General features: G+C 67.5%; 55 protein-coding genes, 1 tRNA gene and 1 pseudogene (2 of these 57 cut by a window edge). 20 read left to right on the forward strand and 37 right to left on the reverse strand.

What is annotated here, in order from left to right; genetic code table 11:
- Positions 1 to 124, forward strand: partial view of a DUF3833 domain-containing protein gene (locus QNJ30_02335; GenBank protein ID MDJ0942270.1) — the 3' end only. It extends 455 nt beyond the left edge of the window; only the last 124 of its 579 coding nucleotides appear in the window; the start codon falls outside the window, past its left edge; the stop codon is at positions 122 to 124.
- 4 nt (positions 125 to 128) lie between these two features.
- On the opposite strand, the gene QNJ30_02340 is transcribed toward QNJ30_02335, so the two are convergent.
- The 4 genes from QNJ30_02340 to QNJ30_02355 all read right to left on the reverse strand — a co-directional run bounded on the left by QNJ30_02340 (position 129) and on the right by QNJ30_02355 (position 3,961).
- Complete coding sequence (locus QNJ30_02340; GenBank protein MDJ0942271.1) at positions 129 to 563, reverse strand: nuclear transport factor 2 family protein; 435 nt, start codon at positions 561 to 563, stop codon at positions 129 to 131.
- On the reverse strand, positions 560 to 1,333 hold the full coding sequence (locus tag QNJ30_02345) for an SDR family NAD(P)-dependent oxidoreductase (GenBank protein ID MDJ0942272.1): 774 nt from the start codon (positions 1,331 to 1,333) through the stop codon (positions 560 to 562). The genes QNJ30_02340 and QNJ30_02345 overlap by 4 nt, the downstream gene beginning before the upstream one ends.
- Positions 1,330 to 2,016, reverse strand: coding sequence for a DUF6134 family protein (locus tag QNJ30_02350; protein MDJ0942273.1), 687 nt, complete (start codon positions 2,014 to 2,016; stop codon positions 1,330 to 1,332). Before QNJ30_02350 ends, QNJ30_02345 begins: the two co-directional genes overlap by 4 nt.
- 145 nt (positions 2,017 to 2,161) lie before the next feature.
- Entirely contained in the window at positions 2,162 to 3,961 is a 1,800-nt protein-coding gene (locus QNJ30_02355) for a gamma-glutamyltransferase family protein (GenBank protein ID MDJ0942274.1), read from the reverse strand.
- A gap of 124 nt (positions 3,962 to 4,085) precedes the next feature.
- On the opposite strand from QNJ30_02355, the gene QNJ30_02360 reads away from it, so the two are divergent.
- From QNJ30_02360 to QNJ30_02370, 3 genes are all read left to right on the forward strand, one after another.
- On the forward strand, positions 4,086 to 5,111 hold the full coding sequence (locus QNJ30_02360; GenBank protein MDJ0942275.1) for a DUF1611 domain-containing protein: 1,026 nt from the start codon (positions 4,086 to 4,088) through the stop codon (positions 5,109 to 5,111).
- Between the two features lie 94 nt (positions 5,112 to 5,205).
- The gene (gene ycjG / locus QNJ30_02365) at positions 5,206 to 6,186 is read left to right on the forward strand and encodes an L-Ala-D/L-Glu epimerase (GenBank protein ID MDJ0942276.1); all 981 of its coding nucleotides are present in this window, start codon (positions 5,206 to 5,208) and stop codon (positions 6,184 to 6,186) included.
- Between the two features lie 129 nt (positions 6,187 to 6,315).
- Complete coding sequence (locus QNJ30_02370) at positions 6,316 to 7,278, forward strand: calcium/sodium antiporter (protein ID MDJ0942277.1); 963 nt, start codon at positions 6,316 to 6,318, stop codon at positions 7,276 to 7,278.
- Here QNJ30_02370 and QNJ30_02375 read toward each other — a convergent pair.
- From QNJ30_02375 to QNJ30_02415, 9 genes are all read right to left on the reverse strand, one after another.
- Positions 7,275 to 7,967 (reverse strand): class I SAM-dependent methyltransferase, encoded by a 693-nt coding sequence (locus QNJ30_02375; GenBank protein ID MDJ0942278.1) that lies wholly within the window; start codon positions 7,965 to 7,967, stop codon positions 7,275 to 7,277. The two genes, QNJ30_02370 and QNJ30_02375, sit on opposite strands and share 4 nt — an antisense overlap.
- Before the next feature lie 176 nt (positions 7,968 to 8,143).
- Positions 8,144 to 9,088 (reverse strand): tetratricopeptide repeat protein, encoded by a 945-nt coding sequence (locus QNJ30_02380; GenBank protein MDJ0942279.1) that lies wholly within the window; start codon positions 9,086 to 9,088, stop codon positions 8,144 to 8,146.
- Positions 9,066 to 9,590 (reverse strand): hypothetical protein, encoded by a 525-nt coding sequence (locus QNJ30_02385; protein MDJ0942280.1) that lies wholly within the window; start codon positions 9,588 to 9,590, stop codon positions 9,066 to 9,068. Before QNJ30_02385 ends, QNJ30_02380 begins: the two co-directional genes overlap by 23 nt.
- Before the next feature lie 68 nt (positions 9,591 to 9,658).
- On the reverse strand, positions 9,659 to 10,591 hold the full coding sequence (locus QNJ30_02390) for a tetratricopeptide repeat protein (protein ID MDJ0942281.1): 933 nt from the start codon (positions 10,589 to 10,591) through the stop codon (positions 9,659 to 9,661).
- Positions 10,592 to 10,631: 40 nt separating this feature from the next.
- On the reverse strand, positions 10,632 to 11,972 hold the full coding sequence (locus QNJ30_02395) for an AAA family ATPase (GenBank protein MDJ0942282.1): 1,341 nt from the start codon (positions 11,970 to 11,972) through the stop codon (positions 10,632 to 10,634).
- Between the two features lie 112 nt (positions 11,973 to 12,084).
- On the reverse strand, positions 12,085 to 12,987 hold the full coding sequence (gene speE / locus QNJ30_02400) for a polyamine aminopropyltransferase (GenBank protein ID MDJ0942283.1): 903 nt from the start codon (positions 12,985 to 12,987) through the stop codon (positions 12,085 to 12,087).
- Complete coding sequence (gene speD, locus QNJ30_02405; GenBank protein ID MDJ0942284.1) at positions 12,984 to 13,472, reverse strand: adenosylmethionine decarboxylase; 489 nt, start codon at positions 13,470 to 13,472, stop codon at positions 12,984 to 12,986. The genes speE (QNJ30_02400) and speD (QNJ30_02405) overlap by 4 nt, the downstream gene beginning before the upstream one ends.
- A 216-nt stretch (positions 13,473 to 13,688) precedes the next feature.
- Positions 13,689 to 14,096 (reverse strand): Rap1a/Tai family immunity protein, encoded by a 408-nt coding sequence (locus QNJ30_02410; GenBank protein ID MDJ0942285.1) that lies wholly within the window; start codon positions 14,094 to 14,096, stop codon positions 13,689 to 13,691.
- Between the two features lie 16 nt (positions 14,097 to 14,112).
- Positions 14,113 to 14,766, reverse strand: a complete 654-nt coding sequence (locus QNJ30_02415) for a hypothetical protein (GenBank protein MDJ0942286.1) — start codon at positions 14,764 to 14,766, stop codon at positions 14,113 to 14,115.
- A 127-nt stretch (positions 14,767 to 14,893) separates the two neighbouring features.
- On the opposite strand from QNJ30_02415, the gene QNJ30_02420 reads away from it, so the two are divergent.
- The gene (locus QNJ30_02420; protein ID MDJ0942287.1) at positions 14,894 to 16,045 is read left to right on the forward strand and encodes an acyl-CoA dehydrogenase family protein; all 1,152 of its coding nucleotides are present in this window, start codon (positions 14,894 to 14,896) and stop codon (positions 16,043 to 16,045) included.
- Positions 16,046 to 16,342: 297 nt separating this feature from the next.
- Positions 16,343 to 18,517, forward strand: coding sequence for a hypothetical protein (locus tag QNJ30_02425; protein ID MDJ0942288.1), 2,175 nt, complete (start codon positions 16,343 to 16,345; stop codon positions 18,515 to 18,517).
- 320 nt (positions 18,518 to 18,837) lie between these two features.
- Here QNJ30_02425 and QNJ30_02430 read toward each other — a convergent pair.
- Positions 18,838 to 19,125, reverse strand: a pseudogene (locus QNJ30_02430) (IS110 family transposase).
- 154 nt (positions 19,126 to 19,279) lie between these two features.
- Between QNJ30_02430 and QNJ30_02435 the strand changes: the two are divergent.
- From QNJ30_02435 to QNJ30_02445, 3 genes are read left to right on the forward strand one after another with little or no spacing between them, the layout of a single operon-like run.
- On the forward strand, positions 19,280 to 19,585 hold the full coding sequence (locus QNJ30_02435; GenBank protein ID MDJ0942289.1) for a VOC family protein: 306 nt from the start codon (positions 19,280 to 19,282) through the stop codon (positions 19,583 to 19,585).
- On the forward strand, positions 19,582 to 20,709 hold the full coding sequence (locus tag QNJ30_02440) for a CaiB/BaiF CoA-transferase family protein (protein ID MDJ0942290.1): 1,128 nt from the start codon (positions 19,582 to 19,584) through the stop codon (positions 20,707 to 20,709). Before QNJ30_02435 ends, QNJ30_02440 begins: the two co-directional genes overlap by 4 nt.
- Positions 20,706 to 21,554: an acyl-CoA dehydrogenase gene (locus QNJ30_02445; protein ID MDJ0942291.1), complete on the forward strand. Its 849-nt coding sequence runs from the start codon at positions 20,706 to 20,708 to the stop codon at positions 21,552 to 21,554. The genes QNJ30_02440 and QNJ30_02445 overlap by 4 nt, the downstream gene beginning before the upstream one ends.
- 13 nt (positions 21,555 to 21,567) lie before the next feature.
- Here QNJ30_02445 and QNJ30_02450 read toward each other — a convergent pair whose 3' ends face one another.
- A complete protein-coding gene (locus QNJ30_02450; GenBank protein ID MDJ0942292.1) occupies positions 21,568 to 22,746 on the reverse strand; it encodes an aminotransferase class V-fold PLP-dependent enzyme in 1,179 nt (392 codons plus the stop codon).
- Positions 22,747 to 22,871: 125 nt separating this feature from the next.
- Here QNJ30_02450 and QNJ30_02455 point away from each other — a divergent pair, with 125 nt between their 5' ends.
- A complete protein-coding gene (locus QNJ30_02455) occupies positions 22,872 to 23,261 on the forward strand; it encodes an ankyrin repeat domain-containing protein (GenBank protein ID MDJ0942293.1) in 390 nt (129 codons plus the stop codon).
- On the opposite strand, the gene QNJ30_02460 is transcribed toward QNJ30_02455, so the two are convergent.
- From QNJ30_02460 to QNJ30_02470, 3 genes are all read right to left on the reverse strand, one after another.
- Positions 23,258 to 23,980, reverse strand: a complete 723-nt coding sequence (locus tag QNJ30_02460; protein MDJ0942294.1) for a lytic transglycosylase domain-containing protein — start codon at positions 23,978 to 23,980, stop codon at positions 23,258 to 23,260. The two genes, QNJ30_02455 and QNJ30_02460, sit on opposite strands and share 4 nt — an antisense overlap.
- A gap of 104 nt (positions 23,981 to 24,084) precedes the next feature.
- On the reverse strand, positions 24,085 to 24,627 hold the full coding sequence (locus QNJ30_02465) for a GNAT family N-acetyltransferase (GenBank protein ID MDJ0942295.1): 543 nt from the start codon (positions 24,625 to 24,627) through the stop codon (positions 24,085 to 24,087).
- 119 nt (positions 24,628 to 24,746) lie between these two features.
- On the reverse strand, positions 24,747 to 25,649 hold the full coding sequence (locus tag QNJ30_02470) for an N-formylglutamate amidohydrolase (protein ID MDJ0942296.1): 903 nt from the start codon (positions 25,647 to 25,649) through the stop codon (positions 24,747 to 24,749).
- 197 nt (positions 25,650 to 25,846) lie between these two features.
- On the opposite strand from QNJ30_02470, the gene QNJ30_02475 reads away from it, so the two are divergent.
- Together QNJ30_02475 and QNJ30_02480 are read left to right on the forward strand one after the other, a co-directional pair.
- Positions 25,847 to 26,206, forward strand: coding sequence for a response regulator (locus QNJ30_02475; GenBank protein MDJ0942297.1), 360 nt, complete (start codon positions 25,847 to 25,849; stop codon positions 26,204 to 26,206).
- Between the two features lie 136 nt (positions 26,207 to 26,342).
- Positions 26,343 to 26,417 (forward strand) — tRNA-Val (locus QNJ30_02480).
- 349 nt (positions 26,418 to 26,766) lie between these two features.
- On the opposite strand, the gene QNJ30_02485 is transcribed toward QNJ30_02480, so the two are convergent.
- The 6 genes from QNJ30_02485 to QNJ30_02510 all read right to left on the reverse strand — a co-directional run bounded on the left by QNJ30_02485 (position 26,767) and on the right by QNJ30_02510 (position 31,873).
- Positions 26,767 to 27,171, reverse strand: a complete 405-nt coding sequence (locus tag QNJ30_02485; protein MDJ0942298.1) for an Hsp20/alpha crystallin family protein — start codon at positions 27,169 to 27,171, stop codon at positions 26,767 to 26,769.
- 40 nt (positions 27,172 to 27,211) lie between these two features.
- A complete protein-coding gene (locus tag QNJ30_02490; protein MDJ0942299.1) occupies positions 27,212 to 27,637 on the reverse strand; it encodes an Hsp20/alpha crystallin family protein in 426 nt (141 codons plus the stop codon).
- 219 nt (positions 27,638 to 27,856) lie between these two features.
- Entirely contained in the window at positions 27,857 to 28,945 is a 1,089-nt protein-coding gene (locus tag QNJ30_02495; protein ID MDJ0942300.1) for a trypsin-like peptidase domain-containing protein, read from the reverse strand.
- Positions 28,946 to 29,060: 115 nt separating this feature from the next.
- Complete coding sequence (locus tag QNJ30_02500) at positions 29,061 to 30,353, reverse strand: TRAP transporter large permease (GenBank protein MDJ0942301.1); 1,293 nt, start codon at positions 30,351 to 30,353, stop codon at positions 29,061 to 29,063.
- A complete protein-coding gene (locus QNJ30_02505) occupies positions 30,350 to 30,871 on the reverse strand; it encodes a TRAP transporter small permease subunit (GenBank protein ID MDJ0942302.1) in 522 nt (173 codons plus the stop codon). Before QNJ30_02505 ends, QNJ30_02500 begins: the two co-directional genes overlap by 4 nt.
- Before the next feature lie 15 nt (positions 30,872 to 30,886).
- On the reverse strand, positions 30,887 to 31,873 hold the full coding sequence (locus QNJ30_02510; protein ID MDJ0942303.1) for a sialic acid TRAP transporter substrate-binding protein SiaP: 987 nt from the start codon (positions 31,871 to 31,873) through the stop codon (positions 30,887 to 30,889).
- A 144-nt stretch (positions 31,874 to 32,017) separates the two neighbouring features.
- On the opposite strand from QNJ30_02510, the gene QNJ30_02515 reads away from it, so the two are divergent.
- Positions 32,018 to 32,905, forward strand: coding sequence for a dihydrodipicolinate synthase family protein (locus QNJ30_02515; protein MDJ0942304.1), 888 nt, complete (start codon positions 32,018 to 32,020; stop codon positions 32,903 to 32,905).
- A gap of 218 nt (positions 32,906 to 33,123) precedes the next feature.
- Entirely contained in the window at positions 33,124 to 34,419 is a 1,296-nt protein-coding gene (locus QNJ30_02520; protein ID MDJ0942305.1) for a hypothetical protein, read from the forward strand.
- Here the strand turns inward: QNJ30_02520 and QNJ30_02525 are convergent.
- From QNJ30_02525 to QNJ30_02550, 6 genes are read right to left on the reverse strand one after another with little or no spacing between them, the layout of a single operon-like run.
- Positions 34,404 to 34,913 carry a hydrogenase maturation protease gene (locus QNJ30_02525; protein ID MDJ0942306.1) on the reverse strand — a complete coding sequence of 170 codons (510 nt, stop codon included), beginning with the start codon at positions 34,911 to 34,913 and terminating at the stop codon, positions 34,404 to 34,406. The genes QNJ30_02520 and QNJ30_02525 overlap by 16 nt on opposite strands.
- Positions 34,897 to 36,192, reverse strand: a complete 1,296-nt coding sequence (locus QNJ30_02530) for a nickel-dependent hydrogenase large subunit (GenBank protein ID MDJ0942307.1) — start codon at positions 36,190 to 36,192, stop codon at positions 34,897 to 34,899. Before QNJ30_02530 ends, QNJ30_02525 begins: the two co-directional genes overlap by 17 nt.
- Positions 36,182 to 36,949: an oxidoreductase gene (locus tag QNJ30_02535; GenBank protein MDJ0942308.1), complete on the reverse strand. Its 768-nt coding sequence runs from the start codon at positions 36,947 to 36,949 to the stop codon at positions 36,182 to 36,184. Before QNJ30_02535 ends, QNJ30_02530 begins: the two co-directional genes overlap by 11 nt.
- Before the next feature lie 2 nt (positions 36,950 to 36,951).
- Positions 36,952 to 37,815, reverse strand: coding sequence for an FAD/NAD(P)-binding protein (locus QNJ30_02540; GenBank protein MDJ0942309.1), 864 nt, complete (start codon positions 37,813 to 37,815; stop codon positions 36,952 to 36,954).
- Positions 37,812 to 38,306, reverse strand: a complete 495-nt coding sequence (locus QNJ30_02545; protein ID MDJ0942310.1) for a cyclic nucleotide-binding domain-containing protein — start codon at positions 38,304 to 38,306, stop codon at positions 37,812 to 37,814. The genes QNJ30_02540 and QNJ30_02545 overlap by 4 nt, the downstream gene beginning before the upstream one ends.
- Positions 38,306 to 39,436: a 4Fe-4S dicluster domain-containing protein gene (locus QNJ30_02550; GenBank protein MDJ0942311.1), complete on the reverse strand. Its 1,131-nt coding sequence runs from the start codon at positions 39,434 to 39,436 to the stop codon at positions 38,306 to 38,308. Before QNJ30_02550 ends, QNJ30_02545 begins: the two co-directional genes overlap by 1 nt.
- Before the next feature lie 279 nt (positions 39,437 to 39,715).
- Between QNJ30_02550 and QNJ30_02555 the strand changes: the two genes are divergently transcribed.
- Complete coding sequence (locus QNJ30_02555; GenBank protein MDJ0942312.1) at positions 39,716 to 40,252, forward strand: rhodanese-like domain-containing protein; 537 nt, start codon at positions 39,716 to 39,718, stop codon at positions 40,250 to 40,252.
- Positions 40,253 to 40,262: 10 nt separating this feature from the next.
- Here QNJ30_02555 and recQ read toward each other — a convergent pair whose 3' ends face one another.
- Positions 40,263 to 42,086: a DNA helicase RecQ gene (gene recQ / locus QNJ30_02560; protein MDJ0942313.1), complete on the reverse strand. Its 1,824-nt coding sequence runs from the start codon at positions 42,084 to 42,086 to the stop codon at positions 40,263 to 40,265.
- 1,388 nt (positions 42,087 to 43,474) lie between these two features.
- Between recQ and QNJ30_02565 the strand changes: the two genes are divergently transcribed.
- A complete protein-coding gene (locus QNJ30_02565) occupies positions 43,475 to 43,924 on the forward strand; it encodes a hypothetical protein (protein ID MDJ0942314.1) in 450 nt (149 codons plus the stop codon).
- A gap of 231 nt (positions 43,925 to 44,155) precedes the next feature.
- Positions 44,156 to 44,338, forward strand: coding sequence for a hypothetical protein (locus QNJ30_02570; protein MDJ0942315.1), 183 nt, complete (start codon positions 44,156 to 44,158; stop codon positions 44,336 to 44,338).
- 13 nt (positions 44,339 to 44,351) lie between these two features.
- On the opposite strand, the gene QNJ30_02575 is transcribed toward QNJ30_02570, so the two are convergent.
- A complete protein-coding gene (locus QNJ30_02575) occupies positions 44,352 to 44,600 on the reverse strand; it encodes a hypothetical protein (protein ID MDJ0942316.1) in 249 nt (82 codons plus the stop codon).
- Positions 44,601 to 45,065: 465 nt separating this feature from the next.
- On the opposite strand from QNJ30_02575, the gene speD (QNJ30_02580) reads away from it, so the two are divergent.
- Positions 45,066 to 45,533, forward strand: coding sequence for an adenosylmethionine decarboxylase (gene speD, locus QNJ30_02580; protein MDJ0942317.1), 468 nt, complete (start codon positions 45,066 to 45,068; stop codon positions 45,531 to 45,533).
- Positions 45,530 to 46,384, forward strand: coding sequence for a polyamine aminopropyltransferase (speE, locus tag QNJ30_02585; GenBank protein ID MDJ0942318.1), 855 nt, complete (start codon positions 45,530 to 45,532; stop codon positions 46,382 to 46,384). Before speD (QNJ30_02580) ends, speE (QNJ30_02585) begins: the two co-directional genes overlap by 4 nt.
- Before the next feature lie 1,354 nt (positions 46,385 to 47,738).
- Here speE (QNJ30_02585) and QNJ30_02590 read toward each other — a convergent pair.
- From QNJ30_02590 to QNJ30_02610, 5 genes are all read right to left on the reverse strand, one after another.
- Complete coding sequence (locus QNJ30_02590; GenBank protein ID MDJ0942319.1) at positions 47,739 to 49,712, reverse strand: M1 family aminopeptidase; 1,974 nt, start codon at positions 49,710 to 49,712, stop codon at positions 47,739 to 47,741.
- On the reverse strand, positions 49,709 to 50,962 hold the full coding sequence (locus tag QNJ30_02595; GenBank protein MDJ0942320.1) for a ChaN family lipoprotein: 1,254 nt from the start codon (positions 50,960 to 50,962) through the stop codon (positions 49,709 to 49,711). Before QNJ30_02595 ends, QNJ30_02590 begins: the two co-directional genes overlap by 4 nt.
- Positions 50,963 to 51,062: 100 nt before the next feature.
- Positions 51,063 to 52,013, reverse strand: a complete 951-nt coding sequence (locus QNJ30_02600) for an exo-alpha-sialidase (GenBank protein MDJ0942321.1) — start codon at positions 52,011 to 52,013, stop codon at positions 51,063 to 51,065.
- Positions 52,010 to 53,560, reverse strand: coding sequence for a gamma-glutamyltransferase (locus tag QNJ30_02605; GenBank protein MDJ0942322.1), 1,551 nt, complete (start codon positions 53,558 to 53,560; stop codon positions 52,010 to 52,012). The genes QNJ30_02600 and QNJ30_02605 overlap by 4 nt, the downstream gene beginning before the upstream one ends.
- A 31-nt stretch (positions 53,561 to 53,591) precedes the next feature.
- Positions 53,592 to 53,951 (reverse strand): hypothetical protein, encoded by a 360-nt coding sequence (locus tag QNJ30_02610; protein ID MDJ0942323.1) that lies wholly within the window; start codon positions 53,949 to 53,951, stop codon positions 53,592 to 53,594.
- A gap of 302 nt (positions 53,952 to 54,253) precedes the next feature.
- Here QNJ30_02610 and QNJ30_02615 point away from each other — a divergent pair, with 302 nt between their 5' ends.
- On the forward strand, positions 54,254 to 55,072 hold the beginning of the coding sequence (locus QNJ30_02615; protein MDJ0942324.1) for an alpha/beta fold hydrolase. The gene runs 1,014 nt beyond the window's last position; only the first 819 of its 1,833 coding nucleotides appear in the window; the start codon lies at positions 54,254 to 54,256; the stop codon falls past the right edge of the window.

The following is a 55,072-nucleotide window of genomic DNA, read 5'->3' on the forward strand; positions in this document are numbered from 1 at the left end:
CATCAATCGGGCCGAGATCACCAAGTTCGGTTTTAAGCTCGGCGAGGTGACGATCGTCTTCACCAAGCCTCTGGCCCGTCAGTCTCACGCCCCGGCAGAGCTCGCCGTCGCCGCGGCAGAGTAATACGTCAGGTCTCCGCGGCGCCGAGCCGGCGCCGCAGGCGTTCAAGAAGCCAGCCTAGAACCGGCATCCTGGCGTAGAGCTGGCTCGCCGCGTCCCAATGGTCGATATGGGCGGTGACACGACCTTCGCCATCGAAGCGAAGCTCCGTCACGCCTTCGAACTGCATCGGCCGGCGGCTTCGCTGCAGTCGGCAATGCAACGTCCAGGCGAAAAAACAAGCCTCGCCGCCGCAAGCCAGGTCCCGGGCCGCGAAGCGAACGTCGGTCACGTCTTCGAAAATCTTGGCGAAGACGCGGATCACCGACGCGCGGCCGGAAGCATCGTTGAAAGGATCCTTAAACCGGACCTCGGGTGCCAGGTAGCCGACAAGCTCGGGCAGGCGCTCCGGCGTCAGCGACTCCAGGAAGGCGACGTAGGCCGCCGCAGCGTGTTGCGTCATTGCTTCGGCAGCAAGCGGCGGGTCATCGCCAGGGCCAGAGGGTAAGGGAGAATTCGCAACAGCTTCAGAAGATAGGCGAAGCGCCGCGGAAAGATGATTTCGAAGGAACTGGATTGAAGGCCCCGGTAGAAGGCCTCCGCCGCCGCTTCGACCTCCATCAGAAAGGGCATGTGGAAAGGATTGCGGTCGGTCAGCGGCGTCTTGACGAAGCCCGGGTTGACGACCTGCAAAGTGATCCCCTCGGCCCGTAGCTCGGGCTCCAAGGCCTCGGCAAGGTTAATCAGGCCGGCCTTGCTCATTCCATAGGCGCCGGCCAGCGGCAGGCCGACATAACCGGCCAGGGACGCGACCACGGCGACCCGACCGGCCCGGCGCTGGCGCAGCGGCGGCAGGATCGCCTCCAGGCAATGCACCGTGCCCATGAGATTGAGCTCGATCAGCTTGCGGAAGTCCGCGGCGGCCAGCTTGGCGACCGGCGTCGGCTTATGGGTCCCGGCGTTCAGGACAACCACGTCGGGCAGCCCGAAGTCGTCGATAATCCTGGCAACCGTTGCCTGGACAGCGGCCCGATCCGTCACATCGAGCGGAAAGGCCTCGATGCTGCCTGGAAAAGCGGAGGCCAGGGCCGCCACCGCTTGCAGCTGGTCCTCGCTGCGGGCAGACGCGGCAACACGCCAGCCCTGGGACGCCATCTTCAGGGCCAGGGCGCGGCCCAGGCCACTGCTGGCGCCGGTGATCCAGACGCGATCCTGCGGTTCGGCTGCGTTCAAAGACGGCTCGGATTGGCCGTTTCGACGGGCGTGTACTCGATCTCGGCGCCCTTGGCCTCGAAGGCCATCTTCAACCACTCGCCCCTGGGGCCATACCAGAGGTCCAGCTCAAGGTCGCCGGCCATACGGTACTGCCTTGCGCTCTTCAGGCCCAGAGGCAGCAGCAGGTCATCCTCGCCCTGCGGCCGGACCTCGATCGACAGCAGCCGGCCGTGCTGGCTGTCCAGCAGCTGCCGTTGCTCAACGGTGCGCGGGTTCCAATAGCTGGTCGGGATCGTGTCGGCCGGCGCGGTGAAGGTGCCTTCGCTGTTGTCGACCCTCAGGCCGTCGGCGGTCGCTTCGGCACGGACCCAATGCGGGGTACCATCGTCGTCGGTTTGGCTGTTCAGGCTGATCAGCCGGCCGTCGCGCCAACGCTCGCGGGTCCGATTGCTGTAGCGATAAAGAGTGAGGAAGGCGAAGTCGACCTGCAGGGCTATGTCGACGTCGACCAGCAGGTCGCCACCCTCTCGTCGGAACGAGATGACGTGCCGGCCGATCGAAGAATCCTCGCGAAGCACGTCGAAAGCGATCCGATCATCGCTTGCCAACGCCGCACCTAGGCCGGAAGACGGGGCCAGGGCGGCACCGGCCGCCAGCATGGCCAGCAGGTCTCTGCGCGGGATCTGGAGTTTTTGCGACATGACCGCCCTCGATCCAGACAAGACTAATGGAATATCTACGCCTTGGGAACCGTCGCAGATCAGCCCGCCGCCCCCAGCAACAGGGTTAACGGGCGGTTCCGGCATCGGAGCCGCAGGCCCTCGGGGGCCTCGTGACAATCGAGGCTTAGCGGCCGGCCGCGTAGCCCTGCATGAAGCGGGGGTTCGCCGCGGCGCGCAGAAGGCCGTCGTCGCCGCGCTGGGCGGCGGAAAGCCGGCCCAGGGACCAGTCGCTGTCGATCGTGACCTTGTGGCCGCGCCGCTTTAGCTCGGCGACCGTCCCATCAGGCATGCGGCCCTCCACCTTCAGCGAGCCCAGATCCGCCGAGCGTGGCCAGAAGGACCCGGGGAAGTGGTCGGTCTGGAACATCGGTGCGTCGATGGTCTCCTGCAGGTTGAGACCGTGATGCAAGTGGCGCAGCAGGAAGGTCAGGCTCCACTGGTCCTGGTAGTCGCCGCCCGGTGTGCCATGGACCATCCAGGGCTCGCCGTCCTTCAGGGTCATGTTGACCGAGAGGGTTGTGCGCGGCCGCTTGCCGGGGGCCAGGGCCGAGGGGTTGTCTTCGTCGAGCCAGAACATCTGGGCCCGGCTGTTTAGGCAGAAGCCGAGCTCGGGGATCACCGGCGAGGCGTGCAACCAGCCGCCGGAGGGGGTGGCGCCGACCATGTTGCCGTCGCGGTCGATGATGTCGATGTGGCAGGTGTCGCCGCCGACCTGGGCGGGGGTCTCGGCGGTCTGCACGGTCGGCTCGCCGCCGCCCAGCGCGGTGAAGCCACTCTCGAGCTGCCGCCTGGAGCTCGCCTCCAGGTCGATGGGGCCGCCGTAGCCGGGAACCTCGCCCGGCCGCAGCTCCAGCGACGCCTGCGCGCCGACCAGGGCACGGCGCCGGTCGTTGTAGGCCTCGGACAGCAGGGTCTCGACCGGAACCTCGACGAAGTTGGGATCGCCGTAAAAGGCCTCGCGGTCGGCAAAGGCCAGCTTGGCGCATTCCGTGACGGTGTGGACGAAGTCGGGCCCGGTAGGGTCCATGGCGGCCAGATCGAAGCCCTTCAGCAGGGCGAGCTGCTGCAGGAGCACCGGGCCCTGGCTCCAGGGTCCGCCCTTGCAGACGGTCGCGCCGTGGTAGTCCAGGGTCAAGGGCGCCTCGACCGTCGATTCCCAGTTCGCCATGTCCTCAGCCGTCAGGACGCCGCGATGGCGCTGACCCGAAGTGTCCATGACCTCCTGGGTCCGGCAGTAGGTCTCGATCGCCTCGGCGACGAAGCCGCGATACCAGGCGCTGCGGGCCGCCTCGATCTGGGACTCGCGGTCGCCGCCCGCGGCCTCGGCTTCTTCGAGGATCCGCTTGTAGGTCCCGGCAAGCATGACGTTCGTAAAGCGCGTGCCCGGCGCCGGGACCTCGCCGCCGGTCAGGTAGAGCGCGGCCGAACTCTGCCATTCCTCGCGGAACAGCGCCTCGACCCGGCCGATCGTCTCGCAGATCATCGGCACCAATGGGTAGCCGCCCTCGGCGTAGCCGATGGCGTAGTCCAGGACCTCGCGCGGCCGCATCGTCCCATAGTCGCGCAGCAGCCGCATCCAGGCGTCGAAGGCGCCCGGCACCACCGTGGCCAGCAGGCCCGTGCCGGGCACCAGGTCGAGGCCCTCGGCCCTGTAGTGCGCGATGGTCGCGCCCGCCGGCGCGACGCCCTGGCCGCAGATGACCTCCGGCCGGCCCCGCCTGCGGTCGTAGAGGATGATCGGCACCTCGCCGCCCGGCCCGTTGAGATGCGGCTCCACGACCTGGAGCACGAAGCCTGCGGCCACCGCCGCGTCGAAGGCGTTGCCGCCCTTTTCGAGAACCGCCATACCGCTCGCGGACGCAAGCCAGTGGGTGGACGCGACGACCCCGAAGGTGCCGCGGATTTCGGGTCGGGTTGTAAACATGATGGCGAGGACTATAACGATGGCCGTCGGCGCGGTGCAACGCACGAGGCTGCAGGACAGGTCTGCACCTATCGGCTAACATGACCGCCGCCCGGCATAGGGATGTCAAAGGGGGGACAAGCGCATGGCGATCGAGCATCCCTATCTGCTGTTCATCGGCGATGCCCCGGACCAGCTTGCGGCCAAGACCGCCCAGGGCGTCCTGCAGTGGCGGCCCGACTGGTGCCTGGGGCAGTTGCGCCTGCCGGGCTGCCAGGCCGATCTCGGCCTGCCCGACCTCAGCCTCGAGGAGGCGGCGGCCCAGGGTGCCAAGACCCTGGTGGTCGGCGTCGCCAACCGCGGCGGGGTGATCTCGGACGGCTGGACCGACGTGCTGGAAAGGGCCATCGAGCGCGGCTTCGATCTGGCCGCCGGCCTGCACGGTCGCCTGGTCGACGTGCCGCGGCTGCGCGGCGCCGCCGAGGCCCATTCCAGGAGCCTCTACGACGTGCGCCATCCCAGCCGCGGCTTCGACGTGGGCGACGGCAAGCGGCGCAGCGGCAAACGGCTGCTGACCGTCGGTACCGATTGCTCGGTCGGCAAGATGTATACCTCGCTCGCGCTCGAACGGGAGATGCAGAGCCGCGGCATGAAGGCCCACTTCCGGGCGACCGGCCAGACCGGCATTCTGATCGCCGGCGAGGGTGTCTCGGTCGATGCCGTGGTGGCAGACTTCATCTCCGGCGCGGTCGAATGGCTGAGCCCGGCCAACGATGACGACCATTGGGACCTGATCGAGGGCCAGGGATCGCTGTTCCATGCCTCCTTTGCCGGCGTGTCGCTGGGCCTGCTGCACGGTGCCCAGGCCGATGCGCTTGTTCTCTGCCACGAGCCGACCCGGCCGCATATGCGCGGCCTGCCCGACTATGCCCTGCCGCCGCTGCAAGACTGCATCCGGCGCAACGAGGAAGCCGCGCGCCTGACCAACCCGGCGGCGGCCTGCATCGGCGTGGCGGTCAACACCTCGGCTCTGGATCCGGAGGCGGCCCGCCGGCTCCTTGAGGAGACCGCGCAATACCTGGGCCTGCCCACCGTCGATCCGGTCCGCGACGGCGTGGCACCGATCGTCGACCGGATCCAAGGCGAGTTGCCGGAACCACGCCTCGGCTAGAGGGGACGGCCGGGGGCTGGCAAGGGCAGGAGGTTTGATTGGCGGCGACTCTCGACGGGGTTCCTGGCTTCTCGGCGCCACGGGGGCGGACGGCATGCCCAGCTTGACCGTCCGGGCGGAAACCTGGCCGCTCGCCAGCACCTTCACCATCTCGCACGGCAGCCGGACCGAGGCCAGGGTCGTGGTGGTCGAGCTGTCAGAGGGCGGCGTTCTCGGCCGCGGCGAAGGCGTGCCGGTGCCGCGCTACGGTCTGGACGCGGACGCGGTCGTCACCCAGATCGAAGCCCAGCGCTCGGCGCTCGAGAGCGGCCTCTCCCGGGAGGAGCTGCAGGAGCGGCTGGCGCCCGGGCCGGCACGCTGCGCGCTCGACTGCGCCTTCTGGGACCTGGAAGCGAAAAGAAACGCGCGCCCGGCGTGGGACCTGGCGGGCCTGGACGCGCCCTTGCCCGTCGTCACCGCCCTGACCCTGTCGATCGATACGCCGGAGCGCATGGGCCAGGCGGCGGCCGCGGCCGCGGGCTATCCGCTGCTCAAGGTCAAGCTCGACGGCGATGCGGTGCTGGAGCGGGTCTCGGCTGTGCGCGCGGCAGCGCCCGAGGCCCGTCTCGTGGTGGACGCCAACGAAGCCTGGACGCCCGAGTTGCTGCCCGAAATCCTGGCCGGACTGGCCGAGCTGGGAGTCGAGATGATCGAGCAACCCCTGCCGGCCGATGCCGACCGGGCCCTGGCCAAGCTGCATCGCAGCGTGCCGATCTGCGCCGACGAGTCCTGCCACGACAGCGCCTCCATCGAAGGCCTTGAGGAATGCTACGACATGGTCAACATCAAACTGGACAAGACCGGCGGCCTGACGGAGGCCCTGAAGCTCAAGGCGGCGGCCGAGGCACGCGGCCTCGGAATCATGGTCGGCTGCATGGTCGGGACCTCGCTGTCGATGGCGCCGGCGGCCCTGGTCGCCCAAGGCGCGGCGGTGGTCGACCTGGACGGGCCGCTCTGGCTGGCGCAGGATCGCGGCGAAGGGTTGGTGATCGAGAACGGCCTTGTCCATCCGCCCACCGCGGCCTTGTGGGGCTGACATGGCTCGACACTTGATCTTCTCCCAGGCATACCAGGCGTCTTGCGGTTGCGCCTTTCCGCGCGGCCGGCGATCTCTTTGATTCTTCTACCTTGTAAGCCCACAATTTCGAGGCCAGGTTAAACGCCCATGGACTATTTGCTGGTCGCCGCAGGAGTCCTGTTCCTGTTCCTGGGGGGTGAGGCCCTGCTGCGGGGCGCCGTGAGCCTGGCGCGGCACCTCCGCGTCTCGCCCATGATCATCGGACTCACCGTGGTCGGCTTCGGCACCGGCGCGCCTGAACTGGTGGTTTCGCTGGAGGCGGCCCTGACCGGCCAGCCCGCGATTGCCGTCGGCAACGTCATCGGCTCCAACATCGCGAACATTTTCCTGATCCTGGGCCTCTCGGCGATGATCCGCAGCCTGCCGGTCCCGCGGGAAGCGCTCTGGCGCGACGGCATGGTGATGCTGGGCGCCTCGGTCCTGGTGGTCGGCTTCGCCATGCTCGGCACCATGGAGCGCTGGCAGGGCATCCTGCTCTTTGCCGGGCTGATCCTGTTCTGGGGCTACATCTACCGTTCGGAACGGAAGAACCGCAGCGACGAGCTGGCCGCCGCCAGCGCCGAGCTCGACGAGGATCCGGTGGGCGTGCCCCGGCGGGTCGGGATCGCGTCGCTGCTCTCCCTGGTCGGCTTGGTGGCGCTGGCCTTCGGCTCCAACGTCTTCCTCGAGGGCGCGGTCGGCCTGGCCCGCACCTACGGCGTCTCGGAGGCGGTGATCGGCCTCTCCCTGGTCGCCATCGGCACCTCGCTGCCCGAGGTCGCCGCGGCAACCGTGGCGGCTGCGCGAGGGCGCGGCGACGTGGCCCTCGGCAACGTCATCGGCTCCAACATCATCAACGTGCTGGGCATCCTCGGCCTCGCGGCGATCACCACCCCGCTGCCGCTGGACGCGGTCACGCCCTGCGACCTTGCGGTCTTCGTGGGCGGCGCGGTGCTGGCCCTGATCTTCTTCTTCACCGGCCGCCGCATCGCCCGTCGCGAGGGCGCCTTCTTCCTCTGCGGCTACGGCGCCTACATGTGGGCGCTCTTCGCCTACCCCTGTCCCTTCTAGAGGCGTCGCGAAAGGGTGAGGCGGAAGGGCTGGTCGATGAAGGCGGCATCGTCGCGCCGGACCGCCGCCGCGAGGAAACCCGCTCGGAGGCTCTCCTCGGCGGCCTCGAAGACCGCACGGCGCTTCGAATCCATCCTCAGGAACTGTGCCTTGAAGGCCTCGAAGTCGCGGTACTTCGCCGCCGCGACGTAGAGGGTCTCGCGCAGGCCGTCGAAGACCGGCGGCGCGATGGAGCGCTGGAGGGCTGCATAAGCGGCGGCGCGGACCGCGCTCTCGTCCTCGACCGGCTTCATTAGCTCGAACAGCGGCCCCTCGGCGAGGGGCTCGGCGACGTAGAGAACGCCGCCGGGGCGCAGGACGCGGCCGGCCTCGGACAGGGCCCGGTCCATCCGTTCCGGGGCGACGTGATGGAGGCTGTTGGAGAATACCACCGCGTCGAAGCTCCGCTCTGCAAAGGGCAGCTCCTCGCCGCGCCCGAGCAGGTAGCTTTCGCCGCCCACCCTTGCGACCGCCTCGGCGCGGCGCAGCTGGGCTTCGGAGCTTTCCAGGCCGACGACCTCGGCACCCTCGCGGGTCAGGAAGCGGACCAGCCCGCCGTCGCCGCAGCCGACGTCGAGGATCCGTCCGCCGGGCAACGGCAGCTCGACGCGCAGCATCTCGCTGTGCTTGTGGCGCGGCAGTGCGGTCATGTCGACCAGACTATGCCCAGTCCCGCGGCGGCGCGGCAAGCGCGCCGCGCCGCTAGCGCACTTCCCGATCAGACGCATTCGCGTCTGGCCGGGAGTAGTGCGCTAACACGTTGAAATGAGGGCATTACATCCGGCCAGATGGATCGCAAAGCGATTCCATCTGATCGGATAATGCCCTAGTACTCGGGCTTGAGGTCGGTGGCCTTCAGCTCCCGCTCGACCGCCCGCTTGATCAGGGCGGGCGCTGCCCAGGTCAGGATGCAGAACCCGAGCCAGAGCAGAAAGACGATCCAGACCGAGGCGCCGACCTGGCCCTGCCGGTAGGCGATGTTCATGGCCTGCAGCGAAACGTAGGCGGCGACCAGGATCATGACCTGGATGTTCTGCGAGCGGCGCTGCATCCAGGCCGCATAGGGCCACCAGAGCCGCAGCAGCGGCTGGCGTCGCGAGCGGATCCGGACCAGCAGGTCGACCGCACCTTCGTCCCGAGGGTCGCGCGACAGGGCCAGGGCACCCAAGTGCCGCGCCTGCTCGACATCGCCCTCGATGAGCAGCACGTCGCCGAGCAGGACGCAGGCGTCGATGTCCTCGGCGTCGAGGCCGAGGGCCTGCTCGGCGAGCTGCCGGGCGCTCTCGATCTCGTGGCGTTCCAGATGGATTGCGCCCTTGAACACCAGGGCCTCGACCCACTCGGGATCCAGCTCAAGCGCCCGGTCGACCCATGCCAGGGCCCCGGCGCTGTCCCGGCGCATGAGCAAGGCCCGCGCGAGACCCAGGGTGTTGCGCAGGTCCTCGGGGTCGATCTCCAAGGCCCTGCGAAAGCACCGCTCGGCGACCTGGGTATCCTGCTTGGCGAGGGCGACGATGCCGAGGGCGAAATGGCCGAGGCCGAGCTCCGGCGAGAGCCCGAGGGCGAGCCGGGCCTCGTGCTCGGCGGCGGCCAGACGCTTCTGTTCGTGCAGGCAGAGCGAAAGGAAAGCATGCGCCCCGGCGTGGTCCGGATCCTCGGACAGGGCCTGGCGCAGGCTTTCGACCGCGCCCTCGAGATCGCCGTGGCCGAGCTGACGCTGGGCCCTTTCGATCAGAACCCGCCCGGGGTCAAGAAAGGAAGAAACGCTCACCGAAAAGGGCTCCCAGGATGGGGGACAGCGTGTGGGCCGAGACGCCGACGACCGTGCTCACAACGATCACGAGGATCATCAGCAGGGCGCCCTTGCCGAGCCGGCCGCCGAAGTACCGGTAGAGCTCGAGGCTGCGCTCCTGGTCGATGTGGAGCAGGTAGCCGATCGTCACCTTCCAGCCGACCAGCAGGAGGCCGAGGTAGGGGAAGACTGCCGTCGGGATCGACGGCCGCAGGGACAGAAGCGCCAGCGCGCAGGCCAGGGATCCCAGGATCCCGATCGCGCCGATGGCGAGACCGCGCCGGCGGGTGGCGGAACCCAGGGCGCGGGCGTTGTAGAGGAACCACAGGACCCCCGGCAGGATCCCGGTCAGGACCAGGGTCAGCAGCGGCCAGAAGGGATTGACCGCGATCCAGCGTCCGCGGCCGAGGGCGGGCTCGTCAATAATGCGGTAGCCGTTGCCGCCCTCGGGGACGGCGAGTCCGGATCGTCTGAAAGGCATGCTTAGTCTCGGCTGCTGGCTGTGGTCATCTCGGACGGACTACGAATGACGAAAGCGGACACAAATCATCAGAACGACGAGCTCAAGCGGATCTTCCGTTTCTCCCATTCGATCATCATGCTCAAGGCCATGTGGCCGAAGGCGAAGTAGAGGCCGAGCGGGAAGAAGATCGCCGCCAGGCCGTACTTCCAGGTCAGCAGGCCGAGGCCTTCGAAGAGCCAGTCGAGGCTGGCGTAGATCATCAGCAGCGACAGCACGACGATGACCCTGAAGGCCGGTCCGAGGCGTTTCAACGCCTGTTCGCCCCGCCACCACAGGGCGAAGAGCGGGTTGCGCCTGGCCCGAATCAGGGCCATGAGCTCCAGGGCGCCGTCGTGGTCCGGGCTCTGGGTCAGCGCCAGGACGGCATGGTCCAGGGCCGCCTCGGTGTCGCCGCGGCGGCAGAGCACCTCGCCCATGACCAGGCAGGCGCTCAGGTGCTGCGGATTGACCTTGAGGGCCCGCATTGCGGTCTCCCAGGCCCGGTCGAGGTCGTTGCGCTCCAGAGCGATGTCGGCGGCCAGAGCCAGGGAATCCAGGTGCTGCGGATCGATCGCGAGGGCCTGGTCCAGCCACTGCAGGGCCCGCTTGGGCTTCATCCGCGCCTTCCAGAGCAGGGCCATGCCGAAGTAGCCCTCAGGGTCGCCGGCGTCCAGGTCGATGGCGGCGCGGAAGGCGCGCTCGGCGTTGCTCCAGTCGGTGCGCGCCATGGCCACCAGGCCGTCGATCCATTGGTGGAAGCTCTGCTCGGCGTCGAGCGTCAGCGCCGTGGCGATCGCGCGGCTGGCATCGTCGATCCGTTCCTGGTTCAGGCGGCAGAGGGCGAGCAGGGCGAAGGCGCGGGCGTTCTCGGGATCGCGGCCCAGGACCCGCTTCAAGCTCTCGACGGCGGCCGGGTAGCTGCCCTGGTGGAACTGGATCAGCGCCAGGTCGAGGTCTTGGTCGTTGCGCCGCCAGGACAAGGGTCAGGCCCCCCTGGACCGCAGGTCCGAGGACGGCGGCTCACATCTTGCCATGCTTGCGCAGGAACTCGAGGACGGCGTTGTACTGGCCGCCGTCGTTGGCATAGCGGGCGTAGTTGCGCGCCGTGGTCAGCCATTCCAGGGTGGTCGCCGCCGAGTCCTGCAAGGCCTCCTTCAGGAACTCGGCCTGGATCGGCACCTCGTGGCCGCTGTCGATCGAGCGCTCGATGGCGATGTCGCTCGCGGTCTCAACGATGTTCTTGAGGTCGGCGCCGGAATAGCCGCTGGTCGCCTTGGCGACGACCTCCAGGTCGACGCCGGGGACGACCGGCCGGTCTTGCAGCTCCAAGCCCAGGATCGCGGCCCGGGCCTCCCGGTCCGGCGGCGGCACGAAAAAGGTCCGGTCGAAGCGGCCGGGCCGGCGGAACGCCGGGTCCAGGGCCCAGGGCACGTTGGTCGCGCCCAGGACCAGGACGCCCTGGTTGTCCTGGTTGAAGCCGTCCATCTCGGACAGGAACTGGCTGACCACCTTGGCCGAGGTGCCCTCGTGGCTGTACTGGCGCTTGGCGCCGACCGCCTCGATCTCGTCGAAGAACAGCACCGCGGGCGCCTGCTGGCGCGCGGTGTCGAAGATGGCGTGCAGCTTGCGCTCCGACTCCCCGATGTACATGTCGAGGATGTCCGAGATCATGACGTTGAAGAACTTGGCGTTGCACTCGCCCGCCGTGGCCCGGGCGAGCAGCGTCTTGCCGCAGCCCGGCGGGCCGTAGAGCAGGATGCCGCCGCCGATGCGCTTGCGGAACTTCTGGAACAGCGAGGGTTTGAGGTAGGGGAGGATGATCTTGCGCCGGATTTCCTCCTTGACCCTGTCCAGGCCGTGGACGTTGGCGAAGGTGACATGCTCCTGCTCCGGCATCAGGGCCTTGTGCAGGTCCTCGGCCATGGTGTCGTCGTTGGAGATGACCCGCAGCTTCGGCCGGTCGTCCGCAACGGCCGGCTTGAAGGCCTTGAGCTGCGCGGCGAGATCGGGGTCCTCAAGCGCCGGGTTCTCTTGGACCGCCGATTGGTAATCGGCCTGGCCCTCATCCTCCCGGCCGAGCTCCAGGAGCGCCCGGGCCCGTTCCAGCCGCGCCTCGGCGCTGTCGTCGGTCAGGAAGGCCAGGGCCGTCTCAGGCAGGTCGGCGGCGATGCTGGCCCGCCCGGCCAGGAGCCGGTCCTCGGCCCGGTCCAGATCCTCGGGCCCGAGGGGCGCGAGCAGACTGTTGAGCTCCTCGCTGCGATCGGCATCGAGGTGAAGGCGAATCACCGAGAGGCGCAGGGCGATGTTGTCGGGGCTGGCGGCGAGCGCCGCGGTGAGGGAGTGAATCAGCTGAGCGTCCATTGCGGTCGCACCACCCGTTTCGATTGCGAGCTAAGGCCGATGAAGTGCCGCTAAATTGCAGTACTCGGCCGCAGTCTGCAAATCAAGATCGCAATCGGGGCGCAGGGACCCCTCAGCCGCCGCCGGGGACCCGCGGCTTTGCGCCGGGCCGCGCCTCGATCAGCTCGGCGATACAGCGCGGCAGGGCGAAGGCGCCCTGGTGCACCGCCGGGGTGTAATAGCGGGTCTCGATCCCGGACGCGGCGAAGCGTTGCTCCAAGGTCGCCGTTTCGGCTTTCAGGGCCGCGGCGGCCCGGGCGGCCAGGACGAAGACCATGTCGCCGCCGAAGAAGCTGGGCACGGCGACCCGGTAGCAGGCGGTCGCGGCGAAGCTGCGGCCCAGGGCGGTGAGCGGTCCGGCGAGGGACGCGGGCTCGGTGAAGGGAACCGCGTTCTGGGTGACCAGCAGACCATCCTCGGCCAGAAGCCCGGCGCAGTCGGCATAGAAGCTCTCGGTGAAGAGCACCTCGCCCGGCCCGACCGGATCGGTGGAGTCGATCAGGATCAGGTCGAAGGGCGCCCGCCGGCCCCTCTGCTCGGCGACCCAGGCGAGGCCGTCGGCGATCACCAGCTCCAGGCGCCGGTCCTCGAAGGCCTTGCCGCAGATTGCCTCGAGGTGAGTTCTGGAGAAGTCGATCACCGAGCGGTCGATCTCGACCAGGGTCGCCTCGCGGAGGCTGCCGTGCTTCAGCAGCTCCTCTAAGGCGCCGCCGTCGCCGCCGCCGACGATCAGTGCGCGCTCGACCGCGCCGTGTGCCAGGACCGGCACGTGGACCAGCATCTCGTGATAGAAGAACTCGTCGTTCTCGGTGGTCTGGACGATGCCGTCCAGGGCCAGGACCCGGCCGAAGAGCGGGTTCTCGAAGAGCAGCAGGTCCTGGTGCGGCGTCGTCTCCCGATGCAGCACCCGCTCGATGCGCAGCTGCAGGCGCCAGGCCCCTCCGTCGCGGTCGGCCTCTTCCGACCAGGCGGTCATGCGGTCACGCGGCCGCGCAGGATCTCCTCGACCTCGACCCGCCCGGCATCGAAGGCCCGTCGCAGGACCGGGACCGCCGCCCGGGGGTCCGCGGCGCCGCACATGAAGACGTCGAGCGCGGCGTAGTCGCGCTCGGGCCAGGTGTGGATGCTGATGTGGGATTCCGCCAGGACCGCCACGCCGGACACCCCGCCGTTCGGGGTGAAGTGGTGCAGATGGAGGTGCAGGAGCGTCGCCCCGGAGGCCTCGACGCAGGCGCGCAGGGTGCGGTCGACGTGATCGAGATCGTCAAGGCGCCCGGCGTCCCAGAGATCGACGATCAGGTGCGTGCCGGCGAAGCGCTGACCGTCGCGTTCCTGGAAGTAGTCCTTGCCTTCGGGGGAAGTCCCCGGTCCCTTGTCGTACTGCCTGCCCTGCGGTCGGGGTGTTCTTGGTTCGCGATCCAAGTCCGTCCCCAGTTGAGGGAGGGCTTTGCCTTGCAGCATCGCGCGCTCTCCAACAACCAGTAGATGGCCCAGATATCATCGGGGAACGGCGTTTATGGAGCCTTCGGCCTGGGAATTCAAGAAACGAATTGCCGCAAGCGCGACGCAAGCGGCCGTACCCCCAGAGGTTGCTTTCCTCGATGCCTCCCGCTGGGCCGACGTCCGGCCGATCGGGAGCCCTGTTCTCGGCGCCTTGTGCCGCCGTCACCTTGCGCCCTAGCTGCAGGGAAAAGCTTCGATCAGCGCAGCCCAGGTGATACTGGTCATTTGCTTGTCCCGAACTTCCGGATGCGCGCGCAGGTAGTCGAGGACGAGGTCGCGAACCTGGCCCTTCCGCAGGCCGTTCGGCAGGCAGAAGGCCCTGCTTGCGAGCGCGGACTTCAGGTCCTCCTCCAGCAAGAGCCCGTCGATCAGTTCGCCGGCGCCGGTGACGTATCCCGTGCAGTAGCCCTCGGTCCAGGATTCGGGACCGCTGCAGAGCTCCAGGAAATCTCGCCCGGTCTGGCCGCCGCGGGCGTCGGCGGGGAGCATCGCCAGGCATAAGCCGGCTGCGAGCAGGGCTGCGGGCCAGGCGGCTTTCAGCGGAACTTCTCGTGCTCGAAGGGTGGTTTCCCTTTCGGACATGGCGTCATCCGTCTCCTCAAGGGACCGGTATCGGACGGGGCTGGATGATGTTGTCGAGTTCCTGCAGCGGCCCCAACGGCTTGGTTTCGACTTTCTGTTCCCTGATCTTGGGCGTGCCTTCCCAGATCTTGTATTGGACCACGTCGTCCATCAGGACGATCACCGCGGAAAAGCGCCAGCCGGTGGTCATCGTTTCGCGCCTGAAGCCGAACAAGTCGAGGGCGACATTGCCTTCCCGCGATCGGTCGATGACGCTCGGCGTCACCTCGTAGCCCCAGCAGCGTTCGCGGGCTTCGAGACAGCGGCGCAGGTCTGGGTCCAAGGCCTGCATTTCGATCGACTCCCGCGGCAGGAAACGCTGAATCAGGTCGACGTAGGAGAGGACACGAACATTCGGTGTCTCCAGGGGATCGTAGCCGAGCGCCGTGAGCTCACCCCTTGTGGTCTGGGTCGGGACGACGGCATCGTAGGCGGTCTTGGCGTCCTCGAAGCTCTCCCAGGGGGACTCGGCGGTCTCAACGGTGGTCGGCAGGACGCTGCAGGCGGCTACGGTCGGCAGGGCGAGGATCAGCATCCAGAGGCCGCGGCGGCTCCCGCCCTTGGCCGTCGCCGGCAGGCCAAGGGCCCTTCCCGTAGGGCTTCCGGCGGTCACCGGAAGGCTTTCGACCATGGGCTGACTCAATCCTGACTCCCCGGGGAAAGCCCAAGTGCCGCTGCGCAAGCCGCGGCGCCGAGAAGGCGTGACTTGATGGCGGCGGCGAATGCCTTAGTCTCGGCGCAGAGCGGGGCGAGGGGCCATGATCGAGATCAACGATTTCCGGGACATACGCGACGGCGTGCGGGCGCTCTGCGCGCGCTTTCCCGGCAGCTACTGGCGTGCGCTGGACCGCGAGCGGCGCTATCCCGAGGACTTCGTCCAGGCGCTCACCGACGCCGGTTACCTGGCCTGCCTGATTCCCGAGGCCTACGGCGGCAGCGGCCTGCCGCTCGGCGCGGCGGCGGCGGTGCTGGAGGAGATCCACAAGGCCGGCTGCAACGGCGCGGCCTGCCACGCCCAGATGTACACCATGGGCACGGTCCTGAAGCACGGCAGCGAGGCCCAGAAGCAAGCCTACCTGCCGGAGATCGCCGCTGGCCGACTGCGCCTCCAGGCCTTCGGCGTGACCGAGCCAACCAGCGGCACGGACACCCTCTCCCTGCGCACGACGGCCGTTCGGGACGGCGACGGCTACGTGGTCAACGGCCAGAAGGTCTGGACCAGCCGGGCCGCGCACTCCGACCTCATGCTGCTGCTGGCGCGGACCACGCCGAAGGACAAGGTGACGAAGAAGGGCGAGGGTCTCTCGGTCTTCCTGGTCGATCTGCGCGCGGCCGAGGGTATCGAGATTCGCCCGATCCCGACCATGATCAACCACGCCACGGCCGAGGTTTTTCTTTCCGACGTCCGGGTGCCGGCGGAGTCCCTGATCGGCGAGGAAGGCCGGGGCTTCCGCTATATTCTCGACGGCATGAACGCCGAGCGCATCCTGATCGCCGCCGAGTGCCTGGGCGACGCCCGCTGGTTCGTCGAGACCGCGAGCGCCTATGCCAAGGAGCGCCAGGTCTTCGACCGGCCGATCGGCCAGAACCAGGGCGTGCAGTTCCCGATCGCCCGCGCCTTCGCCCAGACCGAGGCGGCGGAGCTGATGATCCGCAAGGCGGCCGCGCTCTTCGATGCCGGCGAGCCCTGCGGCAAGGAGGCCAACCTGGCCAAGCTGCTGGCCTCCGAGGCTTCCTGGGCGGCCGGCGAGGCCTGCCTGCAGTCCCACGGCGGCTTCGGCTTCGCCGAGGAGTACGACGTCGAGCGCAAGTGGCGCGAGACCCGGCTCTACCAGATCGCCCCGATCTCGACCAACCTGATCCTCTCCTACCTCGCCGAGCATGTCCTCGGCCTGCCGCGGTCGTACTAGTCGCCGTGACCGGCTCAGGGCTACCGAATACGACGCAAGAGAGGCGCGCCGAAAGGGCAGAACACCGCAGCTCGCCGAAAGCTCAGTCAATGCCTGACCTCACCGGTGCGATCCTGGTTTGTAAGCCGGTGGCAGGCCCCGGATGGCGAAGGCGGTATTAACTGCTCGCCAAATCGTCTTTGGTCAGGCAAAATATTCACTAACAGACGTCAATCTACCGGGTGTCGGATGCTGCCGAAACAAGGGTTTTCCGGTCAATCCTTTCAAAATTCGTTATCGGATTGGATCTTACCTATAATGCTTTTTGTCGCATTGTTCCCGCTTACTTTGAGCGGATTTGGTTATCAGATTTATGACAACCATTCGCTTGGCAGCGAAGCCGCCTATGATTACTGGCTGGCCAACGGGTTCCAATGGGGCACCGAAATCATACAAAATATAGGCCCTCTAGGATTCATTCATTTTCCTCTATCTTTCACGGGATTCCTTGACTACGAAAACGCTTTGGCGAATTTTGCCTTGAGCGGAGTTCTTGTCGCTCTCGTCATATATCTGTCTTTGCTTATACCAGATCGAGTCGCGAGGATTGTATTTCTGTCTATTTTTGCCTTGATGCAAATCCTAAAAAGACCGTATGGGTTTCCGATGCCAACAGAAGTTAATCACTATTTGTTGGTCTTATTTACCGCGTACACGCTTTTTTCCTCAAGCCGATACGTCGTCCTCATCCCTCTCGTTGTCTTGCTCGCGGCCATGTCTTTAGGAAAAGGCATGTTTCTTTTTATCGCACCAGTGATCGTTCTATTCTCAGCGTTTCACTATATATTGAGAAAAACGCTGTTTATGGGAATTACCACGTTGGCTACCTATATGCTGAGCGTTCTTGCTTTTTGGGTTATGTGCGACCAGCAGGTTTACAATATCCTGGACTTTGTTCTGGGGAGCTTTGCATTTTCCAGTGGCTATAGTGAAGCGTTGGCAAATCATGGTTCATCTTCAATATTAGCTGGACTCTGTCTTTTTTTGTCAACGCTCTTAATACTCTTAGTAATAGAAAAGAACCTTCACGCAGTAAGGAGTGTAAGCCGAACCGCCGTGGCGTCCGGGCTGATGCTCGGCCTCATAGAGATATATATTTTGTTTGCTGTGTGGAAGCACGCCATTGTTTCTGGTGACCGATACCATGTAGGTGTGCACTTATTCTTTGTTGGTGTTTGTCTTATTCTTTACATGTACATGCATCATAGTGGCTATTACGAGGAGTCTAAGACGCCAAGGGAAACGCCGGCCCAGCGCCGTATGACTTGGTTTACCAACTGTGTGGTGTTGTTGATGGCTCAGTTGCGCGACAGTTTCTACCGCAAAATGATCGGACGGCGCAGCGTGAGATTCTTCGACGGTATGATTCCATTGGCGGCAGCCACAAAAAACCTGTTGGAGAATGTCACTTGCCGAGCAAAGGACATTAGAGACAAGCTGAAGGTGATTTCACTTTCAGATTTTGGCCTCGGCGCTTTAAAGAGATGGGAAATAGTTCTTCTTGTAGTCGTCCTTCTTTTTTCGAAGGAGTTCTGGGGAGGGATACATTTTGTAGTTTTTTTGGAACGAGAAGTGGCAGTCTGGGGTGCCAAGTTGGAAGAAAAAGCTGCCCAAATGCAGATGCCTCGAATGAGAGAAATTGTCGAAAGAGAAAGCGTCGGATACTTTGGGGAGCTGCCCGCGCCGATGATGTACAACGAATTTTCTTATAGAGCATCGCCGTCAACCATTTCCTTTGCCGGTTGGAATCCCTGGCTAATTGAAAAGGATGCTGAATTCTTTCGTGACTCCAGCAAGGCGCCATCTTACCTTGTGTATGAGTTGTATAATGTTGCTGATCGCTCAATCGTAGCGCAATTTTCACCGTTGGATAGTCCAAGGGCGCAGATTGAGATTTTTCGACGGTATGATCCAGTTCGCGACAATCAAGGGAATCCGATCAATGAAATAGGCCGGCTGTTGTTAAAAAGGAGAGAAGCATTGTCAGAGTTAGAGTATGAGAATTTAGGAGAACGAACTTATATAATGGGTGAAAGAATCCAGGTGCCTGAAGAGACGGCGGATCCGATTCAGGCGATTATTCGTTTTCCGCCAAGCCTATTCACTAAATTCATTACCTTTGTATATAAAGCGCCCGGCTATTCTATTCAATATAGGCTCGACAATGGCTTTGTGGGCAATCGGAAGTTTACGCCAACAAAGGCAAGAGAGGGCTTCTTGATAGCGCCCCTCATCCTCGAGAACCGGGATTTGCTTTCCGCACTTTCTGCGTCGGAATGGAATAAGTACGTAGAGAATGACAATAGTTCTCTGCGACGGGTAACTGAGTTTCGGATTACCTGTGACAACAGTTCCATTGCATGTGCAGGAGAGATGGCAGTTCAATTTAGAGAAGTAGACGGGCTTGAATTTGGGCGAGACAGTAGCTACTAGCGGGCAGCTGACGAATTCCTCGCGTTGGTTTGTGCGATGTGGTTCCCACGGCTTTGGAGCTGCGGGGTCGCTTGGCCGCTTGACCCGGCTAAGGTTGCTCTCGATCTGTCGCCTGTTCGACCTTGCCATCGCGCCTCTTCACCCTCGGAGATCTTCCGGGCCCGGCTTGAGCGGCCGCTCAGGCCACCGCCGGCCCGGGCCGGGTGTCCTCCTGGTGCTGCATGACCGCTCTGGCGATGCGCTCCGTCCGCCACAACGGCGAGCTTGCGGGGCTTGGTCTCGAGCAGCGTGACCAGCAGGGCGCGCACCCGGTGCAGACCCGCCGCCGCATCCGCCGCGTCGTTCTTGTTCCGACGCAGGTAGGCCTTGGCGTAAGTCGGCGGAATCAGACGCACAGCTTGGCCAAAAGCACGAAGCTCGCGTCGCCAGCAATGCGACCTCGCACAGGCCTCCATACCGACAAGACACGGCTCAAGTCGGTCGACGTAAGCCAGAACCTGCGAGCGACGCAGACATCGACGAACCATGACCTCGTCAGTTCCCTCCACACCGGGCACCTGAAACACATGCTTCCCAAGATCCAGACCGATGATGCTAACCTTCTTCATGGATGGCTTCCCGACGTTGGAACCTTCGATAACCAACCTTGGCACACTGGTGCCGCAAGGCGGCCATCCACCCCATCAAGTCCGGCCATTCAGCGAGAATTGGGAACCGGTTGTCGAAGAGGACGAACGTGTGTCCTTAGACCTGAAGAGGATCGTGATCTTTGTGAGCGACCTGGACAAGCAGGCGGCCTACTACCGCGACCGCCTCGGCCTAACCGTGCTCGAAGAGCGCGAGGGCTGGGTCGAGTTCGACGCCGGCGGCTGCAGCATTGCCCTGCACCGGGGTAGGCGGAAGCCGCGCTTGGATTTCGTGACCACCGAGCCCCTGGATCAGGTTCGCGACGGCCTGACGATCAGGGGCGCCAAGCTGCAGGAGATCAAGCAGGATGCCCTTTGCCGCTACTGCCGCGGCAGGGATGCAGAGGGCAATCCCTTCCAGATCTCGACGGAGAAGAGATGACCGGCAAGCCCCTCGACGGCCTTCTCGTGGTCACCCTGGAGCAGGCGGTGGCGGCCCCGACCTGCTCGGTCCGGCTAGCCGACGCCGGGGCGCGGGTGATCAAGATCGAGCGGCCGGAGGGCGACTTCGCGCGGGGCTACGACCAGGTTGCCAAAGGCGAGAGCGCCTATTTCGTCTGGCTCAACCGCGGCAAGGAATCCATCGCCCTGGACCTCAAGCGACCCGGCGACCTGGCGCTGGCGCGGCGCATGATCGGCAAGGCCGACGTCTTCATCCAGAACTTGGCACCGGGCGCGGCGGCGCGGCTCGGTCTCGATCCCGAGGCGCTGCGCGCCGCGCATCCGCGGCTCGTCACCTGCTCGATCTCCGGCTACGGCGAGACCGGTCCCTACGCCGAGATGAAGGCCTACGACCTGCTGGTCCAGGCCGAGAGCGGCTTGGCGGCGATCACCGGTCGGCCCGAGGGGCCGGGGCGGGTGGGGGTCTCGGTCTGCGACATCGCCGCCGGCATGTACGCCCACGCGGCGGTGCTGGAGGCCCTGCTGGCTCGCGAGCGCAGCGGCGAGGGCCGAGCCATCGCGGTCTCGCTCTTCGACGCCCTGGCTGACTGGATGACCGTGCCCCTGCTGCACCACGACTACGGCGGCGCGGCGCCGGAGCGGGTCGGCCTCAATCATCCCTCGATCTCGCCCTACGGCGCCTACGCCTCGCGGGAGGGGCGGGAGGTGGTCATCTCGATCCAGAACCAGCGGGAATGGCGGCGGCTCTGCGCAGAGGTCTTGGAAAAGCCGTCGCTGGCCGAGGACCCCCGCTTCCACGACAACACGGCGCGAGTTCGGAACCGGGTGGCCCTGAACAAGGAAATCGATGCTGTTTTCGGCCGGTCGCCCTTCGACGAGCTGATCGGGCGCCTGCGGGCGGCCGGCATCGCCTACGGCGCGATCAACGGGGTGGCCGAGCTGTCGCGGCATCCGCAGTTGCGCCGCATCACGGTCGGGTCCCCAGTTGGCCCGCTCGAGGTGGTGGCGCCCCCGGCCCGGGTGACCGGTCGGGCCGCCGACTTCGGGCCGGTGCCCGCGCTCGACCAGCAGGGCGACGACCTGCGCAAGGAGTTCGCCGAATGACCGAGGCCTTGGAACGCTGGCGGGCCTGGCTCGGCCGCCGGGAGGAGACCCGGGACCTGCTCGACCTCAACCGGGCCCGGGCCCTGCAGGCCACCCTCGACCTCGATGAGCCACCGCTGGAGGCCGGCGATCCCCTGCCGCCGCTCTGGCACTGGCTCTACTTCTGGAGCGTCGCCCCGGCCTCGGCCATCGGCCCCGACGGCCACGCGGCACGCGGCGGCTTCCTGCCCGCGATCGAGCTGCCCCGACGCATGTGGGCGGGCAGCCGGGTCCGCTTCCCGGCGCCCCTGCCGCTGGGCGCCGAGGCGCGGCGCGAGTCCGAGATCATTGCCGTCGACTTCAAAGAGGGCCGCAGCGGTCACTTGGCCTTCGTCACCGTCCGGCACCGGGTTTCGGCCGCCGGCGTTCTGGCCATCGAGGAGGAGCACGACATCGCCTATCGCGCGGCAATACAGCCGGGCGAGGCGCCGCGTCTCGGCACGGCCGCGCCGGCCGATCCGCCCTGGCGGCGCGAAATCCGACCCGACCCGGTCCTGCTGTTCCGCTACTCCGCGTTGACCTTCAACGGCCACCGCATCCACTACGACCAGCCCTACGTGACCGGCGTCGAGAGCTATCCCGGCCTGATCGTCCACGGGCCCCTGCTCGCCACCCTGATGGTCGAACTCGCCCGCCGCTCGGCCGGCCGGAGCGTCGCCAGCTTCCAGTTCCGCGCCCTGCGCCCGATCTTCGACACCGCCCCCTTCACCGTCGCCGGCGCCCCCGAGGACGAGACCGGCGCCAAGGTCTGGGTCGCCGACCCCGAAGGCTTCCTGGCGATGGACGGCCGGGTCGGCTTCGGATAGGCGCGAGAGGCGCTTACCCCTTGATCTCCCGCAGGGCCTGGATCAGGCGGTCGATCTCGTCTTCGCTGTTGTAGTAGTGCACCGAGAGGCGCAGCAGGTCGGGGAGCCGGCGCTTCTCGGCGTCGATGCGGGTCGAGTCCGGGGTCGAGTGGGAGCTGTTGATACTCTGGGCGTGGAGGCGCCGGCGGACTTCGGCGGCCTCGATCCCGGGCAGGGCCGTGGTGACGATGCCGCACTTGCGCTGGCCGAGGTCGTAGACCGGCAGGCCGAGCTCCTCGTCCAGGCGCAGGCGCAGGTGGTGGGCCAGCTTGACCACCCGGTCCTCGATCGCCTCGAGGCCCCAGCCCAGGGCGTAGTCGACCGCGACGCCCAGGCCGATGACCGCGGCGTAGTTGAACTCCCAGTTCTCGAAGCGCCGGGCGTCGGGGCGCAGCTCGTAGCGCTCGCGCGCCACCCAGGCCGCCGAATGCAGGTCGGGCATCGGCGGCTCCAGGCGCTCCATCATCGCCCTGCGGACGTAGAGGAAACCGCTGCCGCGCGGCCCGCGCAGGTACTTGCGGCCGGTCACCGACAGCAGGTCGCAGCCCAGCTCCTCCACGTCGAGCGGCAGCTGGCCGGCCGACTGGCAGGCGTCGAGCAGGAAGGGGATGCCGGCCGCCCTGGCGACCCGGCCGATCTCGGGCGCCGGGTTGACCAGGCCGCCGTTGGTCGGGACGTGGGTGACCGCGATCAGCTTGACCCTGTCGTCGATCATGGTCTCCAGGGCCGCGACCGAAAGCTGGCCGCTCTCGTCGCTGGGCACGACCTCGACCACGACGCCGCGGTCCCTGGCCATCTTCAGGTAGGCGATGTAGTTGGCGGCGTATTCGGCCTCGGCGGTCAGGATGCGGTCGCCCGGCTTGAAGTCGAAGGCGTGGAAGGCCTGGTTCCAGGCGACCGTGGCGTTCTCTACCAGGGCCACCTCCTCCCTGGCACAGTTCATCAGCCTGGCGATGGCCGTGTAGGTGTTCGCCACCTTGTCGGCAGCGGCCGCGGCGGCCTCGTAGCCGCCCATCTCGCCCTCCAGGCGCAGGTGGTCGATCTGGGCGTCCAGGACCACCCGCGGCATCAGCGCCGCGCCGGCGTTGTTGAAGTGGGCGACCTTGGCGCAGCTCGGCGTCTCGGCGCGGGCCCGGGCGATATCGATGGCCATCGGTGTCCTTTCCTCGGCTCGGCGCCGCGGACTCTAGGGATCTCGGGGCGCGAAGCCAAGCCGCCGCGCGCGGGCTTGACCGCCGCCGCCGGCCGTGGCCTTTGATCCGTCGGGAGGGCGAGACCATGTCGGAGCGAGATCAAGAGGTCCTGGCGGCGGCGGCGCGCGGCGACGCGGCGGCCTTGGCGACGGCCCTGGAGGCCGGCGGCGACCCCAAGGTCCGGGACCGCTTCGGCGCCCCGGCCCTGGCCCTGGCGGCGGCCCGGGGCGAGCTCGACTGCGTCGAGCGCCTGCTGGAGGCCGGCGCCGAGGTCGGCAAGACCAGCGACGCCGGCAACTCGGCTCTGATGCTGGCCGCCGCGCGGGGCCACGTTGAGGTCATGCGGCGCCTGCTCGCTGCCGGCGCCGACCCCGAGCAGCGCAACAAGTGGGGCCTCGGCGCCGCCGACTGGGCGCAGTGGCCGACGAACGCCGCGGAGGTCGAGGCGCTGCTGCTGGAAAACCGGGCCGGCTAGGTCTTCGGCGAGGCGGAGGTCTGGGTACGGCGGACCTGCCAGACCCGCTGGCGCTCGGCGCGCCAGGCGCGCAGGACCTTGAAGCGGTAGCTGCCGCTAAACTCCGGCGTGGCGGAGTGGTAGCGGCCGATCGCCCGGGTCCAGGAGCGCAGCCGGCGCTGCAGGTCGCTGAGGAAGCTCGCCGCATAGCTGATGTTCCGGACCGGGTCGAAGGCGGCCTCCAGGTCCTCAAAGGCGTCGGGATGGTGCAGCAGGTTGACCTGCATGCAGCCGACGTCGATGGAGACCACGCCCTCGTCCTGAAGGCGCCTGACCTCGCGGATCGCGGCCTCCTTGCTCGGCAGGTAGCGGCCGCCCCGCTCGGAGGTGACGGTCCAGGGCCAGGGCAGGGTCTCGCCGCTGAGGTCGTGCCAGCGGCCGGACTCGACCTTGGCGATGGCGGTCAGCAGGAAGGGCGGCAGGCCGCGGGTCTTCTCGATCTCGTCAGCGTTCTCGGCGCAGAGCAGCCAGGCCTCGTCGCCCTGGTCCACGGTCACGCCGGCCCGGGCGGTGTCGATGGGAAGCGCGGCCAGGGCAAGGGCGAAGAGGCCGCCAAGGCCGCGCCGCAGGACGCCGCAGCGGCGGCAGTCACGGGCCGTCCCGGCCGTCGGTGCCCTCTGGGCCGAAGCGGACCTCTGGCTCGCAACACCGAGGCCCGCTGGAGTCCTTCCGTCTCGCATGCCGTCCTGGCCCTCCGTTCGGATCTGGGTGAATCCTCCGTGAAGGCGACGAATTTTCCGTTAAGTGGAGATACTGAAAGGCGTACTTTTTTAGGGATTTATGGTTAACGGGTCGGCAGAGTCCCGTCGCCCTCGCCCAAGGGCAGCTGCAGGACCACGCTATCGACCCAGCGGCCGAGCTTGAAGCCGACCGAGGCGATGGTCCCGACCTCGCGGAAGCCCAGCGCCTTGTGGAGCCCAATCGAGGGCAGGTTCGCGCTGTCCCCGATGACCGCGATCATCTGGCGGTAGCCGGCCGCCGTGCAGGCCTCTATCAGGGCCGCCAGCAGCAGCCGGCCGAAGCCCCGGCGCTCGAAGCCGGGCCGGAGGTAGACCGAATCCTCGACCGAGAAGCGGTAGGCCGGCCGGGGCCGGTAGGGCCGGGCGTAGGCGAAGCCGGCGATCCCTTCCAGGGTCTCGACGACCAGGAAGGGCAGGCCCAGGCGCCGGGTCTCGGCGAAGCGGCGGCCGATCTCCTCAAGGTTCGGCGGCTCCTCCTCGAAGGAGGCTAGGCCGTGCAGGACGTGGTAGGCGTAGATCTCCCGGACGCCGGCCAGATCGGCCGAGGTGGCGTCGCGCGGCCCGGCGGGCTCCGGCGCCCGGCTCACCGCCGGAGCCTACAGCACGATGATATGAGATCGAACCGACCTCATATCATCGTGCTCTAAACTGTTGAAGTAGAGCGAAATTCAGATTTGAAGTCCATTCGACTTCAAATCATCCCGCTCTAGCGCCGGGCTGCCGGATCGAGGCGGACGGCCCCCAGGGCGGAGACCACCTGGCGCATGCGCTGGCTCAGGACCGGCAGGTGGCTGCCGCGCTCGATCCGGCGCTCGTTCATGTAGAGGGCGCGGTTGATCTCGATCTGCAGGGCGTGGACCCCGGCCTCGGGCCGGCCGTAGTGGTCGGTCACGTAGCCGCCCGAATAGGGCTTGTTGCGGGTCACCACGTAGCCGAAGTCGCCCAGGACCTGCTCCGCCGCCTCCAGGATCGCCGGCGCGCAGGAGCGGCCGTAGCGGTCGCCGAGGACGAAGTCGACCCGCCGGTTGCCGGGATCGCGGTCCATCGGGCCGCCGATCGAGGGCATGGAATGGCAGTCGATGAGGACGCAGTAGCCGAAGCGGGTCCGGGTCTCCTCGATCAGGTCGCGTAGGGCCTGGTGGTAGGGCCAATAATAGCTGCGCAGCCGGAACAGGGCCTCGGCGAAGGTCAGCTTCTGGCGGTAGATGTTGGCGCCGTTGGCCACGGTCCGGGCGATGGTCCCGAGGCCGGCCGCGACCCGGGGCGAGCGGGTGTTGGCGTAGTCCGGCAGCGGGTCGACGAACATCGCCGGGTCGAGCTCGAAGGCCTCCCGGTTGGCGTCGATATAGGCCCGCGGGAAGAGCGCCCGCAGCAGCGGAGCCCCAAGCTGGGGGGCGCCTGAGAAGATCTCGTCGACGAAGCTGTCCTCGGACATCCTGAGCGCCAGCGGGTCAAGCCTGGAGGCGGCCACGAAGGCGGCCGGATAGTCGGCGCCGCTGTGGGGCGAGGCGAAGACCAGGGGCTTGGACTGGGTCTCCGGGGCCAGGATCTCGTAGGCCGGGCCGAGGCTGTCCGTCCTGGTCCGGGCGAGGGCTGCGTGGGCGTCCATCATTGCCTCTAGAGTTAATCGATAGGAGGCGCCCTGTCACCGGGCTTTCTTGGTTAAATCGGCCTGCAAGGCGCATGCCGTTACAAGGGCTTGCAGATGCCCCCTTCCTCTTTCGCCGGCCTGGGGTATAGTCCGGCTTGGGGAGGGCCCCGGACGGCCCAGCGAGACAGGACGAGATGAGCACTTTGGGACCAGGAATGGCACGCATTCTCTTGGCTGAGGACGACGATGTCATGCGTCAGTTCCTGGCCAAGGCGCTGCAGCGCGCGGGCTACGAGGTCGAGGCCTTCGGCAACGGCCTGGACGCCTTCGATGCGGTCAGCCGCAAGTGCTACGATCTGCTGCTGGCCGACGTGGTCATGCCGGGGCTCGACGGGATCGAGCTGGCCCGCCGGGCCGCCAAGGAGCAGCCGGGCCTCAAGGTCATGTTCATCACCGGCTTCGCCGCCGTGGCGCTCAAGGCCAAGGAGCAGACCCCCAAGGGCACCCGCGTCCTCTCCAAACCCTTCCACCTGCGCGACCTGGTCAACCAGGTCGACCGCATGCTGGCCGCCTGAGCGGGCCGGCCCGACAGCCCCTCATCGCCGAGCGGACCGGAGCGCGCCTTTTCCCGCGCCGCGGGACTTGCCAAAGAGGCCGCAGCGGTGCTATTTCCGGCCACCCCTCGCAAGGGTCCCGCCGTCACCGGTTCAAGGGCGCGTAGCTCAGCGGGAGAGCACTACGTTGACATCGTAGGGGTCGCTGGTTCAATCCCAGCCGCGCCCACCATTTCAATCAGTTACTTACCAGCCGCCGCAGGGATCAGCCGGTCGAGCTCTTGAACGCAACTTGAAAGCAAAAGCTCGAAGTAGGCGTCAATCCCGGCTGTGGCGGCTCCCATCCGGTTGGGTTCGACCTTGACCTAGGACAGGCTTCGGCTTGGTGCCGCGTCGTCATGCCTGAGAGGTTGGAACCGCGGGCTGCCGAGCGCCGCCGCCGCGGCCCTGACGCTTGCTTTGACGGCCGAGGGGTCGGCAAAGACCCGGCCTGAAGCGCCCTTCGTCGCGGGGGAAGGGCGTGAGTAATGACAGCGGGGGGAGAGTACAGGCTCTCCCCGCTGTTGGAAACGACGCGTCCGTCAGCTGATCGTGATCTTCCGCGGCTTCGCTTCCTCGGCCTTCGGAAGGGTCAGCGTGAGCACGCCGTCATCGATGTCGGCGGAGATCTTCTCCCGATCGACCTTAGCTGGGAGGCCGAACTTCCGGCTGTAGTGGCCGACGTTGTATTCGGTGTAAACCGGCTGCATCTCCGCGTAGTCGGAGAAGTCGATCCGCCCTTCCACCTTCAGAACGTCGTTCTCGATCTCAATGCTCACGTTGTCTTTGGTGACGCCCGCCATCTCCATCACGACGGTAAGCGCGTTCTCCGTTTCGAAAATGTCCGTGTAGGGCACATAGTACCGTGCCGGAACCGTCATCTCCTCCTTCTCGACCAGTTCCTTCTTTTCTTGGACTTCCAGGGATCTCCTGTCTGTTTCGGTCATCGCTTCTACTCCATGTCACGCCGAGGCTTCCGTTGCGACGTCACCTGACGGTGATGGACTTGGGCTTGTCGCGCTCTGCGCGCGGCAGGAAGAGCGCCAGAACACCGTCGCGGTACTCGGCCTTGACGCGGTCTGCATCGACCTCAACCGGGATCGCGACCGTGCGGTCGAAGGCTCCCGAGATCCGCTCGCGGCGATGGAGGCTTACGCCCTCGCCATAGTCGATGGACTTCCGGCCTGCGATGCGGATCCGGTCACCATGGACCCTGATGTCAACGTCCTCGCGACGAATGCCCGGCAGCTCGGTGAGAATCACGAAGTCGTCGCCCTGACGAAAGACATTCAGCGGCGGATAGCCTCCCCTGCCGCTCGGCCCGCGAGCGAGCCAGTCGCTGGCGCGAAAGGCATCGAGGCTTCGTTGCAGGTTGAACAGCGTCTCGAAGGGATCGGGAAAAAGCCGTGCCATGGCTACACATCCTTTCAGCAAGCAACGTGTAACGGGTCTGGCCGACCAGGGGTCCAGCCAAGTTTGGCACTCTCAAGATGAGAGTGCCAGCCCTCGCTGGCGACTTGGGCAATCTGCCGGGTCTTTTCAAGGTGTCGGACCATCGCAGAATGCCGGTCGTGCCATGGTCCGCTTGAGGCCCCGAGACCGGGCCGATGGTGATCTCTCCAAAGATCTCAGTCAGGAGATGTCCGCGACGGTGACGCTCACGAAGACCTCGCGGCCTTGTCGCCGGACCGTCAGCTCCGCCGGGTTACCGACCCCGATCGCTTCCAGCTCGGCGGCGAACTCTGCAATCGTCCTCACGGGTTTCCCGTTGACGTGCGTGATCACGTCGCCGATGGCCCCGCTCTGTGGATCGATTCCGCGGAGACCGGCGGTCGCGGCGCTGCCGTCTTGAAGGACATCGACGACGATGATGCCGTCGATGCCTGCTCTCGCGGCCGCCTCTTCCGAGGCGGCCGATATGCCGATGCCTGGACGTGGGGCTTTGCCGGTCGCGATGAGTTGGGGCACGATCCGGTTGACGATGTCGACCGGAACAGCGAAGCCGATCCCGGCCGAAGCCCCGGACCCGGAGATGATGGCCGTGTTCACGCCGATCAGCCGTCCGGCGGAATCGAGAAGCGGACCGCCGGAATTGCCCGGGTTGATGGCGGCATCGGTCTGTATGACGCCTCTGATCTCACGTCCGGTTTCGGTGGGCAATCGACGGTCGAGGGCGCTGATGATTCCAGTGGTCAGCGTCCTGCTCAGGCCATAGGGGTTGCCGATCGCGAAGACCGCCTGTCCCGTCTGCAGATCGCCGGACGTGCCCACCGGGATCGGCTGCAGGCTCGAGAAGCGGGAACGCAGCCGCAACACCGCGAGATCGTAGTCCGGCGCCGTACCGACGATCTTGGCCGGGATCGCCTCGCCGCTGTCCAGCTTCACGGCCACCTCCGAGGCGCCGTCCACGACGTGAAAGTTGGTGACCACATGGCCGGCGCCGTCCCAGACGAAGCCGGAGCCGGTTCCCGTCTGACCTTGCGGTCGGCGGGCGAAGGGCTCCAGGAGCCTGACCCGGGAGAAGATGTAAACCACCGAAGGAGACACGCTTTCGAAGAGCTCGATGTTCACCTTCTCGAACTCGGCGAGATCGCCTCTCGGCGTAATCGCCCGAGGCGCATCTGCGACCAGGAAGAGGTCTCGGTAGATGGAAATGCCGACCCATAGACTGAGCAGCATCAAAGCCCAGATAGAAACCAGCCTGACGAAACGCTGCGTCACGAACGCCTCCAGACATCGATATGAAGACGGTCTTGCCGCCTCGCGACAGTATAGTGGACTCCTGCACAAGGGTCGCCAAAAGGACGGCGCCGGCGGTGCCTTGGCTGTTCCCCAGCTATCGGTAGCCGAACTGTTCTGGCAGGAACAGCACCAGGTCCGGCAGGAAGGTGATGGCCAAGAGGGCGGCGATCAGGACGGCGAGGAAGGGCAAGATCTCGCGGATGATGGCCTTGAGCGGGATCCCGGTCGTGGCGTTGATCACGAAGAGCAGGACGCCGTAGGGCGGGGTTATCAGGCCGATCATGGCGTTGACCACCACCACGACGCCGAAGTGCACCAGGTCGATCCCCAGCTCCCGGCAGGTCGGGATGAACAGCGGGACGATGACCAGGAGGATGGTCGTGGCGTCGAGGACGCAGCCGATCACCAGGACGATCAGGTTGACCATCAGCAGGAAGAGGACCGGCGAGAGCTCGACCCCTTTCAGGGCGTCGGCCAGGGCGTTGGGGATGTTCTCGCTGGCGACGATGAAGTTGAAGATCAGCGCGCCGCCGATCACCAGGCCGACCGCGGCGGAGGAGCGGGCGCTGGCCGAGAAGATCTGGTAGAGCGCGCCCAGGGACAGCGCCCGGTAGAACAGGCCGGCCAGGAGCAGGGCGTAGAAGGCGGCCACCGCCGCCGCCTCGGTCGGCGTGGTGACGCCGCCGTAGATCCCGGTCAGCAGGATGACCGGCATCAGCAGCGCCGGGAAGGCGGTCAGGGTCAGCCCGGGCAGGCGCGACAGGGGCACCGGTTCCTCGATCGCCATGCCGCGGCGGGCCGCGATCCTGGCGTTCATGGCCATCAGGACCGCGCCCATCAGCAGTCCGGGAAGGATCCCGCCGAGGAAGAGGTAGCCGATCGAGCTGTCCGAGACCAGGGCGTAGAGCACCATGGGAATGGAGGGCGGGATGATCGGGCCGATGGTCGCCGAGGCGGCGGTGATCGCGGCGGCGTAGCCGGGGCTGTAGCGGCCGTCCTTGGTCATCATCTCGATGATGATCTTGCCGATCCCCGCGGCGTCGGCGATTGCCGAGCCGGACATGCCGGAGAAGATCAGGCTGGCGACCACGTTGACGTGGCCGAGCCCGCCGCGGAACCGGCCGACCAGCGCGACGCAGAAGTTCAGCAGGCGGTCGGAGATCGTGCCCGCGTTCATGATGTTGGCGGCGACGATGAACAGCGGCACGGCCAGCAGGATGAAGCTGGTGAAGAGCCCCTGCAGGGCCTGTTCGGAGGCCAGCCCGAGATCCTGTCCGGTGACCGCGAGGTAGGCGATCGCGGCGACGATCATGGAGAGTGCGATCGGCGCCCCGATCGCGGCCAGACCGAAGAGCAGCGCCAGGCAGGCCAGGAAGGCGAAGCTCACCGGGATCGGTCCGGATCCGCCGGCGCTTCCGCTGCCTCGCCCGAAGACAGACGACCGAGCGCACGCAGTCCGTAGCGGACCAGAACGCCGGCGCTGAAGATCAGGTAGCAGGCGAAGACGTAGTCCAGCCGGACCCCAAGGCTGGAACTGGACTCGATCCTCATGAAGGCGATGAAGTCGAAGGTCGCCGGCAGGGCGGCGGCGAAGGCGACGACGATGACCAGCGCCGAGACGATGGCGAAGACGCGCCGGAGCGGCGGCGCCGCGGCGGCATAGAGGATGTCGAACTTCACGTGGTCCCGGTCATCGAGCAGGAATCCGGCGCACCAGAAGACCAGCCAAAGCCAGGTCAGAAGACAGGCCTCGAGAGTCCAGGTCAGCGGCGCGCCGACGACGTAGCGGAACAGGATCTGCAGGATGAAGGAGACGAACATCGCGGCCAACAATGCCACCGCGACGTTGTCGGCCCGGTCCTTCAGCCAGGCGATGCCGCGCCGCCAGGCGCTGCGCCCCCTCACGGTGCCGCCGGCCCGCTACTTGACGGCGTTGATCCGCTCGAGCAGGCCTTCGGGCCAGTCCTTGGAGAAGTCAGACTCCTGGTACATCTTCTGGGCCCGGGTCCGGAAGGCCTCGACGTCGGGCGTGTAGACCTTGAGGCCCTCGCCCTTGAAGAACTCAACCAGCTGAGCCTCGTTCTCCAGGATGGTCTTGGTGATCTCCGCCGAGGCCGTCCTGGCCGAGTCCATCACCACCGTCTGCTGCTCTGGCGTCAGGCCGTCCCAGACCTTCTTGGAGAAGGCGAGGAAGTTCATGTCGACCAGATGGCTGGTCAGGATGATCTGGTCGGTGACCTCGTAGAACTTGCGGTCCTTGTCGGTCGGAAGCGGGTTGTCCTGGCCGTCGATCGCGCCGGTCTGCAGGCCGGTGTAGACCTCGGTGAAGGCCATGGGCGTCGGGTTGGCGCCCAGCGCCTTGCCCAGGAACTGCCAGGCATCGGTGCCCGGCATGCGCAGCTTCACGCCTTCGAGGTCCTCCGGGGTCATGATCTTCTTGTCGCCGCGGAGGTTGAGCTGGCGGGTGCCGAAGTACATCACCGACAGCAGCTTAACGCCCAGCCTATCCTCGGCCAGCTGGTACATCTCCCGGCCGATGTCGCCGTCGAAGACCTTTCGCTGGTGCTCGGCGTCGCGCATCAGGTAGCCGGCGGTGAAGATCGACCATTCCGGGATCAGCTTGGCCAGCTCCTGAGCCGAGGTGATCGACATCTCGAGGTTGCCGCGGGCGATGGCGACGAGCTCGGTGCCCTGCTTGAACAGCGAGTCGTTGTAGTGCGGCTCGTAGACGGCGAAGTCGCTGACGCCCTCCGCGAAGGTCGTCGCCAGGCCGACCGACCTGAAGTCCGTCTCCGAGGCCGGGGTCGACATGCGCAGGCGGATCTTGTCCTGCGCCGACGCCGGGGTGACCGCCGAGACCGCCATCGCGGCGGCCAGCGCAAAGGCCGAGGCTTTCAGGAACTTCATGCTTCTCCTCCCAGTCTTTCTCGTTTCGCGCAACCTTATCGGAGTTCCCGAAGCCCAACAATTCTCTGGACTCCCGACTCTTTGCCACGATCAATGATCGGATGAAAAAGACTGAAGTGCTGATGCTGAAAGGCATGGGTCTTGGTGGGTGAAGCGCCCGGGTTCGGCCTGTCCGTCGCGCTGGCGACTCCCTTCCGGTCCGACGGGTCGCTCGACCGGGAAGGGCTATTCGACCACGCCCTGTGGTGTCTCGACCAGGGCTGCCAAAGCGTCACCCTGTTCGGCACCACCGGCGAGGGACCCTCGCTCTCGCTCGCCGAGCGCGCCGCGGTGCTGGCCGATTTCGAGGGCGCCGGCGTCTCGGGGCAGAGGCTGGTCGTCGCCGTGATCACCAACGCGGTCGGCGACGCGGTGACGCAGGCCCGGCAAGCCTACGCCCGCGGCGCGCAGCATGTGCTCCTCGCCCCGCCGTTCTACTTCAAGCCGGTGACGGAGGACGGCATCTGCGACTGGTACGTCGCGGTCGCCGACGGCTTGGGCGCAGAGGCCCGCGGCATCCTGCTCTACAACATCCCGTCGCTGACCGGCACCTGCCTCACGGTCGACCTGATCTCGCGGCTGCGATCTGCCCTGGGCTCGGCGATCGCGGGGGTCAAGGATTCCTCCTGCGACTGGAGCTATACCATGCCCCTGCTGCGGGCCCATGGCGACTTGGCGGTTCTGGTCGGCGATGAACGGAGCCTGGCCGCGGCGGTCCGGCTCGGAGCGGCGGGCAGCATTTGCGGCCTCGCCAACATCTTCCCGCAGGCCGTGGCGGGCCTTCTCGAAGGGCAGGACGATCCTTTCGTAGAGGGCGTGGCGGGACTCATCGACGGCCGTCCGGTGGTGCCCGCGATCAAATCGCTCCTGGCGAGCGAGACCGGCAAGGAGGCCTGGAAGACAGTTCGGGCACCGCTCGATCCGCTGCCTGCCGAGGACAGCCAGGCGCTGGTCGAAGGCTTGAAGACCTTGAAGCGGGATCGGCCCATCTGACTGGCCGACAGATGAGAGAGCACATTTGGAAAAGCTCTGCGATCGGGCCCTTGGGATAAGGCGGCCCAACGGGTTCAGTAGAGCTTCCCGGCGCGGCGGCGCTCGGCTCGATGGCTGCGGATTCCGCAAGCTGCCCGCGGCGCCGACTTTGACCCAGATTAAGGGCAGGACGGGAAATCTGGTCTTTTCTGGTTGGCGCATGCTGTCGAGGCCGCGCGATGAGCCTTTCACGTTGCTTGCTGGTGATCCTGATCCTCGCCCTGTCCCAGGGGGCGGCAGCGGCCCGTGGCGGTGAAGCCGGCGAGGGTCTGTGGCACGGCCGCGACGCGCAGGGCGGCCTCCGGATCAAGCTCTACTTCTTCCACTCGGAGACCTGCCCCCACTGTGCGCGGGCCGAACCCTTTATCGACGACCTGGCGAAACGCCATCCCTGGCTCGATTTGGACTCCCGCGAGGTTACCCGCTCGGCCGCGAACCTCGAGCTTTTCGGCCTGCTCGCGGCCAAGACCGGCGAGGCGATCCGGGGCGTGCCCGCCTTCTTCATCTGCGGAGAGATGATCGTCGGTTTCGATAGCGCCGCGGGCATGGGCCGCATCCTCGAAAGACAAGTGGTCGACTGCCATGCGCGCCTGGTCGCGGATGAACCCCTTCCCAGCACCGAGCCACCGCCGGAGGCCCGAGTCGACGTTCCCCTGCTTGGCGCGTTGGATCCGGGGGCGCTCTCGCTCCCGGCCCTCACCCTGGTGCTGGCCGGCCTGGACGCCTTCAACCCCTGCGCCTTTTTCGTGCTGCTGTTCCTGCTCAGCCTTCTGGTCCACGCCCGAAGCCGCGCCCGCATGGCCCTGGTCGGCGGCATCTTCGTCCTCTTCTCGGGCCTGCTCTACTTCGTCTTCATGGCCGCTTGGCTGAACCTCTTCCTGGTGCTCGAGCGGGGCCGTCTCGTGGTCCTGGCCGCGGGACTGGTCGCCGTCGTGCTGGGCCTCATCAACATCAAGGATTTCGTCAGCTTTCGCAAAGGGCTGTCCCTGTCGATCCCGGAGCGGGCCAAGCCGGGCCTCTTTGCCCGGATGCGCGGGCTGGTCTCGGCGGAGAGTCTGCCCGCGCTCCTGACCGGAACCATTGTGCTGGCCGTCGCTGCCAACACCTACGAGCTTCTCTGCACCAGCGGCCTGCCGATGGTCTATACCCGGGTCCTGACCCTGGCCCAGCTGCCGGCCACGACCTACTACCTCTACCTCGCGGCCTACAACGTGATCTACATGATCCCGCTGACGGTGATCGTGGTCGTCTTCACCGTGACCCTCGGGGCGAGGAAGCTGACCGAGGGCCAGGGCCGCGCGCTCAAGCTGCTCTCCGGCCTGATGATGCTGGGCCTCGGTGTCGTCCTCCTGGCCGCGCCCGCGCTGCTCGACAACCTGCTAACCACGATCCTGCTCCTGGCCGCCGCGCTCGCGCTGACCCTGGCTGCCGTTGTCGCCGACCGCGTCTGGCACCGGCGTCACGCCGGCCCCTGACGCATCGGGTCGAGAGCAGCGAGGACGGCGTCGCCGAAGGGATCTTCGGCTCCGGCGAGCGCGTCGATCAGGCGCTCTGCCGCCGCTACGACGGGTGGCGAGAGGGCGCTGCCGAAACCGAAGTTGGCGCCGGCGATGCCGATGACGACCAGGCGCCGCGGCAGGCGCCCAAGGGTCCGGCCGAGCGCGACGGCTTCCGGCAGGCCCAGCCGATGGGTGGAGTGCACGAAGCCCGCGCGCCGAAAGGCCGGGTCGTCGAGGTCGGTGAAGACGGGCAGGCGGCCCGGCGCTTCGCCTCCGGAGATGGCGTCGATGACGATGCAGGCGGGCCGGGCCTCCCAGAGGTCCAGCAAGCCGCTGCCGTCGCCTTCGTGCGTCACCGCCGGCAGGCCGCGTCGTTTGAGAGCGCCGGCGACGTAGGGCCCGACGCCGTCGTCCCGGCGTTCGCTGTGGCCGACGCCGATGATGATCCCGCTGTCAGGCGCGCTCGACATCCAGCTTCAGGAAATGCGTCGCGCAGGAGATGCAGGGATCGTAGTTGCGGATCGCCTGCTCGCAGCGCCACTGCAGGGCCTCGTCGTCGAGGTCGTGGAAGCGCTCGACCGTGCCGACCAGGTCAAGCTCGATCTGGCGCTGGTTCTGCGAGGTCGGCGGCACGATGGTGGCGGCGCGGATGGCGCCGTCCTCGGCGACCTCGTAGCGGTGGTAGCAGATGCCCCGCGGCGCCTCGGTGATGCCGTGGCCGGTCCCGGCGCGTAGCGGGCCCTCGACGAAGCTAGGCGCGGGCGGCGCGTAGGCGCGGGCAAGGCGGGCGGCTTCCCGGAAGGCGTAGATCACCTCGACCTGGCGGGCGAGCAGGCTCTTGAAGGGATTGCGGCAGCCCGGCGCGAGTCCGGCCTTCTCGGCCAGGGCAAGGATGTCGGCGGGCAGGCGGTCCGAATTCAGGTTGAAGCGCGCCAGCGGGCCGACGAGGTAAGGTTCGCCGTCGAGGGTTGCGCCCTGCAGGGCGTTGGAGTGCGGGACCTGGTGCTCTTCGAAGTGCTCGGAGAAAGCCTCGACGCCGATGTCGAGGCCGGCCGAGGAGACGATGCGCCCCTCAGCGATGGGATAGTCGGTCTCGTGGTGCAGGGCGACGAAGAGGTAGTCCATCTCCAGGTCGGGGAAGTCGAAGCCGGAAAAGGCCTCCAGCGCCGCGATGGAGAGCGCCTCGCCACGCTCCAGCTCGGGGATCAGGGCCTGCACCGCCTCGGCCTCGGGGGCGCGGTAGAAGCCGCCGACCCGGGTGTTGACCGGGTGCACGCTGCGACCGCCGATCACTTCCATTAGCCGGTTGCCAGTCTTTTTCGCCGCCAGGCCGTGCTCGACCAGGCTGCGGTTCGATTGGGCGAGCTGGATCGAGTCCTCCAGGCCGAGGAAGTCCGGCGCGTGCAGCAGATGGGTGTGCAGCACGTGGCTCTGGATCCATTCGCCGCAGTAGATCAGCCGGCGCAGGTCGGCGATGGGCCGCGGGATCTGCCAGCCGAGGGCGTCCTCCATGGCCTGGCTCGCGCCCATGATGTAGGCGATGGGGCAGATGCCGCAGATCCGCGAGGTCACGTCCGGGGCGTCCCGGAAGGAGCGGCCGCGCAGCAAGCCCTCGAAGTAGCGCGGCGGCTCGAAGATGCTGAACTCCGAGCTGACGACCTTGTCGCCCTCAAGCCGGACCTTGAAGCGTCCCTCGCCCTCGACCCGGGCGAGGGCTTCGACCTGGATGGTGCGGGTGCTATCGCTCATGACGGCGCCTTTCCTTCGCGAAGGCGGGGGCGCCGGCAGCGAAGCCGCCGAAGAGGTCGCGGATCGTCCGCCGCTCGGTCCCCAGCGCGGCGAGCTCGGCCGCCAGCGCTTCGGTGTTGGCGCCCTCCTTGGGGCCGAAGCAACCGTAGCAGCCGCGTCCGACCTTGGGACAGAGGTTGCCGCAGCCGCCCCGGGTGACCGGCCCCAGGCAGGGGACGCCCTTGGTCACCATGACGCAGGCCGTGCCGGCCAGCTTGCACTCGGCGCACTGGCTGTAGTCCGGGATCGTCGGCTTGCGGCCCTTGAGCAGGGCGGAGATCGCCTCGAGCAGCTGGCGCTTGTCGATCGGGCAGCCCCGCAGCTCGTAGTCGACCTTCACGTGGTCGGCGATCGGCGTCGAGGTCGCCAGCGCATCGATGAACTGCGGGCTCGGGTAGACCGATGCCCTGAGCGCGTCATGGTCGAGGCTGTTGCGCAGCGCCTGGATCCCGCCGGCCGTGGCACAGGCGCCGATCGTGATCAGAAGCTCGCTGTCGCGGCGGATCTCTTGGATGCGCTCAACCTCGTGCGCGGTCGAGACCGAGCCCTCGACCAGGGAGATGTCGTAAGGCCCCGCCCGGGTGGCCCGCGTCGCTTCCAGGAAATAGGCGATGTCCAGGGCCTCGGCGAGGTCGAGCAACTCGTCTTCGCAGTCCAGCAGGGTGAGCTGGCAGCCGTCGCAGCTCGAGAACTTCCATACCGCCAGCTTGGGCTTCATCCTCAGAGCTCCCAGACCGTCATGAGATCGCGGACCGCCGGGTAAGGAAAGACCGGGCCGTCCCGGCAGATCAGGTGCGGCCCCAGCTGGCAGTGTCCGCACCAGCCGATGCCGCACTTCATGTTGCGCTCCATGGACAGGTGGATGTCGCCCTGGGGCACGCCCGCGTCGGCCAGGGCTTGGGCGGCGAAACGCATCATGATTTCCGGCCCGCAGACCATGGCGACCGTCTCGGCCGGATCGCGCAGCAGGCCGGGAATCAGGTCGGTCACGACGCCGACCCGGCCCGTCCAGTCGCCGCCGGCCCGGTCGACCGTCACGCCGACGCGCACGTCCGGCGTGGTCGTCCAGCCGAGCAACTGCTGCGGATAGAGAATCTGGTCGGGCGAGCGCGTCCCGTAGACGATTTCGATGCTCTTGAGCCGCTCCCGGTTGGCAAGCGCCCAGTAGACGATCGGCCGCGTCGGCGCGAGGCCGAGGCCCCCGGCCACGATCATCAGATGCTTGCCCAGCGCGCGTTCGACCGGCCAGGCCTTGCCCAGCGGTCCGCGCAGGCCGAGCCTGTCTCCCTCCGAGAGACCGCAGAGCGCTCCTGAGACGGCGCCCACGGCGCGGATCGTCTGGACCAGGGTATCGGGTGCGGCCGGATCACCTGAGATGCTGATCGCGATCTCGCCAACGCCGTGGGCGTAGAGCATGGTGAACTGCCCGGGGGCGAATCCGAGAGGCCGGCCGTCCAGCGCCGCCATCTCCAAGGTGACGCAGTCTGCCAGCTCGGGCCGCCGGGCGCGGACCTCGAAGGGCCGCGGCAGCATCCCGGCCTCGCCGGGCGCCGCGCTCCGGTCGACGGCGACGTCTGCCTTCATAGGGCGCGGCCCACCTCGGCCGGCGGCGCATAGAGGTCGAGCAGCCGCAGGCGGGTGGTCTGCAGCCGTTCGGCGACGATCGGCAGGAAGCGCTGCATGACCTGATAGCCCATGCTGGGGTCGGCGTCGCACTTGCCGCGCAGGCAGGAAGCGTCGACGCCAGTGGCGCGGACGCTGCCGACGGCGCGCGCGTCGAAGCGCCAGCGATAGGGCGGCAGAATCCAGGAGGCCCCGACCACGTGGCCGGGGTGCAGGGTCTGCACGGTCAGCCGGCCGCGGCCGGGCATGCTGACCTCGAGGGCGACGTCGCCGGCGCGCAGCAGATAGAAGGTGTCCGCCGGCTCTTCGGCCTTGAAGAGGTAGGCGCCGTCGGGGAAATGCGCATTCGTCGCGCAGCCGCCGAGCAGGTCGGTGATTCCAGGGTCGAGACCCGCGAAGAGAGGGTGGGCGGCCAGGATTTCGGCCATCGACTTGATCTTGCTGTCGGACATCAGCTGTCCTTCCCAAGGAGTTCTGCGACCGGCGGCGATGCGTCCGCCAAGGCCGCCGCTTCGGCCGTGATGTCGATGCCCACGGGGCACCAGCCGATGCAGCGCCCGCAGCCGACACAGCCGGAGCTGCCGAATTGATCGTGCCAGTGCGCCAGCTTGTGGGTGATCCACTGCCGATAGCGCGAGGCGGTTTCCTTGCGCACGGCGCCGCCGTGCAGGTAGCTGAAATCCAGGGTGAAGCAGCTGTCCCAGCGGCGCCAGCGCTCCGCCTCGGCGCCGTCGAGGGAGGAGCGGTCCTCGACCGTGCCGCAGAAGCAGGTCGGGCAGACTAGGGTGCAGTTGGCGCAGCTCAGGCAACGCTCGGCCACGGCGACCCAGTGTGGGTGATCGTAGCTGCGTTTCAGCAGCGCTTCGACGCCCCCGGCCATCTCCCGCTGCTGGGCTTCGGCGCAGGCCTGCGAGCCCGCCCGGGCGGCCCGAAGATCGGCCTCGCCGGCCGGCGCTCCGGGCAGGCGTTCGAGGATCTCGCGGCCTCGCGCGCTGCCGGCGGTGACCAGGAAGACGTGCCGCCCCTCCTCGATCAGCTCGTCGAGCACCAGGTCGTAGCCGCGCTCGGCACGGGGCCCCGTGTCCATGGAGGCGCAGAAGCAGGTGGCGGCGGGCCGCATGCAGTTGACCGCGACGAGCAGCAGGGCCTCGCGCCTTTGGCGGAAGCGCGTGTCGACGAAGGGTCCGCCCTCGAAGACCGTGATCAGGGTGTCGAGCGCGGCCAGGTCGCAGGGCCGGACCCCGATGACCGCGGTGGGCGGCGCCTCGACCGGCACCTCCTCTGCGGCCAGGTCCGAGCCCGTCGAATACAGCCGTTCCTGCGCCGGATAGACCACCCGCTTCAGGCCCTGCATGGGCAGGGTGTGGTCGAAGAAGGCATCCCGGGGTCCCTCGACCAGGCGGACCCGGCCGGCCTCGGCGTCCTCGACCCGACCGCGGGGCAGGTCGGCAGCGGCCGTGATCGGGCCCAGCTCGAGCGCGCCGTCGCCTTCCCGCGCGCCCAACACCCGGTAGCCCTGGGCAGCCAGAAGGCCGATCAGGTCGTCCAGTCCTTGCGTCTCCATGACGAGGCTGCGGTTCACCTGTGCCTGTCTCCCGAAACGGTTGATCGGGTGCCGTCTACTCCTTCGCACGGCGGGCGGATTCGCGAATTGAGCGAGATCAATCGAGGCCGGCCCGCCTTCGTCGAATCTGGCACGGCGCCGCGGTGAGGACGAGACGAAGCTTCCTACGTGACCGGAAAGCTTGACCTTCATATGCGTTTCTCTATATATTCGTATTATTGAATATATAGGCAATAGCAGGAGGAAGCCCGGCGGTTTTCGGGTTCCCGGCCTTGCCGCAGGATGAGGGGCCTGATCATGATGCTCAGAGAAGTTGACGCCCGGACGGCCAAGGGCTGGCTCGACCAGGGGCGGGCGGTCCTGATCGACATCCGCGAGAGCGACGAGTACGCCCGCGAGCACATCCTAGGGTCGCAGCTGGTGCCGCTGTCCGGTTTCGATGCCGCGGACTTTCCCCGCGACCACGACAAGATCGCCGTGTTCCACTGCGCGAGCGGCGACCGGACCGGCACGGCGGCGCCGCAGATCCTCGGCCGGGGCTTCAAGGAGGTCTACCAGTTGAAGGACGGCCTCTCCGGATGGAAGCGCGCGGGCCTCCCGACCCACCTCGACCGCAAGGCGCCGATCAGCATCATGCGCCAGGTGCAGATCGTCGCCGGCAGCTTTGTCCTCCTGGGCGTGCTGCTGGGATGGCTGGTCTCGCCCTGGTTCTATGGCCTCAGCGCCTTCGTCGGCGCTGGCCTGGCCTTCGCCGGGATCTCGGGCACCTGCGCCATGGCCAACCTGCTGCGCCTGCTGCCCTACAACCGCCGCGCGCTCGAGACGCCGGCCTGACGGGCTGCCGCTACCCCGCCTCCCGGGTGTTGATCACCTCGAGGAAGGCCGCGCCGTAGCGCTCCAGCTTGGCCTGGCCTATGCCGGTGATGCCGTGCAGCTGCTCCAGGCGGCTGGGGCGCAGGCGGGCCAGCTCGGCCAGGGTCGAATCGTGGAAGATGACGTAGGGCGGTACGCCCTGGCTCTTGGCCAGGGCCAGCCGCAACTGGCGCAGGTCCTGGAACAGGGCCTCCGCCGCCGGGTCCTCGAAGTCGACCGGCCCGCGGGCCTTGGCGGCCGCCGCCGGGCGGGCGCGGCCGCGCAGAGTTACCGGGTCGCGGCGCAGCTCGATGCGGCGCTCGCCGCGCAGCACGGGCCGCGCCTCTGCGGTCAGGCGCAGGCCGCCGTGGCCCTCGACGTCGACGGCCGCCAGGCCCAGGGCGACCAGCTGGCGGAAGATCGAGCGCCATTCCTCGCGGCTGAAGTCGCCGCCGATGCCGTAGGTGCTGAGCGCCTGATGGCGGAACTTGCGGATCCTTTCGGTGTCTCCGCCCAGCAGCACGTCGATCAGGTGTCCGGCGCCGAAGATCTGGCCGGTCCGGTAGATGCAGGACAGCGCCTTCTGCGCCGCCTCGGTGCCGTCGAAGCTGGCCACCGGCTCCAGGCAGGTGTCGCAGTTGCCGCAGGGCGCGGCCAGGGTCTCGCCGAAATAGTCGAGCAGCACCTGGCGCCGGCAGCGGACCGTCTCGCAGTAGCCGAGCAGGGCGTCGAGCTTTTGCCGCTCGACCCGCTTCTGCTCATCGGGCGCGGTCGAGCCCTCGGAGAACTGGCGCAGCTTGACCACGTCCTCCAGGCCGTAGGTCATCCAGGCGTCTGAGGCCAGGCCGTCGCGGCCGGCGCGCCCGGTCTCCTGGTAGTAGGCCTCCAGGCTCTTGGGCAGGTCGAGGTGGGCGACGAAGCGCACGTCCGGCTTGTCGATGCCCATGCCGAAGGCGATGGTGGCGACCATCACCACCGCCTCCTCCTTCAGGAAGCGCTCCTGGTTGGCGGCCCGCACCGCCTTGTCCAGGCCGGCATGGTAGGGCAGGGCGGTGAAGCCCTCGGCGCTCAGCCACTGCGCCGTCTCCTCGACCTTGGCCCGGGAGAGGCAGTAGACGATGCCGGAGTCGCCGCGGTGCTCGGCCTCCAGGAAGGCCTTGAGCTGGCGCCGCGGGCCGGCCTTGGGCTGGACCCGGTAGCGGATGTTCGGCCGGTCGAAGCTGGCCGCGAAGACCCGGCCCCCGGTCAGCTCGAGCTGGGTGAGGATATCGCGGCGGGTCGGCCCGTCGGCAGTGGCGGTCAGGGCCAGGCGCGGGACCTCGGGGAAGCGCTCGCGCAGCAGGGTGAGCTGTCGGTACTCGGGCCGGAAGTCGTGGCCCCACTGCGAGACGCAGTGTGCCTCGTCGATGGCGAAGAGCGCGATCTCGCAGCGGTCCAGCAGGCCCAGGAAGCCGTCGGTCAGCAGCCGCTCGGGTGCGACGTAGATCAGGTCCAGGGCGCCGGCCGCCAGGGCCCGCTCGACCTCGTTCGCCGCGTGATAGCCGAGGCTGGAGTTCAGCGCCGCCGCCTGCACGCCCAGTTGTCGCAGCGCTTCAACCTGATCCTGCATCAGGGCGATCAGAGGTGAGATCACCACCCCGGTGCCGGACCGACAGAGCGCCGGGATCTGGTAGCAGAGCGACTTGCCGCCCCCGGTCGGCATCAGCACCAGGGCATCGCCGCCGGCGACCACGTGCTCGACGACGTCCCCCTGCTGCCCCCGAAAGGCCTCGAAGCCGAACACCTCGCTCAGGACCTCTCGGGGATCGCGACTCATGGCCGCGAGACTAGCGGCTGGAGGCCGGGTTGGCGATAGGCGCCGACCTAGGAAGTGCAGCTCCTCCTGCGAGGGCTTGGCGTTGACCTCCAGTCTCGGTGCTTTGCCGGTCGACGGCCGTTCCGGAGGTCTTCGCCCCACTGGTTCCCTGACCGGTCCGGCAAAGCACCGTATCTGAGGGTGGTTAACTCGCTAGAATGAAGAAAGGTCTCGTGCGCGTGCGGACCCTAGGGTGCATCCTTCGACACGAGACATTGGGCCGTTGCAGTCGTGTCGTCACCGACCCGCAACTGCCAAACGCCGCTGTTGTCCGGGGAAACCACAGCGAATGACCCTTTGCCAGTCGCAGAGACGACGCCCGCAAGCCAACAAATGCCGTAGTCGGCCCTGACTTTCAGAGACATCGTTTGATTGGGGCCGGCGTCTCGCCCTTGAAGCAGAAGACCGCCAGCCGGCCACTTCATGGGCGATCGTGATTCTGCTGTTGCGGTTGCAGCCAGGCCGCAGAACGCGATCAGTGTCAGTGCGCATTTCAAAACGTGCATGAAAACCTCTCGTTCTGGTTGCTCTTAGCCGCTTATACATAACAGCATAAGCCATTACGCATAATAGGTAACATCCATGAGGCAGGGCCGCCGCGAGAGGTGAGGCACGATGCGCCGGCCCCTTTCGCTGCCATTTTCCCGGTCATGGAAGTCCATCTAGGCAGGTAAGCGAGGCCGCGGTGGCGGGGGCCGCAAAGGCCGTAACAAGATGCATGTCATGCTGCGGCAAGTCCATCATTGGGGGTCGATTGCCGCTCGGAACTGATCGAGAGCATCCACTACGGCAGTTCACTCGCCGGCTGGGCCAGCCTCAATGTCTTCTTGCCGAATGCGAAGCGGTTGGAGAAGCGCAGATGACGCGAGCACGCCACATCCCGCTGCGCCTTAGCTCCGGAACGAATCCGCGCGAGTGCGGCGGGGCGTAAACCTAGTCGGCAGCCGCGGCGCTGCGAAAACGACGGCGGCCGTCCGGCCGGGTCACGACAAAGAACGCGAGGCCGAGCACTAGGATCGATAGGGCATGTCGCATAACCAAAGCCTCCTATTTCTCTTACGCAGCTCGAGTGGTCCCGGTTCACGGGCCGACCGCCGGCGCCTCGGGGCGCCTCGATCATGGCGAATCCGGCAGAAATCTGCGGCGATTCGGCGCTCCGCGCTTCGCTTTGGGGCCGGCCTTCTCTAAACTTGTCGCCCAGGGCGTGTCGGCGGCACGCGGCCCTCGTGTAAAGGAGTGAAGTAAAGGAAGAAGATATGCGTGTCGCGTTAGCGGTTCTTGGGATCTTGGCTTGGACGGCCGGTGTCGTAACGACCGGGATTTGGCCGATAGGGGCCCGGGCGGCGGAGGTGCCTGAGGTCATCAACGGCTTCAAGGAAATCAAGGTGAGCTTCTCGCAGCGGGCCGAGGAGTGCGCCATCACCGACAAGGAGATGTACGTCAAGCACCTCTACAACCGGCTCGGCGAGATGGGCATCAAGGAGGATGCCAACTCCATCGTCGAGGCCCGGATCAACGTCGCCGGTGCGCCCTCCGGGCTCTCGACCTGCATGCTCCATACCCTGCTGCGCTTCGATACGGTGCTCGGCTCGCGGAACATCGCCACCACAAACCCGGCGGTGCGCCGGGCCGTCGACCGGCTCGGCGTCTTTCCGATCACCCTGTGGTCGGGCGGCGCCATGGCCAACAAGCAGTACCGCCTGCCCGCGAGTGGGAACACGACCGACCGCGCGGCCAAGAGCGTCCTCGAGCTGATCGACTTCATCCTGGAGCGCTTCAAGGGCGAGCGCCAGCGCTAGATCAAACTGCGCTCAGTTGGACTCAATTGAGCGCAGATAATTTGATCTATTTCATATAGATAGAGCAGCTCATCTGCGTTCGAATGAACGCAGGCTGCTCGCTTCGTCGGCGCCCCGGCCTCGCGGCACGCGCGGGGTCGGCTGGCCTTCGGTAGCCTGAGCCGCTAAGCTCCGCCCGACGGCGGGGTGTCGTGGCATCCCGGTCCCACGAGCCCGAGCGGGAGGAGCGGAATGCCACCGCAGATCCTGGTCTGCCTGCCGGAGCGCCTGCATCCGGTCAGCCAGCGCCTGCTGGAAGCCTGGCTGAAGGGCGAGATGGAGACTGCGGCCTTCCTGCGCTGGTTCCACATGCCGAACTCCTCCTACCTGGAGGTCGCCCAGTGCCTGCTGCGGGCGATGCAGGGCGGGGCCTGAGCCCGGCGCCCCGCTAGAGGGCCTTGCGGATCCGGTCGTAGCCGGCCTTGATCTCGTCGGCGAGCAGCGAGACGGCCTGGGACAGGCCCTCCGTGGTCTCGTCGAGACGGGCCTTGGCCTCGAAGTCGGTCCACTTCTTCTCCAGCTCCTCCCACTCGGACTTGGCCTCCATGCTGCCCAGGTGGATCTTGAGGGCCAGCTCGTCGCGCAGCTGCTTCATCTGCTCCACGGCCTTGGCGGCCTCCTGGTTGATATCGGTCATGTCTCGGGGTCTCTCCTCTGAAAGTGCCTGTGTCGGCGCCGCCCTTTACACCTTGGGGCTGCAGCCGCCGCTTCAAGGCCGGCGATCGGACATTCCTCCGGCTGCCCTGGCAGCGATACGAAAGTGTCGCGCCGGCCGAGGTTCTCGCAACGACTTGGCGTTTTCTTGGCCCGGCCGCCGCGATCATTGACAAGCCTCGCTTCGGCGGCCATGTCAAAGCTTGGAACGCAATCGCACGTGCCTCTGGCAAGGCCCGCGGAACGGCCGGGCCCAAGCAACGGCGGGAGCGTCTCTTTTGTTGGGCGCCGGATCGCCCGGCTGGCTGACGGGGAGAATGCCCATGCCGACATTCAGTATCTGCGCCGCCTGACGGCGGGCCCGGCCCCGGGGCGACCAGGGGATCCCGAACGACCGAACGTGAACGAAGAACGGCGGGCCTCGGCGTGGCCCGGCACGGAGGATGCGATGCGAGACACTACGGCAGGCCTGCGGGCTGTAGAGGCGCTGCGGGCCGAGACCGCCGCGATCGAGATCACCCCGGTCGAGGAGGACCGCAAGGACTTCTTCATCGTCCGCGACGGCGAGCGCTTCGCCGGCACCCACCTGATCGTCGACCTCTGGCAGGCCGAGCGCCTCGACGACCTGGCCTTCGTCCGCGAGACCCTGGTCGCCTGCGTCGAGGCGGCCGGCGCGACCCTGCTGAACATCGACCTGCACCACTTTACCCCCAACGGCGGCGTCTCGGGCGTGGCCGTCCTGGCGGAGTCCCACATCTCGATCCACACCTGGCCGGAATGCGGTTACGCCGCCCTCGACGTCTTCATGTGCGGCGACGCCCGGCCGGAGGCCAGCGTCCCGGTGCTGCGCGAGGCTTTCGCGCCGCAGAGGCTCGCTGTGCAGGAGCTGCGCCGGGGGCGGGAGGTGCCGCGATGACCCGGCGCATCGAGGAGATCCTCCACCCCGGCATGGCCGCCGCCTTTGAGGCCGAGGAGGTCCTCCACGAGGGACGGAGCGGCGCGCAGAGCCTCTGCCTGATCCGCAATCGGATCTTCGGGCGCATGCTCTTCCTGGACGAGGTCACCCAGGTCACCGAGGCCGACGAGTTCATCTACCACGAGATGCTCGCCCACCTGCCGATCCTCGCCCACGGCGCCGCCCAGCGGGTGCTTATCATCGGCGGCGGCGACGGCGGCATGGCCGAGGAGGTCCTGAAGCACCGCTCGGTCGAGCGGGTGACCATGGTCGAGATCGACCCCTCGGTGGTCGAGTTCTCGCGCCGTCACCTGGCATCGATCTCCAAGGGCGCCTTCGACGACCCGCGCCTGGAGCTGGCCTTCGCCGACGGCGCGCGCTTCGCCGCCGAGACGGAGCAGCGCTTCGACGTCGCGATCATCGACTCCACCGATCCCATCGGCCCGGGCGAGGCCCTCTTCACCGAGGCCTTCTACCGGGACTGCCGGCGGCTCCTGGCGCCGAGCGGGATCCTGGTCACCCAGAACGGCGTGCCCTTCCTCCAGGCAGAGGAGCTGCGCCAGACCATGGCGATCTTCCGCCGGATCTTCGCCGCGCCGGCCTGCTACCGGGCGGCGGTGCCGAGCTACGTCGGCGGCGACATGGCCTTCGGCTGGGGCAGCGACGACGCGGCGCACCTGGAAATCTCGGTCGAGACCCTGGCCGTCCGCTACGCCGAGGCCGGGCTTGAGACCCGCTACTACACGCCGGAACTGCACAAGGCCGCCTTCGTGCTGCCGGCCTTCATGCGCGACCTAGTCGAGGCCGGCTGAGCCACGCTGCAGGTCGAGCGCCGGCCCGGAAATGCTGCGCCCGCCGATTTACTTCGCAGGTGCAGCATTTTTCTCTTGATTCTGAATCCAGCCGCTTTATAACCCTGCCTCCCGGGCCGCTTGGGGTCCGGTCGGAAGGATACTTCGGGGCAACCCGGATAAAGGCGTGAAGCCTACATAGCGCCGCCCGCAAGGGTCCGTCCAAGCAAGCGCCGATGACCCCGCGAGGGGGCCTCATCCGAATGGTGGGGCGAAGTCGGACTGCATGTCTGCGGTCCTGCAAGGGATAGGTCCTGGCCGACGGTGGGGGCCGAAAGGGCAGGTGGAACCGCCGCCGCAAGCCAAGACATCGTCCGCCGATCGTCAAGGCGTGGTGCCGCCGGTACGAGGGTTGTTGCCTGAGTGCTGCGGTGCAGGTGACCGGGGAGACATCCTCGGGCAGCCCGTGGGACGCCCCTAACAAGGGACCCGTAGACGGTGAGTTCTATTCCTGGCCCAAGAGGTCGGGAGGAACCGCTGGGGCTCGTCGTCGTAGGTTGCGTAAGCAGCTCATAGCGAGCAGCGGGCTTATAACCCGAAGGGAAGGTGCGATTCCTTCGCTTGCCACCTCGCCAAGGTGGAAACGCAAAAGCCCCCAGCGGTGCGGGCACGGAAAGATGCCTAATCCCGGCCATCTCAGGATGAAGTCGGGGGTTAGGAGTCTATCTGAGCAATGCTCACGGTCTGCATCGTTCAGGGAAGACCGAGGGTTAGGAGCGCGGGCGCCGGCGATGCTGGGTGCATCGTCAAGCTTGCGCGACGACACCCTCGGTCTTCCCTGAACGACCCGCAGGGCCCTGTTCTCAAGACCTTGGGACGTCGTCGGCTACCGCTTGCGATGCGTCCAGCATCGCGGCGCGCCACCCTCCTAGACCAAGGCCTTGAGAACAGGGTGCAGGCCATGAGCATTGCTCAGATAGACTCCTAAGAGGCCGCAAGCCGAATGGCCTTGCTGTAGGACCGGGCGAACTGGGTCGGCCAACCCAAACCGTTCGGAAAGCAGCGAGACGGCTCGCACGACGGGTGAGACGCCGCACCCCAAAAAAGGCGGCATTGGGCTGATACCCGGGGAAACCCGGGTGGATGAAGGGCTAACCGGAGGCGCCACCTTCGGGTAGGGTCCAGAAGGCAGCCCGCGGAGGCCCGTAGTCTCAGGGTTTCCCGATTTCCTTTCCGGACGACCGCGAGGCTCTGGGGCATTATCCGATCAAATGGAATCGCCACGCGATCCATCTGGCCGGATGTAACGCCGTATTTCCAACGTATTAGCGCACTATTCCCGGCCAGACGCGAACGCGTCTGATCGGGAAGTGCGCTAGTCGAAGCGCTTGACCAGGGGGCTTTCCGCGGCAGGCCAGACGCCCTTGTCGACTGCCTTGCTGCCCTCGAAGACGACGTAGCCGTAGCGGCGGTAGTGGGGCAGGGGCCGCAGCAGCAGCGCGAGGCTCTCGGCGTCCTTCGCCGATACGATCAGAGCGGTCACGCCGTCGTCGCGGCGCCGGGTCCAGGCGCGGGCGCTGCCCCGGCCGTCGAGGGCTTCGGGCATGGGCGCGACCTTGTGCGCTTCGAGGGCGTCGGGCAGCTCGGCGTCGAGGCCGACGATCAGCAGCGGCCCGGTGGCGGGCGCGGCGGGCTCGACCCCGGACGGGGTCGCCGCCACGCCCCGTACCAGCCGCCCGGCCAGGTCCTCGGCGGCTTGGCGGGCCACCGCATCCGCGCCGGTGGCCAGGACGACGCGGGCCTCGGGGTTCAGAGTGACATCGCGCAGGATCGGGGTCGCCTCGCCGGGCGCCAGGCGCCGGAAGAGGTCGTAGTCGGGGTCGATGCTCAAGGCCTTGGGCGGAGCCGGCAGGATCTCGCTGACCTCGGTCCGCGCGCCCTCCAGCTCGACCTGCAAGGTCCGGCTTCCGGCTGCGGTCTTGATCCGGACCGGCACCGCGAGGCGATAGGGAGAGCCAGTCTGCGACAGGTCGAAGCGCAGCCGATGGCCTCCGGCCGCCTCGGACACCGCGACTTCGCCCAGCTTTAGCTCCGGGGCGCCGGGGCGGGTCAGCCATTGCTCGAAGAACCAGGCGAGCCCGCGGTCGGCGGCGTTCTCGAAGGCCGTCTGGAGATCGGCCCAGCTTCCGCGGCGGAACTTCCGGGCCTGCCAGAAGCCCTTGATGCCTTCAGCGAAGACCTCCGATGTCAGCTCTTGCTCCAGCATGTGAAAGAAGAAGGCGGTCTTGTTGTAGCCGATGACCTGCTGGGCATCGTGGGTCTTGGAGACGAAGCTGATGACCGGACGGTCTCGCCCGGCCGGCAGGGCGGCGTAGTCGCGCAGCCAGCCCAGGCGCATCTCGCGCGCCGCCGACGGCCCGCTCTCGGCGGTCAGGGCGTAGTCGGCCATGAAGGTGGTCAGGCCCTCGGCCCAGTTGCCGCCGGCGTAGTCGATCTCGATCGCGTTGCCCCACCAGTTGTGGGCGACCTCGTGAGCGAGCGAGCGACCCTGCATGAAGGGCAGGTGCAGGATCTTGTCGGAAACGTAGGTCAGGCCCGGAAAGCCCAGGCCGACCGGCAAGGGGCCAGCGACGATGTGGAAGGCATCGTAGGGGTAGGGGCCGATGCGCTCTTCGAAGATATCCAGGTAGCGCGCCGTGCTGTCCAGGTAGCGCGGCGCCAGGGTCTCGGCCGCGGCCGGGAAGTAGGTCCGCAGCAGTGTCTTTCCACGGCGCCGCTCGGCGACCTGGAACCGGCCGGCGAAGGCCGCGGGCGCCGCGACCCCCGGCTGGCCCGCGACGACCACGCTGTGGCGGCCGTTCTCGCTTTTCTCCTCGATCAGGCGGCCGGTCGCGATCGCCCGGTAGGGCTCCGGCGTCGAGATCGTAAGACGATAGCTCGTGCTCTCGTCCTCGGTCTCCGGCATCCAGCCCAGACGTTCGGGCAGGAAGGCCCCGCGCGGATCGAGGAAGGCGCCGCCGCTGTCGTCGATAATCGGGCCCCGGTAGCGGACCAGCACCTCGCTGGACTCCTCGTCGGGAAGGCGAATGACCAGCGGCCGTTCCTCCCCGTCGAACTGCTCCGCCTCGCCGTCGACCAGAAGCGCCTCGATCTTCAGGGAGGGATAGAGGTAAAGCGCCAGCTCCTCGCGGCCCGTGACGGTGATGCGGTCGCTGCCCTCGAGCAGGCCCCGGGCCGGATCGAGATCGAGTCGGACGTCGTGCTCGATCTTGGAGACCAGCTCGTGGCTGTCGGCCCAGGCCGGGAGGGCCAGCATCAGGGTAAGGACGAAGGCCAGGCGCGGACTCATTCGAAGGCCGTCGGGAACCTGGCGATCACGTCGAGCGTCTCCTCGCCGCGCTGAACCCGCAGCGGCAGCCAGGTGCCGGGGGCCTGTCGCTGGACGATCTCGATCAGCTGGCTGTGGCGCTCCAGTTCCTGGCCGGCGGCTTCGCGCACCAGGTCGCCGGCCTGGAGCTCGGCTGCCGCGGCAACGCTGCCCTCGGCAACGTCGCGGATCCGCACGCCCTCCTCGGCGGTCTCGATGATCACGCCCAGGCGCGGGCGTGGCCGCTGTTCGCCGGGCTTGCGTTCGATCACGAAGACGGCGTCGGCCAGCCCCGGGTCCAGGGATTCGCAAGCGGCTTCGGGCGTCACCGGTAGCAGGACTGCGACGTTGTCAATTCCGAGATCGGCCAGCTGGTGCGGGATGCCGAAGCGGTTCTCCAGATGGCCGCTGCCGACGATGCCGACCGCCAGCGGCGCCCCCGGCCGGTCGCGCGCGGCCGCAAGCGCCTCCGCCATGGCCCGGTCCCAGGTCAGCTGCGCCTCGACGAAGCGCTCAAAGGCGGGCAGGGCCATCACCTCCTCGAGGGTCATCTTCTCGCCCTCGCCGCCGTGCTCACCCTCCTTCGGCTTGGCCGGGCTGTGCTGCAGGTAGACCTTGCCGAGGCTCAGCCTGTAGGCCTCGCTGGCCGGTTTCGGATCACCGAGGCCTTCGCGCTCCGCCACCGGGACCGCGGCCCAGCCCTCCTGGCCGACTTTGGAGACCAGCTTGCGCTCGACGTTGAGCGCGACCATCGGCAGCCGGTAGAGCCGGGCGAAGTCGAAGAGCGGCAGGTAGAGCCCCGGCTCCATGCCCCAGACCTCGGACCAGCGGACCTCCTTCAGGAAGGTCTCTCCGCTCCAGGCACCTTCGGCCCAGGTGTCGAGCGCCGGTTGGACGCTGCGCGGGAAGGACTCGAAGCCGACGACAAGCTCGTCGGTCTTGGCGTGGAGGGCGGCCAGGACGGAGAGCTGCCAGCGGTGATGGTCGGCCTGGTCGTGGCTCTCGCCCAGAAGCACGATATCGGCCTGCGCCGTGGTTGCGACGACGTCCCGGTGCGAGAGCTGCCGGCCGTTCGCGGGATCCATCCAGGTCCCGGCAGCCGGACAGGTGCGCGGCGGCGGATCCCGTTGCTCCGCCAGCGACGGCTGTGGCGGCAGGGCGGCGGCCGCGGAAAGGGCGATGGCCGCCAGGCAGCCGGCGAAGCCCGAGGTGGTGTGCTTTTGAGATGACATGTCGGTCGGTTTCTGCTCTCGAAAAATACGGCGGCCCCGGGCTCCGGGATCACCGGTCGTGGCCCGTCGGACGGCGCCGGCGAGCCTTTGGGGGTTTGCGCTACAGCTCCGCCGGATCGATGACTCCGTGTTTGATCCTCCGCCGGTTCCAGGTGTAGGCGACATTGACCCGGTCGTTCCGGTCCAGGATCACCGCAGGATAGGAGAATTCGCCGGGTTCGTCCTCCAGCACCATCACGTCTTTCCAGTCCCGGCCGTCGCGGGACACTGCGATGTTGAGCGGGCTGCGATCGCGGGTGCTGCGGTTGTAGACCAGCAGGGCCCTGCCGTCCCGTAACATTACTGCGTCGATGCCGCTGTCCGGATTGGGCAGGTTCGTCGCCGCCATCGGGCTCCAGCTCCGGCCGCCGTCCTCCGACCAGCACTCGGTGACGACGCCCTGGCGGGAGCGGTTCAGGATCTGCAGCCGGCCGCCGCCGTAGTCCAGGATCGCCGGCTGGATCGCCGTGAACTCCTCGCGGCGGTTCAGGGGACCGATCAGGTCCCAGGTCGCGCCGCGGTCGCTCGAGCGCTCGAGGTGGACCCGCCAGCCGGCGTGCTCGCTGCTCGAGGGGCTGAGCCAGCTGCCGTCGGCCAGCTCGATCGGCTTGTTCTTGATCGGCCCCAGGATCCCCTCGGGCAGGCGCCGGGGACTCGACCAGGTGGCGCCGCCGTCCTCCGAGGCCATGACCTCGCCCCACCAGCGGCTCGGGCTGCGCCCGACCTTGAAGAACAGCAGCAGCGGACCTTCCGCGGGCTGGAACAGGACCGGGTTCCAGCAGGGGTAGCGGCGCCACCGGCCCAAACGACCATCCGGAATCCCGTTCGCGACCTCGACCGGCCGTGACCAGGCGCCGGCCTCCTGCTGGGCGACCCAGATCCCGACGTCGCGATGCTTCTCCCGGGTCCCGGCGAACCAGGCGGCGATCAGGCCCCGCTCCGTCGCCGCCAGGGTCGCGGCGTGCGCCGAGGGGAAGGGCGCTTCCTCGTATATGAAGCCGGACTTCTTCATCGCGCGCCGATCGCCGCCGCCACCGGCGAAGGCAGCTGGGTCGCGCCCAGGCAGGCCTCGCCCTCGCGAAGGGCTATCACCGGGTTGGCGTAGTGGTTCGGGGTCAGCACGGCCTCGACCAGGCGGACCGGCAGCGCTTCGGCGATGCTCTTGGCGACCGCATCGCCCAGCCTGGGGTCGACCTCGACCTCGGGGCCGCCGTCGACGTTGATCCGCGGCTGCCGGACCGCGGCTTCCAGCGGCAGGCCGCAATCGATCAGGAAGGAGGCGACCTGGAACACGGCCGGCAGGATGCGCCGGCCGCCGGAGCCGCCCAGGGCGAACCAGGGACGCCCGTCGCGGGTCGCGACCAGCGGACACATGTTGCACAGGGGCCGCTTGCCGGGCGCGATGGAGTTGGGTCGTCCCGGACGGGGATCGAACCACATGATCCCGTTGTTCAGCAGCACGCCGGTGCCGGGCGAAACCACCTTGGCGCCGAAGGGCGAGAGCAGGGTGTTGGTCAGGGCGACCAGGTTGCCCCGGGCGTCGGCGACCGAGACCTGGGTCGTGCAGCCCTGGCCGGCCTGGTCCCCGTCGTGGCCGATCTCCGCCAGGCGCCGCCGGTAGGCCTCGGTAAGCGCCCGGGCGTAGGCGGCGAAGGCCTCGGGCCCGGGCGCGCCCTCGGCGACCGGGCCGAGCGCGTCCAGGGCGTCGGCGAAGCTCGGTCCGGCGGTCAGGCCCGGCGGCAGGTGGATCCTTACGTCACCCCGATCGACCGCCAGGGGCTCGACCACCCGGGCCTCGTAGCCGGCCAAGTCCTCGGCCGAGAGAACGCCGCCCAGGGCAGCGACGTCGGCGACCAGGGTCTCCGCGACGGCGCCGCGATAGAAATCCTCGGGGCCGGCCTCGGCCAGGCGGCGCAGGGTCGCGGCCAGTCGGCCGAGGTCCAGCTTCAGCTTGCCGATCTCGGTCGCGACCGGCGGCAGGCCGTCGGGCAGATAGACCGCGGCGGCGGCTTCGTTCTCGCGCAGGGCGGCGGCGTCGCGGGCGACCAAGAGGGTGGTCCACCAGTCGACGATATGGCCTTGCTCGGCGAGCTCGACCGCCGGTGCCAGGACCTCGGCCCAGGGCAGGCTGCCGAAGCGGGCCAGGGCGAGGCCGAGGCCGGCGACGCTGCCCGGCACGCCGAGCGAAAGGGGGCCGCGGACGTTCCGCGCGCCCTCGACGCCGGGCCAGCCGAAGAGGTCGCCGTCCGCGCCGGCCTCGCTGCCGAGGGGGTAGGTGGCCGGATCGAGGTTCAGCGGCGCGACCGTGCCGAAATCGACCACCCGGACGGCCTCGTCCTCGGCGCCGTAGACGACCATGTAGCCGCAGCCGCCCAGGCCGCTCATCCAGGGCTCGGCGACCGCCAGGGCGCAGGCGGTGGCCACGGCGGCGTCGACCGCGTTGCCGCCGGCCGTCAGGACCTCGGCGCCGGCCTGCGCCGCGCGCCAGTTCTGCGCTGCCACCACGCCCTTGGCGGCGCGGATCACGGGCTTGGATATCTGCCAGTTCTCGATCGGCATGGCGGTCGTTCGGCCCTCCAGGCGGTCTCGCTTAACCGATAATTGTCCAAGCCTTACCAAGAGCTAGACGGTCGGACCAAGGCAAATCCGGACCCTTGAACATGACCAGGATCGGCGAAGCCGCCGAGCGGGCGGGCACCAACGCGTTCTCGAGACCGGGCAGGCCCCGGAGAAACTCGATGTCGGGCGCTGCACGCTCTGGCCCCGCGCGCGCCGCAACAAGGGCCTGACCACTCAGATCGCCGAGATCTTCAGCCTTTCGCGCGGCCGTGGCAAGCTCACGCCCGAGGAGTACTACTTCTTCGGGTTCTGCGACGACAACCGCTTCGCCAGCGAGGAAAAGGGCCGCTTCATCGGACGCAAAGGGACCACGCAGCTCCACCACAAGCACCTTTCTTCTCTTCTTGTTTTCACGGCACTGTCCACGACAGGCTGCCGGCCGCCGGCGGTCCCCGAAATGGGGCCGCCGCGATCTTGACCCACGTCAAGGCGGGGCGCGGGCGGTGCCGCTAGTGTCCTTGCGAGGCTTGGGCAGCTCCCCTGCGCTGCTTTCGAGCCTTCGGTTTGCCGGACAAGGGATGCTGGAACCCCATGGACGAGGAACGCGCTTCGACCGCCTCCGAAACCCTTCTCCAGTCTTCATCGACGAAGGCGCGGAGGCGGCGCTCCGGCAAGAGTGGTGAGCGACGCGCCGTGTCCAGGGCGCCGGCCGGGGAGGGGGTACGCCCGGCCGAGCTCCCGCAGCCCTGTCCGGCAGCCGTACTGCCGCGCGACGGCGCGGAGCCGGCGCCCGGCTTCGAACCCCACGAGCACAAGTACGACAGCCTCGACCGGGCCCTGGCCGCCAACCTCGCGCGGCTGACCGCCGGCGTTTCGCCGAGCGTCCTCTGGCTCGCCTATCTGGACTGGCTGACCCATATCGGCCTGTCGCCCAGCAAGGGCGCGCAGCTCGTCGAGAAGGCCGTCCGCAAGAACCTCCGGCTGGCCCTGCACGCCCAGCAGGCCATGGCGGATCCGGAGACGCCGCCCTGTATCGAGCCCCTGCCGCAGGACAAGCGCTTCGACGGCGAAGCCTGGCGGCAGTGGCCCTACAACCTGCTCTATCAGAGCTTTCTGCTGACCCAGCAGTGGTGGCATGTCGCGACCAGCGAGTTGACCGGCATGGACCGGCGCAACGAGCGGATCGTGAACTTCGTGACCCGGCAACTGCTCGACATGGTCTCGCCTTCAAACCTGCCCTGGCTCAACCCCGAGGTCCGGGAGACGACCTTGCGTGAGGGCGGCGCCAACCTGCTGCACGGTGCCGAGAACTTCATCGACGACTGGGAGCGCGCCGTCGCCGGCAAGCGGCCGGCCGGGGCCGAGCGCTTTCGGGTCGGGCGCGATGTCGCGGTCACCCCGGGCAAGGTGATCCTGCGCAACCGCCTGATCGAGCTGATCCAATACGCGCCGGCGACCGAGACCGTCCACGCCGAGCCGGTGCTGGTCGTGCCGGCCTGGATCATGAAGTAC

It is taken from the genome of Kiloniellales bacterium (assembly GCA_030066685.1).
GTDB lineage: Bacteria > Pseudomonadota > Alphaproteobacteria > Kiloniellales > JAKSBE01 > JAKSBE01.

Bases quoted from the DNA above. Each gene is read 5' to 3' on its own strand.
- QNJ30_02340 (MDJ0942271.1), bottom strand. From the start codon at position 563: ATGACGCAACACGCTGCGGCGGCCTACGTCGCCTTCCTGGAGTCGCTG.
- QNJ30_02350 (MDJ0942273.1), bottom strand. From the start codon at position 2,016: ATGTCGCAAAAACTCCAGATCCCGCGCAGAGACCTGCTGGCCATGCTG.
- QNJ30_02355 (MDJ0942274.1), bottom strand. From the start codon at position 3,961: ATGTTTACAACCCGACCCGAAATCCGCGGCACCTTCGGGGTCGTCGCG.
- QNJ30_02360 (MDJ0942275.1), top strand. From the start codon at position 4,086: ATGGCGATCGAGCATCCCTATCTGCTGTTCATCGGCGATGCCCCGGAC.
- ycjG (MDJ0942276.1), top strand. From the start codon at position 5,206: ATGCCCAGCTTGACCGTCCGGGCGGAAACCTGGCCGCTCGCCAGCACC.
- QNJ30_02370 (MDJ0942277.1), top strand. From the start codon at position 6,316: ATGGACTATTTGCTGGTCGCCGCAGGAGTCCTGTTCCTGTTCCTGGGG.
- QNJ30_02375 (MDJ0942278.1), bottom strand. From the start codon at position 7,967: ATGACCGCACTGCCGCGCCACAAGCACAGCGAGATGCTGCGCGTCGAG.
- QNJ30_02385 (MDJ0942280.1), bottom strand. From the start codon at position 9,590: ATGCCTTTCAGACGATCCGGACTCGCCGTCCCCGAGGGCGGCAACGGC.
- QNJ30_02395 (MDJ0942282.1), bottom strand. From the start codon at position 11,972: ATGGACGCTCAGCTGATTCACTCCCTCACCGCGGCGCTCGCCGCCAGC.
- speE (MDJ0942283.1), bottom strand. From the start codon at position 12,987: ATGACCGCCTGGTCGGAAGAGGCCGACCGCGACGGAGGGGCCTGGCGC.
- speD (MDJ0942284.1), bottom strand. From the start codon at position 13,472: ATGCTGCAAGGCAAAGCCCTCCCTCAACTGGGGACGGACTTGGATCGC.
- QNJ30_02410 (MDJ0942285.1), bottom strand. From the start codon at position 14,096: ATGTCCGAAAGGGAAACCACCCTTCGAGCACGAGAAGTTCCGCTGAAA.
- QNJ30_02415 (MDJ0942286.1), bottom strand. From the start codon at position 14,766: ATGGTCGAAAGCCTTCCGGTGACCGCCGGAAGCCCTACGGGAAGGGCC.
- QNJ30_02420 (MDJ0942287.1), top strand. From the start codon at position 14,894: ATGATCGAGATCAACGATTTCCGGGACATACGCGACGGCGTGCGGGCG.
- QNJ30_02425 (MDJ0942288.1), top strand. From the start codon at position 16,343: ATGCTTTTTGTCGCATTGTTCCCGCTTACTTTGAGCGGATTTGGTTAT.
- QNJ30_02440 (MDJ0942290.1), top strand. From the start codon at position 19,582: ATGACCGGCAAGCCCCTCGACGGCCTTCTCGTGGTCACCCTGGAGCAG.
- QNJ30_02445 (MDJ0942291.1), top strand. From the start codon at position 20,706: ATGACCGAGGCCTTGGAACGCTGGCGGGCCTGGCTCGGCCGCCGGGAG.
- QNJ30_02450 (MDJ0942292.1), bottom strand. From the start codon at position 22,746: ATGGCCATCGATATCGCCCGGGCCCGCGCCGAGACGCCGAGCTGCGCC.
- QNJ30_02455 (MDJ0942293.1), top strand. From the start codon at position 22,872: ATGTCGGAGCGAGATCAAGAGGTCCTGGCGGCGGCGGCGCGCGGCGAC.
- QNJ30_02460 (MDJ0942294.1), bottom strand. From the start codon at position 23,980: ATGCGAGACGGAAGGACTCCAGCGGGCCTCGGTGTTGCGAGCCAGAGG.
- QNJ30_02470 (MDJ0942296.1), bottom strand. From the start codon at position 25,649: ATGGACGCCCACGCAGCCCTCGCCCGGACCAGGACGGACAGCCTCGGC.
- QNJ30_02475 (MDJ0942297.1), top strand. From the start codon at position 25,847: ATGGCACGCATTCTCTTGGCTGAGGACGACGATGTCATGCGTCAGTTC.
- QNJ30_02485 (MDJ0942298.1), bottom strand. From the start codon at position 27,171: ATGACCGAAACAGACAGGAGATCCCTGGAAGTCCAAGAAAAGAAGGAA.
- QNJ30_02490 (MDJ0942299.1), bottom strand. From the start codon at position 27,637: ATGGCACGGCTTTTTCCCGATCCCTTCGAGACGCTGTTCAACCTGCAA.
- QNJ30_02510 (MDJ0942303.1), bottom strand. From the start codon at position 31,873: ATGAAGTTCCTGAAAGCCTCGGCCTTTGCGCTGGCCGCCGCGATGGCG.
- QNJ30_02520 (MDJ0942305.1), top strand. From the start codon at position 33,124: ATGAGCCTTTCACGTTGCTTGCTGGTGATCCTGATCCTCGCCCTGTCC.
- QNJ30_02525 (MDJ0942306.1), bottom strand. From the start codon at position 34,913: ATGTCGAGCGCGCCTGACAGCGGGATCATCATCGGCGTCGGCCACAGC.
- QNJ30_02530 (MDJ0942307.1), bottom strand. From the start codon at position 36,192: ATGAGCGATAGCACCCGCACCATCCAGGTCGAAGCCCTCGCCCGGGTC.
- QNJ30_02535 (MDJ0942308.1), bottom strand. From the start codon at position 36,949: ATGAAGCCCAAGCTGGCGGTATGGAAGTTCTCGAGCTGCGACGGCTGC.
- QNJ30_02540 (MDJ0942309.1), bottom strand. From the start codon at position 37,815: ATGAAGGCAGACGTCGCCGTCGACCGGAGCGCGGCGCCCGGCGAGGCC.
- QNJ30_02545 (MDJ0942310.1), bottom strand. From the start codon at position 38,306: ATGTCCGACAGCAAGATCAAGTCGATGGCCGAAATCCTGGCCGCCCAC.
- QNJ30_02555 (MDJ0942312.1), top strand. From the start codon at position 39,716: ATGATGCTCAGAGAAGTTGACGCCCGGACGGCCAAGGGCTGGCTCGAC.
- recQ (MDJ0942313.1), bottom strand. From the start codon at position 42,086: ATGAGTCGCGATCCCCGAGAGGTCCTGAGCGAGGTGTTCGGCTTCGAG.
- QNJ30_02570 (MDJ0942315.1), top strand. From the start codon at position 44,156: ATGCCACCGCAGATCCTGGTCTGCCTGCCGGAGCGCCTGCATCCGGTC.
- QNJ30_02575 (MDJ0942316.1), bottom strand. From the start codon at position 44,600: ATGACCGATATCAACCAGGAGGCCGCCAAGGCCGTGGAGCAGATGAAG.
- speD (MDJ0942317.1), top strand. From the start codon at position 45,066: ATGCGAGACACTACGGCAGGCCTGCGGGCTGTAGAGGCGCTGCGGGCC.
- speE (MDJ0942318.1), top strand. From the start codon at position 45,530: ATGACCCGGCGCATCGAGGAGATCCTCCACCCCGGCATGGCCGCCGCC.
- QNJ30_02590 (MDJ0942319.1), bottom strand. From the start codon at position 49,712: ATGAGTCCGCGCCTGGCCTTCGTCCTTACCCTGATGCTGGCCCTCCCG.
- QNJ30_02595 (MDJ0942320.1), bottom strand. From the start codon at position 50,962: ATGTCATCTCAAAAGCACACCACCTCGGGCTTCGCCGGCTGCCTGGCG.
- QNJ30_02600 (MDJ0942321.1), bottom strand. From the start codon at position 52,013: ATGAAGAAGTCCGGCTTCATATACGAGGAAGCGCCCTTCCCCTCGGCG.
- QNJ30_02605 (MDJ0942322.1), bottom strand. From the start codon at position 53,560: ATGCCGATCGAGAACTGGCAGATATCCAAGCCCGTGATCCGCGCCGCC.